A 57,671-nucleotide genomic window follows, 5' to 3' on the forward strand; every position below is an offset into this window, starting at 1 on the left:
ACCAGCGAACGCGGCATAAAGGTTGCCCCGACTACCATGTCCTTGGTGACCGTGATCTTCATTTCAGCCGAAAAACTTTCGTAGTAGGTCGTGCCCCAAATGCCTCCCTTTACCGTGTAATACACTGCATCCATGCTGAACCCGGAGGCCGGCTTGGCTTTGACCCTCAAGACCGTGCCCGCCGGCACTTTGCCGTCTGCCGGAAGCTTGGGAGTGATCTTATAAGAACCATTCTCGGCCGGGACAGGTGTTACCGTGAAAGTTTCTGCGGGCTTTTCCTCACCCTTAGGGAACAATAAGGCGGCCGCGGAATTCGTGCTGAAAACAAATAATATGGCAACCAAGGTGACCATCATGGCCAGCAGCTTGCAGGTTGGTCTATTCATAAACCTAGGTTTCAAGTGTCAGGATTTTACTATCAGGTAATTACGCCTCTCTCTTCTTCAAGGGAGATTTTATTCCAATTCAAACGTGACGGTGACTTCCCTTGAACCCAACGCAGCGGCAAGCCCCTCGGGGTCATTGATGTGCCCTAACCTGCTGTAGCTGTAGGAGGTGGGGAAAGTTTTGTAGAAAAGCACCAGGGTTCTGGAGCCGTACAGCATCAGGTCGCCGCTCTTGATGGTGCCCGGTTTGACCGCGTTGGTCGGTAAGCCGGCAGAGAAATCATAGTACTTCTCGTTGCTGTTCAGGTCGCGCATGTTGATGGTCAGCGGCAACAAGGCTTTGAAGGCGGTTGCGGAAGCATTATCAAACAGGGTGGCCGTGAAAGTATTGGTACCGAATCTTATCTTCATCTTGCTGCCTGTTGGGTTAGGGGTGTCATTCCCGTTCGTATTTCCTGCCTCAGGCTTGGAGCCCCCTGAGGGATCTTCCTCACAGGAGGCAAAGCCTGCGGAAAGGAATAGAAGGGAGAAAATGACAACAAGGGAATATTTCATGGCAATTGTGATTTAAAGACTTCTCCATTTGATGGTTATGCAACATTATTGCCACCAACTGTAGCGTATAGCTTACCATTCATCTGCCTGCTAGGTAATCCTATTCATATACCTGAATGGATGGGTGTATTACTCTTCCCGGATAAGGGACTATCTAACTGACTAATATTCCACCCTCGACTGCTGCAGCGCGTCATAGCGATCACCCACAACTCCTATTTTCTCTATTTTGCCTTCGATCTCCTTAATCTCGGCTGCGGTTAAGACGAAGTCAGCAGCTCGTAAATCTTCCTCCAAATGCGAGAGCTTGGTGGTGCCTGGCAAAGGAACTATAAAAGGGTATTTTGAAAGCATCCAGCTAAGGCATATTTGAGAGGAAGTCATGCCCCTTGTCTTGCTGAACTCATTCAGCGTCTCGACAATCCGGATGTTTGATCTTAATGCCTCCGGTTGAAAGCGCGGCCATGCCCCCCGGATGTCATTTGTTTTTAAATCAGAATATTCGGTTAATGTTCCACCCAACAAACCGCGGCATAGCGGACTATAGGCGACAAACCCTATCTCCAGTTCCTGCAACGTGGAAAAGATGAAATTTTCGGGCAGCCGGGTCATAAAAGAATACTCGCTTTGCACTGCCGTAACAGGGCAGACGGCGTGGGCTTTTCTGATGGTTTCCGCTTTTGCTTCACTAAGGCCAAAGTGCAGAACCTTTCCGGCTTTTATAAGTTCCTTTACGGCACCTGCCACATCCTCAATGGGCACGTTGGGATCAACCCGATGCTGATAGAGCAGGTCAATACGGTCAGTTTTGAGGCGCTTGAGTGATTGGTCCACAACCTTACGGATTTGCTCCGGCCTACTGTTCAAGCCACTTTTACCCTCAATATCGAACCCAAACTTGGTGGAGATGGCAACTTTGTTGCGGATGGGCGCAAGTGCTTCTCCCACTAATTCTTCGTTCACATAGGGCCCATAAACCTCGGCGGTATCGAAAAAGTTGCAGCCCCGTTCCGCAGCATCCCTGATTAATTTGACCATGCTCTTATGGTCGGGGTGGATACCACGGCCGGTGTGCATACCCATGCAGCCCAGCTGAATGGCCGACACTTCAAGCGGGTTCTTCTTTGAGCCTAATGTCTTTTCTTGGTCAGGATGGTACCAAAGCCTTTTTTCTTCTCCATTTCCCGTGAGGCAGTGGCAAAACTGTTGACGGGTCCTGCGGCTAGTGCGCCTATCCCCAGCAAGGTTGCGGCCTTCAGGAAGTTCCTCCGTATTGACGCATCCGGGTTTTTATTACCTGACTGAACGCATTTATTCTTTTCCATCGCTTTTATCTTTTCGTGAAACACGTAAGCTTTACCGATCACCCTATACACGGCACGGCTGATTGATCCTTTTTAAGGAGTCTATTTCGAACTGCCGTATTCTTCATCCGAGACAGGGTGAAACCACTGCACAATGCCTTTCTCCGTGTTCGGGATGATGTACATCTGCTGCATGCCCTTTTTTGGACTAGCCCCGTGCCAATGGGTCACATTAGGCGGGCATTTTACCACATCGCCTTTTTTGAGGATTGCCGTGGCTGGCCCTTTATCTGGTGAAATCCCTCACCGTCGGTGATGATCAGGATCTGACCGGCCGGGTGGGTGTGCCAATTGCTTCTGGCCCCGGGCTCGAAATAGACGTTGCCCACAAGCGTGTTATATACAGAATCATTGGCTACCAGGCCTGTATTCCATGCTTTGCCGGTAAAGTTCTCCGCCGATCCTGCCTCGCCTTTGGGGAAGATGGCTTGAGTTTCACCGTTTTCTGTATTCTTTGGAGCCTGATTATTGCAGCTAACCGTGAAAAGTGCTGCCAAAGCGAAGGCTACTAAAGGCGCTGCTGTCCTAATTCTAAATCTGTTCATATCTTGAGAGTTTGGATTCCAGTGGCCAGCTATGGTATTGGCTTGGCTAAATAGTTCAGTGACTTCTAATCGGCTCAGGCCTACCTATGATACAGGCCTGCTACTGGCTTACAGTTCCTAGGCGGTTGGCCGGAAAAGGATCTCGTTGATGTCAACATCTGCTGGTTGGCTGATGGCAAAGGCAACCAGCCTGGCAAAGGCGTCGGGGGTAACCCCAACCTGTCCTACGTAGCTTTGGTTTGCCTCCTTGATATCTGCTTCGCTGATGTGCTCGAGAAGCTCCGTCTTCACGGCGCCTGGGGAGATGATGGTGGTGCAGATGTTGTAAGGCTTCACCTCTTGGCGTAGCCCCTCAGACAAGGCACGTACGCCAAACTTAGTTGCTGAGTAAACCGCGGAGCCATGGAAAACCAAGTGGCCAGCCACCGAAGAGACATTGATGATATGGCCGGACTTCTGCTCCTTCATGTGGGGAAGCGCTGCAGCGATGCCGTAGAGTACCCCTTTCAGGTTGACATCTATCATTTGGTCCCACTCATCCACATTCAGGCGCTCCAGCGGTGAGAGCGGCATGATGCCTGCGTTATTGAGAACCACATCCACCCGGCCAAACTGCTCCACGGCCGCATCCACTAGGTTTTGTATCTGCTCACGCTTGGTGACGTCTGTGGTTATGGCGATGGCCCTGCCACCATTCCCATTGATTTCCTCCGCTAGTGCTTCAATGCGCTCACCACGCCGGGCCCCTAGTGCCACGGCTGCACCCATTGCGGCAAGGTGACGGGCTGTTTCCTGGCCTAGGCCACTGCTTGCCCCTGTGATGACGATTACTTTTCCTTCGACATTATTCATGACTTTAAACTCGATTTGTATTATCAGTTATTTGGCTAGGTCAAATGTGACCAGCTGTATTTTTGGTTCAGTTTGGTTAATTCGGCTGCAAAGCGCTTCCCGACTGAAAGCTCTTCCTGAAAAAGGATTCCAGCTTGTCGAACGGTATCTTATCTAGCCTGTCGTACAGGTCAACGTGGTCTGCCTGCGGTACAATCACCAACTCCTTCGGTCCCGGTGCCATTTTATAGATATCTTCAGAATAGTAACGGGAGTGGGCATTTTCCCCCGCAATCAGCATAATAGGGCGGGGTGAAATCATCGCAATGTTCGCGGCCATCGGGAAGCTGAAGAAGGACATGGGGGTGGTAGCGGTCCAAGCGGTGGTGGAGTTAATGGACCTGGGGTGGAAACCGCGTTTTGTGCGGTAATAATCGAAAAACGAAGCTAAAACAGGATCTGGATTCTTAGGGAGCGATTCCGGAAGCACCCGGGTACCTTTTACAATGTTGCCGTTTTCGTCAAAAGGGACTTCGTGTAAGCCCAAGGCAGATTTCCCGGTTTCTGCATCGGCCCAACGCTGCTGGCTCAGGTACTCAATTACCTTTTTTCGTTGTTCCGGTGTATAGCTGTCTTTGTGGCTGCGACTCATGCTGCGGGACATATCATACATAGAGGCGGTGGCAACGGCTTTTATACGGCTGTCGCTGGTAGCGGCTGTAAGGGCCATTCCGCTCAAACCACAGATGCCCACTGCACCAATGCGGTTGCGGTCAACGGAGGGTAATAAGCCGATATAGTCCACGGCTGCGCTGAAGTCTTCAGTGAAAATATCAGGCGAGGCCACGTTCCGCACCTCTCCGCCACTTTCGCCGGTGAAGGAAGGGTCGAATGCCAGAGTCACAAAACCTCTGGCCGCCAATTCGTTTGCGTACAGCCCAGAAGATTGCTCCTTCACCGCCCCAAATGGGCCACTCAATATTAAAGCGGGCAGTTTCTGATTGGCGGCACCTTTAGGCGTATACAAATCACCTGTAACGGTGACCCCATAACGGTTCTTAAAGGTTACTTCTTTTCGGGTAACCTTATCGCTTAATAGGAAGGTATACTGGTCTTTAGTATCCACTTTTAACTTGTTTGGATTTATGGGGGTCTGGCTGAATGCTTGCCCGCTGATAAACAGCCCAAGCATAACTATTATGATTTTTCGCATTGCTCTGGCACTTTAAATTGTCTTGATGATTCTGGCAGGGATTCCCCCTACAACAGAATTGTCCGGCACATCCCTGGAAACCACGGCACCAGCCGCTACCACAGAGTTCTCCCCGATGGTTACCCCTGGAAGAATGGTTGCGCCTGCACCAATCCAAGCATTTTCCTTGATGTGAATTGGTTTAGAAACAAGTGATCGCCTGCTGCCGGGAGGAATGGGATGCCCTTCGGTCAACAGGCTTACCTTGGGGGCAATCATTACATTGTCTTCGATTGTTATGCCCCCCAAGTCTAGGAAAGTACAATCAAAGTTGATGAACACGTTTTTACCGATCTGGGTGTTCTTTCCATAATTGATTTGAAAAGGAGGGAAAACAGCTGTGCTGGGATCTACCTCAGAACCGGTTATGCTGCTTAGCAGCTTTCTTATCTTATCAGGGTCTGCTTCCGTGTTCATTTGTATGAGCAGTAGCCGGGTTTCATCACAGGCTTTGCTGATCTTGTAATAATCCGGATCATCAAATGGGATAGCTTCGCCGTTTAGCAACCTTTGAAAAATATCATAGTGTTTTGGCTCCATTTTCCTTCAATTTATGGTACTGCAAATATCGAAAGCCTCGGTGTTCCATTTGTTACACATCTTGCGTATATAGTGTCAAATTTCACGCATAATAAAGCAGACTAGATTAGGATTGAAATGATTGAAGGCAAGGAGGATAGAGTTGTTTTGCTTGAGGCAGTAGGACACGTGCAGTTTCCTGAAGACTATTTACAGCGTTACCAAACGCACATCTTCTGTCACAGGGGAAGTATTAGCTTTGTCTTCAATGATATTCCATATAGATGCAGTGCCGGCGAGTTCGTGTTTTGGTTTGCCGACAGCAAGGTGAGGAACCTGGCGTTTTCCAGAAACTTCAAAGCGACTACTTTATTGGTGGAAAGAGATTTTCTGAACGACAATATTCCAGACCAGAGTTGGAGTATTGATGTGGTGTTGCATTCCAAAGAAAACCCTGTTTTGCACCTGAATGACAAAAACAACAATCAAAGGGTAATTTCAAATTTCAACCTCCTGCACAAAAGGTTTTTAGACCGAGAACACCATTTTTACGAGGAAGCCTTGAAGTTGCAAATGCAGCTGTTTATTCTTGAGATGTGGCACACGTTCGCCAATGAATATGAACACCGCAAGCGAACATTAGAAAGTGGGTCTATTTATGAGCGGTTTATGCTATTGGTGCAGGAGCATTGCATGAGAGAGCGAGAGGTCCAGTTTTACGCTAACCGCCTTCACATCACCGCCAAGCATTTGAATTTTGTTTGTAAACAGAACACGGGGTTTACCGCCTCTGAATGGGTGCATCGTTTTGCAAGGGAAAGGATTATCCTTCTCCTGCAAAACAAGAACCTGAACATTGCTGAGGTTGCCGACGAGATGAACTTCTCAAGCCGGTCGTTTTTTACTAGGTATGTAAAAAAAATGTTGGGAGTCACCCCGAGGGAATATAGGGAACGCTTAGGGTAAAAAAGAGATGTACGCTATAGGGCAATCATGGCTTTTCAGCTTGAATACAACTACAGTGCATGGTACCCCAGTTCCTGGATCATTGACTGGAATCTCTACTACTGTTTTCCATCTCCCTTAAGCACAACTTCCGCACTCAAACTTAGTTGATGGGGAAAAAGAAGACAAGCTATCTCCATAGAATAGATCCTTTTTAATAAGCTAGGGCTTAATAGACTTTACAGAAGGCTATGAAAATTCGAAGTAAATTTTAGTAGCTTATAAATGAATGCTATGTTAACCAAGGATCAAATAGCCCGAAAATCGAAATCAAGGGAGTGGATAAGTGTGGCTTGTATTTGAGGGGTGGGGGTGTGTTTACTGGATAGGAACGCTTTAGGTCTGACATTTAGTTTGAGCTTAGCTTTAGCAAGAGTAAGTCAGAACGGAATTGCACCTCCTGCCCAATTCACTCATTGGGCAGGAGGTGCAAATTTATCGAGAGGCAAATGAAGCTTTTTATTGCTTAACCACACGGCGGACAATACCCCCCTCGTCAGTCGTAAGCCGAAGCAAATATATACCCGTCGCCTTGCCCTTTAAGTCCAACCTTTGATTGAATTCTCCGGAAACTTTAGAAAACCTTTCCCTTAGCACTTCCTTGCCCTTTGAATCAAACAGCGTAAGCTCAACAGCTGTCTTTTTGGGTATAGTAAATGTGACGTGAAGGCTCTCGCCCGTGGGGTTGGGGTAAAGGGAGAGGCTCTTGGAAAGCTCGCTCTCTGCTATGCCCGTGCAGGTCGATACCGTGATCTCCTGCGAAGCAGTTTCCATGCACCCGTTGACCCAATAGGTATAGGTGATGGAGTGGGAGCCCACACCCGCCAGGGTTGCATTGAAGATACCGTTGCTCACACCGGGGCCGGAATAGGTACCTCCCGCGGGGCTTCCCTCCGACAGGCCGAAATTGGCGTTTGTGCTACACACAGTATTTGCGAAGGGAATCAGCGTGACTGCCGGCAACGCCTTTATAGTGACGGTTACCTTAGCCCTCAGGCTCTCGCAGCCGTTCTCCGTCTGCGATACATAGTAGTCCGTCACCCCGGCGGAGACAGTAGCAGGGGTTGGGGCCTGGGCGAGGGCAGCCCCACCTGTAGAGGCTGAATACCACTTTAGATTGCTGCCCGTCGCCGAAAGCGGCTGTGCTGTTTCACCGACACAGTAGGAAACGGCAGGGGTTACCGTGGGAACCGTCGGGGAAACGCAGAACGTTTGGGTAGCCTCCTGCGCCTTCCTGTGGTATATATCCCCCTCGCTAAAAGCCTTTATCGTCACCTTGCCTAGGCCGGTAAGGGTAAGTATGTCGCCGTGTAGCGTGGCAGGTCCCGAAACCAAGGTGAACATTACCGGCAGGTCGGAGGCAGCCGAGGCAGTCAGGCCAAACGAGGGATCCGATACTTCCCTGTCCCCAATAGGGGGAAAGGTGATGGAATCTCCCTTCAGCACTGACAAGGCGAAATCCGGGGAGACAGTCACCGGCACGGTCAGCGTTTGGTCACCATACTTGACCTCTACTAAATCCGTCCCAGCCTTCACCGCCGTCACCAAGCCGGCCCCTTCCACCTTCACGATTTCCGAGCCTTTCAATGCCCGGAAGGTGGCCCCGGCCCGGTTGAGGTAAACGGTGACCGAGTCGGCCCCGTCAAGGTACTTCCCCGATAAAGACAGGGGAGCTTGCCTGAGCAGGGAATCGAGCAGGATCTCTTTTGGGGTGACGCTTAGCCGGGTAATCGGGGAGCTGGCTTGGATGAAGATGTGCGAGGTGTCAGCCATTGCCAACCCAGAGGAGTCCCGGGAGAGTAAGGCTATGTTAACCTTTCCCAAGGGCATATCCTTGGTTATTTCGAACGTTGCCTCAAAGGGAGCTGTGGCCGGAACGCTGACCATCCCCACTCCCTCGATCAGGAAGAGAGTGGCTAGCGGTTTGGACCCACCTACTGGGGCATATTTCAAAGTGATCTTGTTTCCTGCCTTGTGGTCGAATGCCTCCCCTCTGCCTGGGGAAACGATCGATACCCGCTCCTTTCCGGTTCCGGTCCTTTTGGAGTTGGCCTGGCCGCCCCTCAGCCTTTTCCCGTCCGCAAGTATTCCCTCGCTATCAGGGTTCATCGTGCTTTTCTTGGGCCTGATCCCTGGCTTGGGGAATGAAGGGGCAAAAAGGTCAGGGTCGTTGGAAATCAACAGGTCCCTTACCCGCTTTTGGATCGCGATAGAACTGGTTTCAGTATCACTAAGGACAGATGGACCAGAATGGATAGTATTGGAGAAAGGGGTCACGGCTTCCGCACCTAATTTCCCCTCTTGGCTCCCCAAAGGGACGATAACATCATTAGGCTTATTCCCGAAGACCTTCTGGTGAGTTGACATTGGGTCTCCTATCACTAAGTCTAAACGGTCTGTCAGTATTTGCAGAAGGCCTCCTATCACACCAACCAAATCGAGGCCACTGACTCCATAGGTGCCTGTGATGGCGTGCGACTTGACTTTGGTTTCTTCCAAGTTTGCGTACGCATTACTTTCCTCCGGGTTAAAGTCACGGTGGCAAGTTCCAATGGGCTGTTTAGCCCATTGGGTAATGGCATTATAGGTGAGACCCTCAAAAAAGCTGCCTTGGGAAGGTTGCACATTCAATAACAATATATTGGGTTTAGCTTCGTACAGGAGCGGACCTAAAGGGGTGCCTAAGTGGGGCGTGCCCAATGTTATGAGCTTATGGACATACCCCTTCCTGTAGTTAGAAGCTTTCGTATAATACGTTTGCTGGGCAAAGCTCCTGGTCATCAAACCCCCGAGGCTGTGTGCCACGACGTCCACTTGGGTGCAGGCAATATCAAGCTCACCATAGTTCCGAAGGGCCTGTAGAGTGGCAACTTCAACTGCCCTTACCGGCAAACCCGCGTTCATGGGATCGAAGGTGGAATAGTTGTTAAAGGAGTAATCAGCCACCTGGTTCTCCGGTATCTCGAATCCGTTGAAATTCAAATAATTCCGAAACCTCCTATCCTCGTCACCCTCCCAGGCCTTGGGGTTAGACCACATACCGTGAACCAAGATAACCGGTGGGGTATATAGGCGCAGGGACAGCTCGTACTTCTCGCCGTTTGCCGGTTTGGTTATGAATACCGGAACTTTCCTTCCACCCTTCAATTTGTGGCCTTCCCCATAGGAATCAGGTGCAGTGTACACCGCCACGGCCAACCATTTTTCCTTACCATCGACGACTGCCCTTTCGGAGGGGAGGGTCAATTCCTTTTTCCTTTGATCCGGTTGGTTGAGTGTCCCGAAGGAACCATCCTCAAGGTCAGGCAAGGTAAACCTTACATCTTCTTTTTTATTGGTTTCCAAAACCAGAAGCAGCTTGGTAACTCCATCGGTGGAGACACCCTTGACTTTGAATGGGGGTTTTAACGCGGCAATGGCGTCAAGGTCATTCTTCAATATCCCTTTTTCATCTATCAAAGAAGGGTTGGGGTTGATGACCAAAACGGATTTGAAGTAAATGTCAACGGTGAACTCGACCTCCTGTCCGGCGTACCCGTTGGCGTTGGCCACCGTTCCGTAGGAGGCTTTCTCCTCGCCGGTCTTTGTGTCCAGGTAATACCGGAACTGGTACTCCCAGTCAAAGGTGGTCCCGGAGGTGGCGTTTGTCCTCCAGGCTCCGGTTGAGAGGTTTACCCATATCTTTTTGAAACCCTCCTCATCCTGTTTTATGGCGATGAAGCTTGACCCTCCAAGCCTGTTTGGGAAAGGGTTGTTTGCCCTTAAGGGGCTAGGGAAGGCCTGTGCCCCCCCGCTGACGGCGTAAAAGGTCGCCCCGGGCTCTACTTGGCTACTATAGAGGGGGCTTCCCCGCTCCGGTTTCCCATTGGAACCATTGAACCTAGTGGTAGGGCCGGTGAAGGATTTGGCGACTATTTTGGCGGGCAGCGCAAAATTACCTCCTGCAGCCCCTCCTGTTAGGTTTACCTCGATACTGTCCGGGGGAGCGGGGATAGGGGCTTGAGCAAATACGGATGCAGAGAGAAGCTGATAGAGGGCCACTAATAGCATTGTCTGAATGGTTACAAGCTTTCTCATGATCATGGGTTATATGAAATGAATTTATGGTTTGAATAACCGGTTCCATAAGGGACTAGTGACTAATGGGATAATAGTGACTCAAACGGTTGTTCACCATTGGCCAAAGTGGGTGATTGGGAGACTTGATTAGTATATGAATAGATTAAAGGATGAGAGTTGATACAATATTAAATAATAAAATTTTCCAATTTTTTATCAAAAATATCTTTAAACCACCAATAAAGGAATACCTACTTGTTGGTATTCCTTTATTGGTGGTTTATAAACTCTTAAAATCTAATTTGCTCTATATTTGTATGAAAATGGTGGTTACAACCCTGATCAGCTTACAAGGAAGTAATCCTACAATCACACCTTGATTTCGCTTTTGGTCCCTTATTACATGGGTTAAGGCTTTACCCATAAATTTAGAAGTAATCCTGATTAACATGGCAAAAGGAATATAAGGGCAACCGAGTAGGTGCTTGTATTTCAAGGATGAGAGGTGTATTCCCCGTCTAGGGATACTTTAGGCCAACTTGGATGGGTCTAAACCCCACCATTGACTCACCTTCATTACTAGCCTCTTCCTTCTGGGGAATCTTTTAGTTTCTGGCCAATGGAACCATATGGCTCTTATGTAAAACTAGTCATAAATAAAATGACACTTTACAGGAGCAATAGCTAGCATGCATTCGCCCTCCTTGAAATTCTACCTATTCTGATGCTTTTCCAAAAGCAGTAAGGGCGCTTGAAAATTTCCTCTTCATATTGTCCTCAAAATATTGTCCTCAAAGCTATCCAAGTAGCTCTCTGTTATTTTGAGGTTGCTATGCCCCAAAGCTTCTGAGATCAATCCCAACGGAGCCCCTGCCCTTTTCATGACGGTAGAGAAGGAATGCCGGGCTGAGTAAGGAGAAACATTCTTTTCAATGCCACCCCCAAAGCGATTCTTTTGATGTATTTATTAATGTACTTCGTAATGTTCCTTACCCTCGCCAATTCCCTTTCCGGCCTTAGGCACTCTTCCAGAAGAGAGAAGATGTAAGTGTCAGGCTTACTGTCTTTAGCCCTCCGCAAAGTACCCGTCCTGGAGCTACCAGCTACCTCCTAAAACTAAGTACACTTCATTCTAACTCACCAGCACCTTCTTTCAACTCCTGACACTACTACAAGGGCCCACTTAGCCATCAGATACATGAAAGCAATGATCTAGTAATCGATTTAGAGCACCTTGATCAAAGTCTGTATTGAATCTTTATTTCAGCGGTTAAGCTGAATTTCTAGCCAAACTTCCTGCACCTGATTCAAATGAAATGCACTCCCACTTGGTCTTTCTAGCCGGGCCAGGATCTATTATCAAAGCAATATTTTAAAAACGATAAAATAATTATTTCATAAAATCTGTCTAAACCCACAAAGTGTTGCCTCTAATATTTCAATAGCTCAAACTCTTACCATCCTTTTACCTCCACTATCATTAACCCTTTTACCAAGAAAAATATGCAACACTTTTTACCCCGAGGGTTGAAATATCTCCTCCTAATTCCTATCTACTTTATAGCCCACTCTATGGCGGTGGCTCAGGGTATCACCGTGAAAGGCAAGGTGACTGACGATAGTGGTGCCGGCCTTCCAGGAGTGACTGTACTTTTGAAAGGAACTACGAATGCTGCCCCTACCGATGTGAACGGGGCCTACAGCATTAATGTACCTAGCGCAAACGGAACTCTGGTATTCTCTTACCTTGGTTTTCTGCCCCAAGAGGTTCCCATTAACAACAGGACCACTATTGATGTGCAATTAGGAACAGATTCTAAGGCATTGGATGAAGTAGTGGTGGTAGGATATGGTACCCAAAAGCGATCTGATATCACCGGGTCTGTCGCTTCCATCCCCAAGGACAGGCTTTCAAACCTTCCCGTAACTGACATCACCCAGGCCATTCAGGGTACAACAGCCGGTTTGAGCATTTCTCAGGGCTCGTCTGTTCCGGGTAGCTCTGGATCCATTCAGGTGAGAGGGGTGAATTCCATTAATGCAAGCAACAGTCCTTTTATAGTGGTAGACGGGGTTCCTTTCTTTGGGGCTTTAAATGACCTCAACCCTAATGATGTGGAGTCAATGGAGGTTTTGAAGGATGCATCTTCGGTGGCTATTTACGGTACAAGGGGAGCCAATGGGGTAATCCTGATTACCACGAAGCGAGGTTCCACCGGGAAACCTCGGGTAAGTTATAGTGGGTACTACGGTGTGGAGAACATTTCCCATGAGCTGAAGCCCATGTCACCAGAGGCGTATGTGCAGAAATACAAAGACTACATGATTGCCGTAGGCCTCACGCAAACGCAGGTACTTCCAAACAACAGAGAAGTAGATGCCTATAATGCGGGTCTCACCACCGACTGGTTAGACGAAGCTTCTCAGACCGGAAAGATTCAGGAACACAATCTTAGTATTTCCGGTGGAACAGAAGCCATCCAATACTTCCTGGGTGGAGGGTACCTGACCCAAAGCGGCGTGGTAAAAGGGTATGAATTCAACCGGGCTAGCATTCGGGCAAACCTGGATGCCACCGTCACCAGTTTTCTGAAAGTAGGCACCTCTTTGTTTTTCGCAGACAAGAACTCTGACGGCGGACGGGCCAACCTTTTAAATGCCACCGCCATGAGCCCCTATTCAGTACCAACTGATGCTTTGGGGAATTATGAGATTTACCCAATGTTCCCGGAGCTGCTTTTCGCCAATCCCATGTTGGGCTTGACGACAGACAGAATAGACCGAAACAAAAACCTGAACGGAAGTGCGTATGCGGAGGTAACACCTGGGTTTATCAAAGGACTTAAGTACAGACTGAATGCTTCTGCCGTTTACCAGATAGGCCGGCAAAGCGGCTATACCGGTCGGCTTGCCAATGATTTGGTGGGTTCTGCCTATGCCAATAACAGTGAAAGCCAAAACTGGGTGTTGGAGAACATCCTGTCTTACAATAAAGACTGGGGCAAACACCACATTGACTTAACTGGTTTGTACAGTGCCCAGGAAACAGAATATGTCTGGTCAGGTGCCTCTTCCAATACCTTCATCAATGACCAGCTTTCCTTTAATTCCTTGGAATCTGGGTTAAACAGAACATCCTCCTCAGACGGAAACAGATCCTCTCTCCTCTCGCAGATGGGCAGGGTCAATTATTCCTATGACAGCCGCTACCTGTTAACGGTTACTGCAAGAAGAGACGGTTACTCAGCGTTTGGAGCAAACACAAATAAATACGGCCTGTTCCCTTCCCTGGCCCTTGGCTGGAACATAGCCAATGAAAGGTTCTTCCAGGATTTAGAATTCGTGAACCAACTCAAGTTGCGGTTCTCCTATGGTAAATCCGGAAACCAGGCAATAGGCGTAAACCAAACTTCTACTATTGCTAACAGCGTCCGGATTCCTTTTAATGGCGCAAGTGCGGTAGGCGTTTTAGCGGGTACTTTAGGAAATGCCAACCTAAACTGGGAAACCACTACTTCCTCCAACGTTGGGATTGATTTTGGCTTCCTTCGCAACAGAATCCATGGAACCCTTGAGGTATACCAAACCAAGTCAGAAGACATCCTGCTGAGAAGAAACATCCCGGTTATCTCAGGGTACACCTCGGTATGGGACAACCTGGGCGTGCTTGAAAACCGAGGCATTGAATTCACCCTGAACACCGTGAACGTAGAAGCAGGCAAATTCAGATGGGAAACCAACTTTAACATCACCTCCAACAAAAACAAGCTGGTTGATATCTACGGTGACGGAAAAGACGACGTGGTGAACCGGTGGTTCATTGGAAAGCCTCTGGGTGCCATCTATGACTACAGACTGACTGGCATTTGGCAGCAGGGAGAAGACAACACCGGCTCTGACCCAACCGCAAAACCCGGCGATCTGAAGTTTGAAGACATAAACCAGGACGGGATCATCAACGCCGATGATAGAGTGTACCTGGGGTCAACCCTGCCTAAATGGTATGGTGGCCTTACCAACACGTTCCACTACAACAATTTCCACTTGAGCGTTTTCGTACAAACCTCCCAGGGCTCACTAAAAGGCAACCCAGACGTTTATTACGGTGATGAGGCCGGCAAGAGAAACCTGCCTGCAGAATTTGGCTACTGGACCCCAGAAAACCGCAGCAATGAGTGGCCTTCTCTAAGCTACAGAAACCCAAGAGGCTACAGCTTTCCTAAAGACAACAGCTATGTACGCATCAAAGATGTAAGGCTCAGCTATACAGTACCGGGTTCTTTCCTGGAGAAATATAGCCTGAGCAATTTAACGCTCTACGTGGCCGGAAGAAACCTGTACACCTTCACCGATTGGATAGGATGGGATCCTGAGAACAACCATTCTTCCAGAGGATCTGGTGACTGGGCCAACAATTACCCGTTAGTGAGATCCATTTCCTTTGGCCTTAACGTGACCCTTTAGCAAAACCCTCAATACAGAAAAAATGAAAAGATATATAAAGTTTTTAGTTGGTGCCTGTATCAGTTTACAGACGTTTACCGCCTGTGACAAGAGCTTCCTGGAGGAAGAAGTTTTAGGTTCCTACTCTCCCTCTACCTTGAATGACCCAGCTGGTTTTGAAGCTTCTTTGATTGGCCTTTACAACCACCAAAGCAACCTGTACACCATGAGTGATGCCCAGGGCTGGATATCTGTTTGGCAGGTGGGCACTGATATTACCTGGGCTACCCAAGCCCAGGGCATTGAGGTTCCTTATACCAATTATGCTACCCTCACTCCCCTAGATGGGGCTGCCCGTGATGCCTGGAGATGGGCGTATATCATGGTGAACAATACCAATGTGATCATCAAGAATGTCGAAGATCCTGCCTTAACGGGCCTCACAGAGGAGCAGAAAGCTAAAATAGATGCCGAAGCCCGCTTCTTCAGAGGCTTCGCCTATAACTTCCTGGCCAATGCTTTTGGGGCTGTTCCTTTGGTAACCGAACCGCTTACCGCCCCTAAAACAGATTTCGTGCGCGCTCCTCTGCAAGAAGTAAATGCCCTGATTGAAGCCGACCTGCTGTATGCCGCCCAAAACCTGCCTGAGATAGGTGCTGCCAAAGCACAGGCCAGAGCTAATAAATACATGGCGCATCAACTGCTGGCCGAGGCCTATTTGCGCATGGGCAAACCAGCTGAAGCCGAGGTTCAGGCCGACAATGTGATTAACAGTGGAAAGTTCAGCCTGATCAAAGCCCGCTACGGGGTAAAAGCCAACCAACCAGGGGACCCTTTCTCTGACATGTTCATCTATGGCAACCAACGCAGAAGCCAGGGTAACACAGAGGGTATTTGGGTGATGGAAGCAGAGAATCCAAGAAACGTACCGGGTGGGATGACCAACAACCCACAGCAGCGTAGGAACTGGCAAGCCTCTTACCACAGCAGAAGGGGAATGCTAGCCGCCGATTCTCTTGGCGGACGCGGGATTGGCCGGATGCGCCTTAACAACTGGGTTCTGTACGGCTTGTATGACGCCAATGACATGCGGAACTCAAAACACAACATCCGCCGGGAATTCTTTTACAACGACCCTACGTATGTAGATTACAAAAAGAAGGTACCATACACAGGCCCAGACACCCTATTCATCATCAATCCTTACATCACCAAGTGGGGGCAGTTTGATCCCCAGGATGTGTTCGGGTTCGGGATGTGGAAAGACTTTATCTTAATGCGCCTGGGCGAAACCTACCTGCTCCGCGCCGAAGCCCAGTTTAAACAAGGCAAGATGGGCGAGGCAGCAGCATCCATCAATGTCTTACGCGAACGGGCCCATGCCCCATTGGTCACTGCGGCAGATATTACCATGGACTTTATTCTGGATGAGCGGGTAAGGGAACTGATTGGCGAGGAAAACCGCCGTTTAACCCTTATGCGAACAGGCACCTTGGTAGACAGAGCCCTGCGCTTAAATGCAACAGCTCCCATCAACCCAATTGTAGGTCTGTCCCAAACCCACCTCCTGCTGCCTATTCCCAAAAATGAAATCGACCTGAACAAAGACGCCGTCCTGACGCAGAATCCAGGATATAATAACTAAAAAGAAAGTACTAATTTCCTGATAGTTTCTTCAAAGAGAAAAGCCAGGCCTCCTATTTGGAAGCCTGGCTTTTCTCTTTGAAGTTAATTCTGATAATTCTTTACTCATTATTATCAAGCCAGAGTATCCAGGAACCTGCCAGAACCAAAAAGGGAGTTGAACAAATGCTTTCTTACCATTTTGGGTGTAAAATGGAGCTTCTAATTTTGACAAGAAATTTAACTTGCCATCAATTTATCGGCTCAGACCAATATCTGGCAGCGGCTAACAAAGTACTGTTCTAATGGAGCCAATCAAACCAGAATCAAACAACAAGCTTCGACCAAGTCAGGGATAAGGAGAGGATTTTGGTACCTCCTGTTTTAAGGCCGTTCTTCAGAAAACGGCCTAAAAACAGGAGGTAAACCGTTAAAACTCCATTACAAAACCACCGTTGGGTTTAAGGGTGACAGAATATTTCCCATCGGCAGGGAGTTTAACTGATTTCTGTTGCAGAGAGGTTTTATCTGCCGTGTCGGTAATAAGGTTAGCCGTTTTCTTAGCCAGAAATGAAAGATCCAGAGTAAGGGTCTTCTCTTGTAGCTCGCCATTGATGCCAGCCACGTACCAGCGGTTGTTTCCTTTTCTGGCCATGACTACTGATTTTCCGGGGTACCCTTCAATAAATTTGGAGTCTTCCCAAACCGCAGGCACTTCTTTCAAGAAATCCTGCACAAAAGTAGGTACCTGCGCCATGCCGGTGGGTGTCTCCACGTAGTGCTGAATGCCGGACGTAAATAGAACCGACAAGGCAGTCTCAAACCCTTTGGTCGTTTTCCGTTGCACCTTGCCCGGAATCTCTGACAAGTTAAGCGGCGTAAAATCCATGGGATCAAAGACGTTGCGCGTGAAAGGAAGCATGGTGGCATGGGCCGCCTGTTCATCTGCGTTGGGTTGCTCAAAGGTCACAAACTCAAATCCTTTGATGGATTCCATGGTCATGAGGTTGGGGTAGGTACGCTGCCAGCCGCGGGGCAAGGTGCAGCCATGGAAATTCACCAACAACTGGTAGTCGGCGGCGTCTTTCAGAATGTCCAGGTAATACTGCATCACGCTTTGGCCATCGCCCCCGAAGAAATCTATTTTCACGCCTTTGATGCCCATCTGCTGCAGGCGGGCGAACTCTTTGCGTCTGGCCTCCGGGGTTACCAGTGCGCCTTTGGGTGTATAGGGCGTAGTGTTCCAGGTGCCGGAGGAATTGTACCAGAGGATAAGCCCCACATTTTTGGTTTTGGCGTAATCTGCCAGTTCCTTAATCCGGTCATACCCGATTTTGGTGTCCCAGTTCACATCTATCAGACAGTACTCCCATTTCATTTTGGCAGAATAATCAATAAACCGCTTCTGCACGTCATACACAATGGAATCGTCTTTCAGCAAGCCCCAGCTCCAGGATGCCTGACCAGGTTTGATAAAGGACATATCCATTTTCACCGCGGCCGGGGCCAGATCGGTCCCCATAGTAGACTCCGCGATGGTTTTGAGCGAGCCCACGGTCACCAGTCGCCAAGGCGATAACCAGGGCAACGTAGACTGCGGATTCAGGACATTGCCCGGATATTTTTCCTGTTCCTGCGGAAAACCCACCTGGTACTCCCCTTTGGGGGCATTCTGGCGCAACCGGGTACCGCAGTAGCTTCCGTCCATGCCAGTCTCCGAGAGCAGCACCCAGGTATCGCCGGTCTGGAACAAGGCCGGGTAAACCCAACCCGCTTTGAGAGGCGAAGGAGTACCCACCGGCACGCCTTTCAGGTAATGTTCCTCGTAAGACGGATTGGTTTGCGACCAGCCCGTCTTGGCATCAGACATGGGCTGCATCCAGGCTTTCGCGTCTTGTTTGAGACGGAAAGAAGTGACCTCTTCTTTTATCATTTTCACGTCTTTGGAGGTACCCGGAAAGTAATACCGGAACGCCACCCCGTCATTGGACACCTGAAAGATAATGTCCATTTTCTCGCCGTTGGCTCCCTGCAGATGGGCCGTTTTCCGGTTGGCCAGATAGGTGTTTTTCTTTCTTTTCGAGGTCAGGATTTCATAAGAGTCTTTGACTTTCTCAAGTTTAGAAAAGTCCAGCAAAGTCAGGTTCTGGGACAAATCAACGTCTTCCCGCACCACGCCTAACTTTGAATCCTGCAGCGCCACGGTTTGCCCGTGCTGTACCCGGTAAAAAGGCTGCCGGTTCTGGAGCCAAAAGCTGACGGTTATTTTGTTATCTGGACTTACCACCTCCATTACGTTACTGAGTTGCCCGAAGGCAGCAGCAGTACTCATGCAAAGGCAGAAAAGAAACGCCACGAATAGTTTCATAGAACAAGGGATAAATTGAGCAGAAAGGTTTGATGTTGGTATTGGTGAAGTTTCCTGTTTTGGGGCCATTTTTTGTAAAACAGCCCCAAAACAGGAAACCAGCTACATTAAGAAACTTTGACCTTGATCACGTGTACCGAGCAAGATAAGCTCTTCTGTTTTAAGCCTGTTTTTAGAAATTAAGCCCCAAAACAGAGGGCAATGAATTTACTTCAGATTACTTTCTGGAAAACTTCAGGCGGATAATGGTGCAGGAGTAAGCCGGCAACTCCGTGTTTGAAAGATCGGCTAACGCCATAGTGGTTTCCGCTGGCTTCAGGAGCTTGTCAGTGGGGTTTCCCTGCAGCACGGTTCTGGTGGCCTTGTCGCCGAAGGAACCTAATTCCTTCAGGTCCACCGAGGAGGTGACGGCCACTGGCAGCAGGTTCACCATTTTCAGGATCACATCCTTGCTCTTAGGGTCACGCACCACCGAGACGGCCACCCGCTTGTTCACCGCCTCCTGGGTGTTGGACAGGCTCACGGTGCTGGGCAGGTACTCGCTGCCGGCGTTCTGGCCGAAGAGTTTCTGCACCTCGTATCCCACGGTGGGCTTTACCTCGGTGTTGTTGAAGTAGATCAGGTCGGGGTTCCATTGGGTGTGGCCTTCTTTGGCCAGCAGCGGCGCGTAGGAAGTCATGTGCACAACATCGCCGTTGCGCTCCACCGAGGTCAGGTACAGGGCCTCAGAAAGGGCGGTTTCCAGGTTGTTAGGGCGGCCGGGCAAATGGGCCGCGTACTCGCCCAGATAGACTTTTGACTTGTTCCGGTCATAACGGTCATAGTAGTCCTGGTTGTGGATGAACCAGCCCGGCGGTTGGTAATAGTGCTCATCCACCATGGCCAGGCCCATCTTATCGGCGATGTCCCAGCCCTCCACGTAGTCGGTGCCCTCAGAGAAAGGCCCCACCGTGCCGATGACCGTGATCTCGGGGTGCTTTTCCTTCAGCGCCTTGTAGATCATCGCGAAGCGCTCCTCAAATACATCGGTGATGAGGTCCTCGTTGCCTACGCCAATGTATTTCAGGTTGAACGGTTTGGGGTGGCCCGCCTCGGCCCGTTTCTTGCCCCACTTGGTGGTCACGTCGCCGTTGGCGTACTCCACCAGGTCCAGGACATCCTGCACGTACTCGTCCATTTCGCTCATCGGGATGCCGCCCTGTTGCCCACCGCCTTGGGGACTGCTGCCGGAGTTCTGGCAAGGCACGCCCGCCGCGACCACCGGCACCGGCTGGGCCCCGATGTCCTCGCAGAACTGGAAGTACTCAAAGTAGCCCAAACCCACGGACTGATGGTAGCCCCACAGGTTACGCTGCGGCTTGCGGGCCTCCACCGGCCCGATGGTATTCTTCCAGTGGTAGATGTTCTCCAGGCCGTCTCCGTGGGCCACACAGCCTCCGGGGAACCGAACAAAACGCGGCTTCAGATCAGCGATGGTCTTCGCCAGATCAGCGCGCAGGCCGTTTTTCCGGCCTTTGAAGGTCTGCTGGGGAAACAAAGAGACCATATCCAGGGCTAGCTTCCCTTCGGTGAGTGGTTGCAGTTCCAGGCGCGCATCGGCGGCGGTCTTGTTGGGCGTCAGCACTGCGGTGAGTTTCTTCCAATTGCCCGCAGGAGCGTTTAGGGTAGTTTTTGCCAAAACACCCTCTTTTTCACTGATCAGGCGCACTTCTAGTTTGGAGCTCTTTCCTTGTAAATGCCTTGTAAACAGGGAGAGGTTATAACGTTGCCCTTTCTGGACGGAGATGCCATCAAACCCGGCGTTTACCAATGAGGCCCCCGGCGTTTTGGCCTCCAGCACCGCGTAATGCGGATTGTTGGGGTGCACTGGGGCGGCGGTCTCCACGGTGAACGAAGTGTTCTCGCCTTTCAGGCTCCAGGAGTGGGTGTTGGTCCAGCTTTTATCGTGACCTTCCTTGTCGCTAGGCGAGTACTCAAACCCGCGGTTCTGCACCAGCTCGGCATACAGTCCACCGTCGGCTGCGTAGTTCAGGTCCTCAAAGAAGACGCCTACCAACAGATCGCTGATGGGTTTTGCCTTGGCCGCCTCTATAGTGATTTTGGCCTCCACTGGTTTCAGCCCGGCAAAACGCTGGGCATCCTGCGCCATGGTCTCACTGTACTGGCTGCTTTTGAACTGTTTCTGCTCATAGGTTTTTACCAGCCTGTCCACGTCCGTCCAGGCCACCCGGTGCACCTGCCCGGTTGCGTTGCCCTCCGGCAAGGTCACCTTTTGGCTGTTGTCCCGGTACTGGGCCGCCGGTACTTCCGTAGCCGGCGAAAAGGCATTGAAGTCTTTGGTGGTGACCCGGTAATACTTACCCGAAGCGTCTGCGTACGTGATGGCGTAGTTCCCCGATTGAGCCTCATACTGGACCACAGGCCGCAGCACATGGGCACTTCCTTTCACCATCGGGTAGCTCTGCCGTCCCCAATACACCAGGTCCGGGGAGGCGCTGTGCGCGAAAAGCGGTTCCCGATCGTTCAGGCTCCACACGGCCTGCCAAACCCCGTTGGGACCGCGGAACACATAGGGCGTGTGCATCCGCTTCTCGGCGCCCCACCTGCCGTAGTCTGACCGCACGAAGCCGTACTCGCTCCCGATGCTGAACCATTTCTCCTTGTCGCGGCTCCAGGCAAAGTGCAGCCCGTTCCGGCCGCCGTTTTTCTCGGTGCCGTAAGAGAAAAGGTACACCGAGTCTGGTTCGTTCACCGTTTTCCCGGGGCCGGCCAGGGCGGTCTGAAACATAACCGCCCCCGCGTAAAGCCCCGACAGCGCTAAAAATTTCTTCATAATGATCAACAGGTAATTATTGAGGAAAACCAGAGGAATCTACTGGTCAAAAAGATACAGCTAATCAGGCAAGATTCCTCTGGCATCATGCTTAAGCTTACCGCAGTGGTTTGAGACCTTCATGCGTAGGCTTCACCTGCTTGATGGTACCGTCTGCATTAAACTCCATCTTGTCAATGGCCACCTCCCGGTTGAAGCCGGCGGCATCGCCCATGGTAATGCCTTTGGGGTAGTTGAACCGATGGTAGACAATGTACCACTCGTCTTTGCCGGGCACCTGAATCACGGAATTATGCCCGGTACCGTAGATCCCGGACGCGGGGTCTTTGGCGATGACCAGGTTATTAGCGGGAACCTTGATCTTGCCCAACGGCGAGGTGGAAGTGCCGTAGCGTACCCGATAATTCTCGCTGCGCGTGTCATCCTCTGACCACAGGAAGTAGTAGATGCCTTTGCGGAAGAGCACGTGGGTTCCTTCTCTAAAGGTGTTATCCGGGGTAAGGACTTTGATGGTCTCGGGTTTGATAGATACCATATCGGCGTTCAGCTCGGCGCCGGCCATGTAGCCGTTCCCCCAGTACAGATAACTCTTGCCGGTTTTAGGATCGGTGAACACATCAGGGTCAATCTGTTGACCGCCTTTCACGCCTGGCGGCAACTGGTCTACCAGCGGTTTCCCGGAATCCACGAAAGGACCGGTTGGGCTATCCGATACGGCTACGCCTACCTTCTGGGCCGCCGTGAAGTAATAGAAGTACTTATACTGGCCGTTTACTTTCTTCTCGATGATGGCCGGAGCCCAGGCGTTTCTTTTTCCCCAACTCACGTCTTTGGGCAAATCCAGGATCACGCCTTCGTCTTTCCAGTTCACCAGGTCCGGGGAAGAAAAGGTCTTGAAATAGGTCCCCGACCAGCCGTTGAACCCGTCGCTGGTAGGATAAATGTAGTATTTGCCGGTCTTTTCTGCGTAAATGATGTCTGGGTCTGCGAAGTAGCCATCCAGCACCGGGTTATGGTCTTCGCGGGCAGTAGCGGCAAAAGTCTGGGGTTGTTGCCCTTTGATCTCCACGGTGTAGTTTACGGCTCCTTTTGAAAAATCGGCCGCAGAAGGGGAAACGGTCACGCCCGGGAAGGACTCGAACTGCGGTTTGAAGGAAGCCAGGTTTGTACCGGGTTTTACCGGAAGATGCAGGGTTCTTTTAACAGAGTCTAGGGCCACGTTGAACCGTTTCAGCTCGGGCGCTTTGGCGGTAAGCAGCACTTCTTCTGCCGTCAGCCATTTAGAAACCAACGCCTCGTATTCTCTGGAGGTGATGGGAATGACGGTGCCGTGGCGCGGATGAAAGTTCATGGACACCTCCGTGTCCACTACGGTAAAGTTCTGCAGATCGGTGGTTTTGGTGAACTGGTAGCGGCCTTTGGTGTACACATCGTACATCAGGATGTAGCCGGGTTCATTGATGAGTTTGAACACGCCCGCGCCTTCCACGGGGTCTTTGGTCTGCTGTACATACTTGTCCTGCAAGACGTAGCCGCCGGTCAGTTTATCAGACACCGCGATCTTGATGCCCGATCCCTCGCCTTCGGTCTTGAAGAACAGGTGGTATTTGCCGTCTTTCAGCACGATGTCACCGTCAATGGCCGCGCCGTTGGTGGGGCTGAAAAACAGTTGCTTGGGCTCACTCTCCAAGTCGGTGAAATCCTGATTGGCGTAGGCGTAGTAGATCTTATCGGGGTCATCGCCGTGCTTCATGGAGAAGTAGACCATGTACTTTTTGGCCTCGGGGTCATAGATGGTCTGCGGGGCCCACACGCGCAGCAGTTTCTCGTTCCCGGCAAATCTCTTCTGGATGTTCACCACACTGGAGGTCCAGTTGATGAGGTCCGTGGATTTGAGCAAGACCATGGCCCGGTTAGAGCTCCAGCCGTTCGCCGATACCATGTCAGTCACCACCATGTAAAAGGTTTTGCCGTCGGCCCTTCGCAGAATATGCGGATCGCGCACGCCACCGGTGGAGCTGATCTGGGCTGAAGAGATGATGGGCTTGTTGCCATTAAGCGCCCGGTAATGATAGCCGTCTGGGCTCACTGCAAACCGGATGGCCTCTTCGCTTTTGTCATTGCCGGTGAAGTAGGTAAAGAGATACCCGCTGTACTTCTCCTGCGGCGCTTTCATTTCGGCCCCCGTTTGGTCAGACCCGGATTTTTTTGCCACCTGCGGAGAGCAGGCTGAGCCCAATACCCCGATGGCCAGGCAAAAGGCCGCGCAGTTTTTCGCCAGGTTTCTGGAAAGTTGTTTGTTCATGTGGTGGTGGAGTTCTTAAGTAATGCTTCATCCAGGAAAGAAACTTCTTGCCCTGACAGAGCGGTTAATGCCTTATTTTTATAGAAACTGCCCTGAAACAGGAATGCCCGAAGAGAAGACAGATAGCCTTCCCTTCGGGATATTTTCCTCTATGTCTTACATTTTGAATGGACTGCTTTTGAGGTAAATGCGGTAGTCTTTCACCATGCCGCCAGTGTTCTTGTCGGAGCGGGGCAGGTAGCGGAGGCCCTTCACGGTCACATTTTCGCCCAAGTCAATTACCAGGTGGTGCGGGTGCTTGGGTTTGTCGCCGGAGTACTGGGTGTGCCAGAAAGTAGACTCCTGTTGGTCGTACACTTTGTCGGCGGCGTTGTTAGCACCGGTCACCTCCTCGCTATCGGCGTAGACGGCTTTCCATTTCAGGCGGGATACGGGGTTCCCTTTCTCATCTACCAGCTCCAGCTCCGCGATAGAGGAATAAGGATCATCCGGTTTCTGCGAGTTCAGGGCCTCGAAGCAGAGGTAACGCCCCTGCACCGCCTTGTCGAAGGTCACCTGCTGCCAGGCGCTGCCCGCCGGGAACGAGCCCGTGGCCACTGCCTTCTCCCCTTCCAGGTTCAGCGTTTGGCCTTTGGCGCGGTGCGTTAAAGACTCTTCGGCCCGAAGCTGGTCCAGGATGGGTTCTTTCAGTCCCGCGATGGTGGTCGCCTCGGGTTGGTCCACGTCCAACACTATCACCTCATTGCGGCCTTTCTTGAGCCACACGCCCGGTACGAACAGCGTCTGTTGCGGCCCGATTTTCCAGAAGCGGCCCAGATTCTGCCCGTTCACCCACACCATGCCTTTGCCCCACTTGCTCACGTCCAGGAACGAGTCGCCGGTTTCTTTCAGGTCAAACGTGCCCCGGTACCAGGCCGGACCATCTGCCGTGCCCTTCTTGAACTTCGCTTTCTTCTGAAATTTATAATCCACGGGGAAGTTGTAGACAAGCCAGTTTTTGAGCTCGGTGTTCTTCCGGCCGTCGTTCAGCTCCACTTTCTCGGTGATGCCCTTTCGGTCGATGATGGCCTTGCCGTAGTTCACCCGGCCGGTGGCCTCTATCAGGATGTCCAGTTGCGCGTCTCCCTGGAAGGCGGGGAGCGTCACGGTGTTCTCGCCCCGGCGCCGGTCCAGCTTGCCGATGGACTTCCCGTTCACGAACACGTTGGCCCAGTCATGCACTTCGGTGATCACCAGCTTCTGCCCCGAGGCCGAGGCCGGCAAGGTGGTGCGGTACAGAATGCGGCCCCAGCCCTGGTCAAAGTTCTCCATGGGCTGGATCGTTTCGGTCTTCCTGGCTGCCGGCAAGTTGGCGAACAGGGCTGCGCTCTTGGTCAGATTGAACGCGGGGATCTCGATGATGGGTTTGGCGACTGGGATCTCGCCCAGGGTCTCGCCTTCCTGCAGGTAGTTCTTGAGCAGGTCGCGCACGGCGAAGAACTTCTCGGTGGTGTTGCCCTGCTCGCCTACCGGCGCGTTGTAGTCATAGGAAGTGGCCATGGCCGAGTAAGGTGGCGCGTTGGCCCCGCCCCACTGCCCGAAGGTGGTGCCGCCATGGGCCATATAGAGGCTGAAGGAAATCCGGCGGTCCATCATGTCTTTCAAACTGCCGATGAAGCTGCTCACCGAGCGGGTCTCGTGCGGACGGCCCCAATGGTCAAACCAACCGGACCAGTACTCGCTGCACATCAACGGCGCGGTGGGATTCAGTTCCTTGAAGGTTTTGAAGGCCTCCTCCACATTGGTGCCCGCTCCGAAGTTGAGCGTAGTGGCCACGCCGTCCAATTTGTATTTGTTGAAGTTAGAAGGCCAGTCGCAGCGGAAAAGCTGCACTTTGTCAAAGCCAGCCTCACGCACCGCGTCACGGGTGGCCTCCATATAAGCCTGCTCGTCGCCGAAAGTGGCGTACTCGTTCTCCACCTGCACCATCAGGATGTTGCCGCCGTTCTGGATCTGCAGGGGGGCCAGCTGTTTGGCCGCCTCTTTCAGGAACAGCTTGGTGTGGTCCATGAAGTACGGGTCCTGCAGGGTGCGCACTTGCGCGTCCTTCTGCTTGAGGAGCCACCAGGGCAGGCCGCCCATGTCCCACTCGGCGCATACGTACGGCCCGGGCCGCACAATGCAGTACATGCCGTTTTTCTGGGCCAATTTCACAAACTCGGCCACATCGTTCTGGCCTTTGAAGTCATACTGGCCCGGCTGCTGCTCGTGCAGGTTCCAGAAGAGGTAAATACAGATGGTGTTCATGCCCATGGCCTTGCTGAGCTTGATGCGGTGCTCCCAGTACTCGCGCGGAATACGGGGGTAGTGCAGCTCGGCCGCCCGGATTACGAAGGGCTTGCCGTTGAGCAGGAACTCCTTGTTCCCGACGGTAAAGGTGCCAGGCTTCCCGCTGAGCTGCTGGGCCTGTCCGGTGAGGCTGAGCAGAAGCAAGAGAAGCAGTATGTAAAGTTTGGACCTGGTTTGATTCATTATTACTGGTAAGTTAATGGTAAAGGGTAAGCTTTTGATGCCGGCATCTTCCTCCTCTTTTACCCGAGGGAAAAGTACCTGCCGCATCTGAATATATCTGGGGGATACTTATTGGTGGCTGTTACATCGGTTCAATCTTTATGGCGCATAAAATAATCTGCTATTCAGGTTTATGTATCTTTTGGAAAAACACCCCTAAAAAAGGCATGAACCTCCCGTCCTGCAGCGTTCTTTCCTAGTCTAATCGCTTGATCTTGATATCCTTGAATTCAATTCCCTGGCCTTCGCTCTGGAGGCCTATGTAGCCCTGTGTCAGGCGCTTGCCATCCTGCTTTACTGTGGGGTCATAGTTGTTGGCCACTCCTCCCCCGATCTGCGGACGGGTATACTGCAGCACCGTGTCACCGTTGATGAGGTGCGTCACCAAGGAATCTCCCAATACAATCAGTTCGGCTTTCACCCACTGATCCCACGCATAGGTAGCCGAGGAAGAGTTGATGCAGTGCCGGTCATCTATTTTGTCTTCGTACACCACATCAGTACCCGGGGAGCACATGTTTCCGGTGGGGCGGGGTTTGCCGTCTCCGGCGTCCGCCAGCAACTGAAACTCCACGGAAATTGGCCAATCCTGCTCTTTTAAGATGGATTCTGGGCTCTGGGAATGGAACATAATGCCGCTGTTCCGATAGGTGTAGGAAGGCGCATCTTTCAACCATTGGTCGGTGAAGCGGTACTCCCATTTCAAATGGAAAGAAGAGAACGGGGCTTTGTAAAACAGATGACCGTACCGTTCATTGAAGGTTCCGTAGTTATCATAATTCACCTGCAACGCGCCGTCTTTCACTCTAAACGTCTGCGCGTAATTGTCTCCTACCTCATGATGATGAATTTTGACGATCCAATCCTTCAGGTCCTTGCCGTTGAAGAGCGTTTGCCAGCCGCCTCCCTGCTTTGCTGTTTCTTTGATAGTGCTGGGCGAACAGGAAATCACCACCAGCAATGTGACAGCCAGCAGAATAGCCTTGCAATGCACTCGTATGTTTTTAATATGCTTCATCCTGATTTTTTCTAAAACACGCTTAAACCTTATTCCACTAGCCTCCAAATCTCGGAGCCGCCCTATTTTTTCTGATACACCCGCACGTAATCCACCTCATATCTTTTAGGGAATGGTGTCCCCGAAGGGTTTCCCCCATTGCCGCCAATCGCCAGGTTCAACAGGAGGTAATGCGGCTGGTGAAAGGGATTGAAGCCATCGGGGTTCAGGGTTTTGGTTAAGTCAATCTCGTTGAGCAGTTCGCCGTCTAAGTAGAGCTTTATGTATTCAGTTGTCCAGTCCATTTTCCAGACATGGAACTTGCAGGGCCACTGGGCATCCTTCTCCAGGAAATTCGAAAACGGGATTCTGGCGTCATCCCAGACCGCTTTCATTTTATCATCTGACCATGCCGCATTGGCTAGGATGGTAGGACGGTTTCCCACCCGGTAGAATTCCATCAGGTCTATTTCTCCGCCTGCGGGCCATTCCTTAGCAACTCCCAAAGTCCAGATGGCGGGCCACATACCCATCGCGGTGTCTATTCGTGCCCTTACTTCAAAAACCCCGTACTGAAAGGACTTCTTGTTTAGGGTATGGAGGCTGGCCGAGGTATATTCAGCAAACTCACGGTGACGTCTCCAGTCTTTATGGGTAGCCTCGAACCTGGGGTTTTCCAGGTTCTCGCGCCTGCCTTCAATCACCAGAACTCCTTTGGAACAGGTGGCATTCTGCGGCTGGTACCACTGCAGTTCACGGTTGCGCACAAACCCGAGTTCGTAGCCCCAGCTAGCGCTATCAGGCTTCCCATTGGCGTTGAACTCATCGTGCCAGACCAGAGAATAACCTGGCAGTTCCGTGGGAGGCTGAGCATCGGGTTGGTAGGCAAATTGCCGCCTGCTGCAAGCAAACTGCCCCAGCATTAGTAGGCATAAAAGAAGCCCGTACCATTTGTTCATATTCTATCTCCTGTTATCACCTCGCCTGAAAGCAAAGGCATATGTTCTGTTTTGAAGGTGTTTTGGGATTTCTGGCCCCAAAACGGCCTTGCCCAATTGTCTAATGTATAATGCTGCCCATCGTCCTACTCGAAACGGACCGTTTTTGCCTCTCCTTTTCTAAAAGAGACCGTAAACGATTTCCCATTGGCAGCTGGGCTAATTTTCTTCACCGGCACCAGTTCCTCGTCGGTCCATTTCTCCCCAGATTTCTTCCAGAGCATCAGGGTAGCGTACACCTCCGACTTTTGGCTTGGCTGGAATTGATCGGTCACGGTAAGGACGGTGCTTTCTTTGCTCACGGGGTGCAGGCCAGTCGCGTTGACAGCTTCCAGCCCGTCCCACCCGCTGAGGGAAACCAGGGCCAACTGGTACTCGCCGTTGTCGATGATCTGCACCGGATGGCCTTTCACTTTCCGGCTTTCTTTTCTGATAGCGGTCTTCAACTGGGGCAAGGCGTAGTGACCCAGGCGAAGTTGTGAAGCCTGGGTGCTGGTGTTCAAATCCACCCGGAGGATACCGTTGGGTAGTGGGACATCGGCTAGGCTCAGTTTTATTTGGTCATTGGTTTCCAGTACTGCATCGCGGTAATAAATGCCGTTGTCAAACTTTTTGAAGGTGAAGAGCCGCAGGGCTTCCCACTCGTTTTTCTGGTTTTTGATGACGTAGTTCATGGCCACTTCGCCGTTAGGGCCATCGGCTTGCCATGGGAAAGCGCTGTTGTAGGAAAGGCGGTTGTAGTTCTCGGTGGATCGGAACAGTTGCCAGTCCTTAGCTACCGTTTCATGGCACCAGGCCCGTACCTCGGCGGCCCCGATGTTGGGATAATCGGTGATGAGGATCTTGGAGCCTTCCTGAAATTTGTTGTAGACGTTGCCTTTGCTGAGCTCTTTTTCCCAAGCACCTTCATTCTCTACCGCGGTCCAGAACGGATTGCCCTCGGGCACGATCAGGCCCAGAAACGCCTTGCCCATCCAGAAGGCACTGGCGCGGGCGCTGTAGATTTGCACGGCCGGTTCATAGGCACCGTAGAAGCCTAAGGTTGGAATGTTATCAGGGGCCATGAAATCGGGGTTCTGCAGGAACTGGAGGATGGTGCCCGAGGCGATTCGGCGCATCCAGCCATAATTGGTCCCGGGTTCCTGGGTCAAGCCCATGAGCGGGAACGGTACCACGGCGGCAAAGCGGTAGGCGATGCTGCGGCCCCACATGATCATCTGGCCATCGCGGCTGAACAGGTACGGGTAGTTTTCGTCTAATTCTTTGAAATTGGCCACAAAACGGGCGGCATACTCCGGGTGGTGTTTCTTCCCGAAGAACTCGGCCCACAGCGGTCCATACATCTGGAAAGCCCACATGCTATAGTAATCGTAGGCGGGGCTGTCATTGTACCAACCCTGGCCGCGGTACTGCTCCAGCGACTTATCCAGGTACTCCAGCATCAGTTTCTCGTTTACCGGGTAGCCCTGCTCCTTGAAGAAACTCATCACGAAGATGTTGAAGAAGCGCCAGTTAGACCCGATGGTGGGGCCATCGCCGTAGCTGAGCATGGTTTTGGAGAGAATTTCCTTCTGCGGGGGGGTCAGCGGTTTCCAGAGCACGTCGGGCGCGTAGAAAAGCGATACCGCCAATCCGCCGAACTCCACCAGAATCTGGCTCGGACCGCCGTTACTGGCGCGGGGCTTCACATAGGTGGGGCTGGTGGGTTCCGTCAGTTTCACCAACTGGCGCCGGTAATAGTCAGCGACCTTGATGCCGTTGATTTCCAGGTTCGGGTTTTCTTTGAGCAGGGGCACGGCCACAAACAAGGTGCGGCAGAGGCCTTCCAGCATCTCGGTGGGCGTGTGGACCCCATCGCGCGGATAGCTTTTGCCGGGCTGCTTGGGAAACACCATGGGGTCCTCCACGGTCTTCACGTATTGGAAGGCTCCCTCCAGCAGGTACTGCGCCGCGTCTTTCCAATGCTGGCGGGTCATGCCTGTGTGTGGACTGGTTTTATAGTCAGGGTTGATGACCTGAAAAGTTTTCTGGCCCGCTCCCGCCTTCACGGTAGGGTCCGCCTCTGTTTGCGCCCACAAATGAGTACTGAAAAACAGGGAGACAATCAGCAGAAGAACACTGGCACGGTACCGCATGGGAGTAAAAACGTTTATTAAAATTTTGAAAGCACTTGGTCTAGTTAGTGTTTCCCGAGAAGCCGTTTTGGGGCTGTTTTTAGGAAATCAGGGGTAAAACCCCGAACTGTATTCCGTCAATCCAGCAGGCGGTACATCTCCGAGGCAGCCAGCAAAAACGCCCCTACCCCGAAACCGGTGGTGGAGTTCACGTCTACCACCTGCCCCGGAATGGCTCTCTCCCCGATGGGCTGCACATAGCCGATTTTTCCGTTAGGCTGCAGCGCGGTGTTGGTCAGGTAATGGTAACCTTTGGCGGCTACGGGCAGGTATTCTTTTTTGTCCAGCAAGCCGTTGTTGATGCCCCACAGAAAGCCGTAGGTAAAGAAGGCGGTGCCGCTGGTCTCAGGGCCTGGCGCGTGGGCCGGATCCAGGATGCTTCTGGTCCAGTAGCCTTCGGCTTGCTGCGAGCGGGCGATGGCGCTGGCCATGTCTTTGAAGCGCTGCTCGTACTCCTTGCGGTGCGGGTCTTTTTTAGGCAGATCCTGCAATACCTTAGCTAAACCGGCAAACACCCAACCATCTCCGCGCGCCCAGAAATCCTTTTTGCCGTTGGCGCTTTTGTGCTTGGGGTAGACGTATTTGGCATCGCGGTAATAGAGTTTTTCGTCTGCGTCATACATGATGGAGTTGGCATAGGTCAGGTACTCGTGCAGTTTCTCCAAATACTGTTTATTGCCGGTCACCTTATAGAGTTTGGTCATGACGGGCATCACCATGTAAAGGCCATCGGCCCACCACCAGTAATCGTTTTTGGGCGTGCTCATCTGGTATTCCATGACCTCGCGGGCGCGGGCGATTTTGCGGTCGTCTTTGGCGCCGTCCAGACAGTACAGGTCAATGTAGGTCTGGAAACAGATCTGCCAGTCCCCGAAGAGCACGTAGTCGTCTTTTTCACCGTAGGAGTATTTCCAATCGGCTTTGTTCGTGGATTTGGCGCCCATCCACTGGTTTTTCTCGGCCCAAGCCTCTGAATACCGGCGGTAGGCTTCGTTTTTGGTGATTTTGTAGGCCTCCATGTTGCCGGTGTGGTAAGCCGCCACATCCCAGAAAGCCCAACCGGGCATAGGGTTGGCGCTCTGCCAGTAAGCGTTGGCTTTGTGCAGTTGGTCTGCCACTTCTTTTTTGGAGGCGGGCAGCAGAGGATGCTTGGGTTTGGCTACGACTGATGCACCGAATGCGCCAAGCAACAACAGGAGGGTAAAAAAGGCTTTCTTCTGAATCATGTTAACTTCAATGCGGGGAATACCGCCCCAGTTTATCTATATTTTGCGGAAAACAGGCTTTATACACCTTTTAAAACTTCGGCTTCCATTCCACCACCTGGATGGGTTGCGGCGCGATCTCGGCCTGGCCTTCCCCGTCTACCTGGTCTACTTTCTGTACAAACAGGTTCAGCACCTGCTTTTTCTTCCAGAGTTCGGTGTCATAGGTGGGCTCCCAGGAACCCAAGGATTCCGACGTTAAATCCAGGATGGTCCAAGTAGGATCTGACATTTTGTTGATGACCAGTGCCGATGCCTTGCTGCCCCGCTCCTCGTCCCTGAAAATCAACAGCACCGATGCTTTCCCGCCGGCGTTTTTCACCACGATCTGCGGCCGGGCGATGGGAATGCGTTTGGTGCCCACCCCACTCAAACTGAAGGGCGTTTTCCGAAAATCCAGCTCCAGTTTCTGCCAAGATTTGCCGTCATGGTACACCAAATGGTACTGCGGAATGGTAGACCCGGCCTCGCGCCAGTACGTGGCAATAAAGGGATTTCCCTCGTCATCTGCGGCCATGGAGGTCTGGTTGATGAGTTCGCTGTTCTGCGGAATGGCCAGGGCTTTCTCGGCGGTGGCTTCGGTGATAGGCAAGGTGTACTTTTCACCGGTTGACTTCTCCCAGGTTTTGCCGCCGTCCAGAGAGCGGGCGTAGGCCAGGTCATGGTTACTGGCTACATCGGGGCTCTCGCGCCACACCCAGGACACGTGGAGGGTGCCTTTCTTATCAAGATAGGCCTGCCAGTAGGCATTGCGCTTTCCTTCGCCGTTGATGAGGTTGCTGTGCAGCTGCGTCCATTGCTGGATACCGGTGTCATAGCTGTTGATGACCAGATTGCCCTGACCCGAGCCGCCGCCGCGGTAGAAGAACATGAGGTTGCCGTTGGGCAGCCGGTAGAACTCGGGGTAAGAAACCACCTTTTCGCGTTGGCCCGTCATGGGCATTTTCTCCATCATCTGCAGGGAGCCGGGGCTCACGCTGCGGGCGTAGTTCAGGGCATTGTTGTGGTGATCCCAGGAAAGGTGCAGGAAGCCCTTGCCGTCTACCATGATGCTGATGGTGTTATGGGCATCAGATGCATTGCCTTTGAAGTTGGTTTTCTGGATTTCCCAGGCAGTTGCCCCGCTTTTGCGTTTGGCTAGCATCACCGAGCGGTCGGCGGCATACCAAGCGGTGTATTGGGTATCTTCAAAAGTGACCAGCGAATTCTTCCGGAAAGCCACCACGTTCACCGAGTTGTTCGCCCAGCCATCGGCTACGTGGGTGATGGTAGGGTTAGAAGCCGTAATAGCACCTCCAGATCTGGAGGTGCTACAGGAAAGGGAACTCAGCGAGAAAGCGAGGGCGAGGAGGCCGTACGTAGCTTTTCTGCGTGTATGTAGGGGATAAACCATGTGTCGATGATGAACAAAACCTGCTCCTGAGACTGCCTAAAGGAGCAGCTACTTTATCTCAGGGCCGCTTTATCTTTTCTGGTGGATGCTTTCTTTTCCTTTGCCTTTTGATCAAACACGCTCAAATCCCAGGAGTCCTGCCACTTCAACACCGGCTTATCGTCTTCAAACTGGAGCGGCAGCCAGACGTAGCGTCCGTCAATGGGGTTCTTGGGGTGCCAGCGATCGGCCATGAAGATGAAAGCGTCTTTCTTGCCCTGAACCGGCAGAAGGTAGGTACTCTGTGATTCAAAAGTAAGGTTGGCTCCCTCGCCCACGCATGGATTTCCCAAGGCTTTCCATGGCCCCATAATAGACTCTGCCACAAAGGACCGGGCCGCGTTGGGGTCCCAGCCGGTGCAGCCCGAGGTGATCATGTAGTACTTGCCGTTGCGCTTGCAGATGGCCGGGGCCTCGTTATGCCCGGCGGGCGCCAGCACGCTCCACTTCCCGGTAAAGGAAAGGTAATCGTCTGACAGCTCGGAGATGTGCAAGGTGAGGTTTTCTTCCGAGGAATGGATGTGGTAGGCTTTGCCGTCATCGTCCACAAACACGGTCATGTCGCGGGCCATCTGCCCTTGGGCAAAATCGCGCCGGATGAAAAGGCCGTCCTGCACTTCTTTGGTCCATTCCGGCGTCCACCATTTCAGGTTGGTTTCGTCTACTTGTTTCTCTTTCAGGCTGACAGGCACGTTGATTGGCCACACCCCGGCATTAGGCCGATAGGATTTCAGGTACGTGAACGGCCCGGTGGGACTGTCACTGGTGGCCACGCCGGTTCTGGCGGCTTCGTAACCTTTGCCTTTCAGTTCCAGGTGAAACCACATGACAAACTTCTTGGTCTTGGCGTTATACACCACTTTGGGCCGTTCAATGACGCAGCCTTTGATGATCTCAGAAGTGGTGTCCTGCTGCTCTACTTTGAGCACGATGCCTTCGTTTTTCCAGGAGGTGAGGTCTTTAGAAGAGTAGGAGCCTACCCCAAACAGCGTACTATTTCCCCCTCGCCCGGCGGTCTTATGCTCCCCGAACCAGTAATAGGTGCCTTTGTGGAACAGGATGCCGCCCCCGTGGGCATTGATGTGTTTGCCGTCCGTATCGGGCCAGATTTCTCCTGGTTTGATAGCGGCAGGGGTTTCCTGCTTTTTCTGTGCTGGCAGAGAGAAACTCCCCGCCAGCATCAGGAAAAGGAAAAGGCACCCTATCAACCTTCTCATTTCTTAGACAGTTTAGAAGTTTCTTTGGTGATGGGCCGGATGACGTAGCTGTACGAGTACTTTTTCTCCGTTAACCGGTAAGGGTCATGCGGCAGACGTCCCCAGCTGTCATCACCACCCAAACCACGCTGGCCCAGGTCAATGTGCAGGCTCACGAAATCCTGTTTCTTCAGGTCTACCGGGTGCCGGTTGATCTTCTTCGGACCCTCGTCAATATCTTCGGCCAGGTAATTGAGGGCCGTGAAGTTGATGGGCTGCAGGCCTTCCACCACAATCCCGTTCCCGGAGTTATTCGTCAGTTCCACCCACCGTACATCGGTTTTGTTTCCGCTTTCCTGTGGACGGATGTAGAATTGGTAATACTGGTTCTCTACCTTGTCTTTGTAGAGCCCCACCAGCGAGGAGAACTTACGGTCGCTGTAGTTTTCCCAGGGGCCGCGGCCATAGTACTGCAGGTTCTCGTATTTGTCGTCTAACTGCATCCGCATCCCAAACCTGGGCAGCTCCGGCATCTCTTTGCCGGTCATGTCAATGGAAGCGGTCACCTGCACGGCACCATCGTTCTGGATGAGGTAGTCCACGGTGTAAGGGATTTGCTTGTCCGTGAGCGCGTAAACCACTTTGATGGGCTGCCCTTGCGTAATCCGCTTGCCAACTTCTACGCTTAGCACTTTCAGCTCTTGGTGGGCGTTGCGCCAGGCACCTAGTTTCTCCGGCATATTGTTCCCGAAGTCGTTGTCAGTGGCGGCGCGCCAGAAGTAAGGCTCGGGGAATTGCTCTATCGTTTTAAGGCCGTTTTTCTGAAAAGAGGCCAGTTTCCCGGTTTTCAGGTCAAACTCACCGGATACATCGCCTGAGGTAAAGGTCAGTTTGTCGCCTTTAACTTTGGTTTTCAGTTTCCCCTCGGCCGTGGCCTTGGTGAAATAGGTGTTCTCGGTGATGGCAAACTGGTCACGGGTGATCTCATGACCGACTGGCACAAACGCGCTGGCGTTTTTGGTGTAGGCGAACACGTTCACGAAATACTCCTCACCGGGCTGCGGATTGAAAGTTGGCAATGGCAAGGTCACTTCTTTGGTTTGCAGCGGAGCAGCGGTTACGGCGAAATCGCCTTCTTTCTGCACCACGCCGTTTTTGATCAATTGGTATTTGAAGGCGATCTGGTTCAGATCGGTGAAGCCATACTGGTTCGTAACGGTGATGATTCCCTTGCGGGCGTCCTTGGCGCTGAACTGAACCCCGGCGTACACTTTCTTCACCTCGTTCAAACCTGGCTTAGGTGTACGGTTAGCCGATACCACACCGTTGGCGCAGAAGTTCTCATCGTTGTACAGGTGGTCGCTGCCCAGGTCTCCACCATAGGCCCAGAAGGTCTCGCCCTTGTCGTTTTTGGTTTTGATGCCTTGGTCTACCCAGTCCCAAATGAAACCGCCCTGCATGTGCTTGCTGCTGTTGATGATGTCCCAGTACTCCTGGAAATTACCGTTGCTGTTACCCATGGCGTGCGAGTACTCGCACATGATGTATGGACGCTCTTTTTTGGCAGCCGCGTAGGATTTCATGTCCTTGATGTTCGGGTACATGGGTCCCACAATATCGGTGTTCCAGTCTTCGCCGGCTTGCTCAAACATGATCAGGCGGGAATTGTCGCGGCTCTTGATCCACTTGTAGGCGTCATGGAAAACTGGTCCGTTGCCGCACTCGTTGCCCATGCTCCAGATGACCACCGAGGCGTGGTTTTTATCCCGCTCCAGCAGGCGCTCAATCCGGTCTATGTGGGCGGGCGCCCACTCTGCCAAGTACGCCGGGTGCTTGCTTTTGTCGAATTTGCCTTGCCACTCGGCGCCCATGCCGTGGCTTTCAATGTTAGCTTCGTCTACCAGGTACAGGCCATACTCGTCGCAGAGTTTGTACCAGAGCGGGTCATTGGGGTAGTGGCTGGTGCGCACGGCGTTGACATTGTAGAGCTTCATCAACTCGATGTCTTTCACCATGGACTCCCGGCTCAAGGTGCGGCCGTTCACCTCGTCGTGTTCGTGGCGGTTCACGCCCTTGAATAGCACGGGAACGCCGTTCACCAGCATCTGGGAATTTTTCAGCTCCACTTTGCGGAAACCTACTTTGCTTCCGGTTACGCCTATGGTTTTGCCGTTGGCGTCTTTGAGGGTGATCACGGCATCATAGAGGTTAGGCTGCTCGGCGTTCCAAGTGAGCACGTTGTTGAGGGTGCCATTGAATTTGAGTTGCAGTTTTCCGGTTCCCTTTGTGCTGATGCTTTTCTCCTGAGAGAACGTTTTTGCGTTGTTTTTGTCAAACAGCTCCAAAAGCACGGTGGCTTTGTCAGCGGTTTTGCCGGCGAACTTGCGCAAATCCACCTCAGCAGAGAAAAGGCCGTTTTTGTAGGTTTGGTCCAGGTCAGGCTTCAGGAAGAAATCCCAGACAGTGAGTTTGGGAAGGGCCTGCAGGTACACGTTGCGCTCCAGGCCGCTCAGACGCCAAAAATCCTGGTCTTCCAGGTAGCTGCCATCGTGCCAGCGGAACACCTGCACCGCCAGTTGGTTTTCGCCGGGTTTCAGGAACCGGGTCACGTTAAATTCCGCCGGCGACTTAGACGCTTTGGTCATGCCTACTTCCTGCCCGTTCACAAACACGCGCGCGTAGCCAGAGATAGACCCGAAGTTCAGCATCACTTCCTGCCCGTTCCAGGCGGCGGGTACGCTGAAATTTCGGCGGTACGTGCCAACCGGATTATAAACCTGGTCTATGTAAGGCGGCTTGGGCGGAAAAGGGTACTTCAGGTTGGTATAAATGGGAATGTCAAACCCCTGCAGTTCCCAGTTGGAAGGCACCTGGATGTTGGCCCACTTGCTGTCATCAAACCCCGCCTTGTAGAAATCCATAGGGCGCTCGGCCACCGATTTCACCACGGAGAATTTCCAGGTTCCATTCAGGGACTGATGGTAGGGAGACGTGCTGTAATCGTTTTTACGGGCGTCTGCGGCGTTGGCGTAAAGCATGAAATCCACGTGGGGTTTTTCCTTGTTCCGCTCGTACACCTTGGGGTTTTCCCATTCGTTGACCCCTTGCCGTGCCACCGCAAACTGTGACAGGAAGAGGAGACAAAGAGCGAGTAACTTTCGCGTGCGTATCATGGGCAATTTTGTAAAAATGAGTTGTAAATAGGTACTTCTATGGTTGGAGCATCTCTTGTGTATAGAGCCTCCTATGCTGTTAAATGGACAGAATTCCTGACCTTAATTTATCAGAAATTCTTGGGGTTTATTTCACCGATGCTGAACTGGATCCCCCGGCCATCCCATTTTGGGTCTGTTTTACCGAAAACTCCACCGTTTGAGGCGTCAGGCCGGGAGATTGGATCGTTACCCTGACTTTGCCGGGTTTCTGGCCTGCCTGAACGTAAGCCAGCAGTTTCCCGCGCAGCACTTTCCGCTTCTCAGACTGATAGTTCTCAAGGCCCGAATGGCTGCCGTTTTCCAGACCAAGGATTTTGGCGGGTCCTTCTACCGTGAAGGTCATCTCGTTTTCGGCGCCGTACACCAGGTTGCCCTTACTGTCTACCACGTTGATCTCCACATGCGCCACTCCTTTGCCAGCCAGGGTTTTCTTGTCGGCTTTGGCCTGGATGGCGGCGGGCGCAGCGGCGGTAACCAACACGTCACGGCTTACCTCTTTTCCGTTTTTATAGGCTTTGGCCATCAGTTCCCCGGGCGCGTAGACCAAGTCCCAATAGAGTGCGCGTTGAGGGCTCTGGGCCAGAGACTTTCTGCCCAGCGATTTGCCGTTCAGGAAGAGTTCTGCTTCATCGGCGTTCGTAAAGCAGCTTACCCGCACGCTATCGTTGGCTTTCCAGTTCCAGGTGGGGTCTGCCCTCCGGTGGCTCCAGATACCATTGTCCTGGTTCTTAGGTACCGGAGAAGCCCCGATGTACACCATGGGTTTGTCTGACCACAGGCTTTGCCGGAAGAAATACTCGGGCTTCTTGAAGCCGGCCAGATCCATTAAGCCAGCACCGTTGCTGCGGCTGGGCCATTTGCCGGCCTCACCCATGTAGTCAATGCCGGTCCAGAGGTACTGCGCCGAAATATAGTCATTCGTGTCCACGGCGGCCCAGGCGTTCAGGCGCATGCCGTTCTCGCTGCCGTAGATGACTCTGTCGGGGTATTTGGCGTGGTCCTCGGGGTAGCGGTGCTCCTGGTAATTGTAGCCCACGATATCCAGTACTTTGGGGTAATCGGTGAAGTTGGACATCACCACACCGGCCAGGGCCGCGGTGATGGGCCGGGAAGTATCGTGCTTTTTCGCGACCTCCACCAGATGCCTGGACAGCTCGCTTAAGCGGCTGGCGGGCGGGTTGTTGGGCTGGTAGCCTTTGCCGTAGATCTGCGGGTTGTTGCCCGTGTTTAGGACCTCGTGGGAATAAGGGTCATTGGGGTAATCAATCTCGTTCCCGATGCTCCACATGATGATGGAAGGACGGTTGCGGTTCCGCAGGATCATGTCTGCCAGGTCTCTATCGGCCCATTCCTTGAAATGCTCATGATAGCCGTCTTTGCCCGGGGTGCCTACGTTCCAGCCAGCAATCCATTTGTTTTTACCGGTTTCCCACTCGTCAAAGGCCTCGTCCTGCACCAGGAGGCCCAGTTTGTCGCACAGGTCATAGAGGTAATCGGCGTGCGGGTTGTGACTCATCCGCAGGGAATTAACGCCACCTTCTTTCAGGGTGATGAGTCTTCTTTCCCACACTTCCTCCGGCACGGCGGTACCCAAGGCGCCGGCATCGTCATGGATGCAGACACCTTTCAGTTTCATGTTTTTCCCGTTCAAGAAGAAGCCTTTGTTTGCATCAAAGGCAATGCTTCTGAAGCCCACCTGCTCCACGGTTTCATCGGTCTTTTTGCCGTTCACAAACAAAGACACCCGCAACTGGTACAAAGTAGGCTGTTCCACCGACCAAAGCTTAGGATTGTTCACCTGGAAGGACAAGGCAGCCTCAGCTTCTTTCCCGCCGGTTACGCTCACCTGCTTCTGCGTCTGGTTTACCACTTTGCCTCCCTTGTCCAGCAGCTCGGCTTTCACCTGGACATCCGCTGCTTTACCGGAAGCATTGGTCACCGATACTTTCACGTTGGACAAAGCCTTGGCCGCCGAGACCTCCGGGGTGGTGAAGGCCACTCCCCACAGGTTGATGTGCACGGGCTCTACTGTCACGAGGTAGACATTCCGGTTGATGCCCGAGCCAGTATACCACCTAGAATCGGCGAACTGGGTGTGGTCCACTTTCACCGCCACCACGTTATTGCCGTTCTTGTTCAGGTGCTTGGTGATCTCGTACTGGAAGGGCGTGAAGCCGTTGGGTCTTTTGCCCAAGGCATGTCCGTTGATCCAGACTTCACTGTTCTTGTAAACCCCGTCAAAGTAGAGGAACAGCTGTTTGTTCTGCTGGGCAGCGGGCACTTTGAAGGTCTTTCGGTACCAGCCTATCCCGCCGGGCAAATACCCGGTGGCGCTGGCCCATTCCTGGCTGAAAGGCCCTTCAATGCTCCAGTCATGCGGCAAATCCAGGCTGCGCCATTGCGCATCAGCGAAACTAATGCCTTCGGCTTTGGCTACATCGCCTTTGTGGAATTTCCATTTATCGTTGAAAAGCGCTTTGGTGCGCGGCTGTTGCGCGAATACCTGAGAGGTATAGCTAAGCAACAACGTGGTGAAGAAGACGAGTAAAATTCTATTTTTCATTTATAGGGGAATAAAATGATTCAATTCATTTAAGTTGTCTCTTTTGGTCTCGACCGTTTCTTAAGAGCCGTTTTGGGGCTGTTTTCCTGAAAACAGGCGTAAAATCCTGCCTTTATCAAAGCTGCACATCGGCCACGAAGGTGACGATGGAGCGGGGCGCCAGGGTGATGTCTTCCTGTTTTTCCAGGGTGGCACCTGGCTTCAGGCTCTCCTTGTCAGAAGTGACGTAGGGCTTGATGTTACGGAGGGTGGCCCCCTTCAATTGCATGTTCAACTGAACAGGGGAAATGCTGGAGTTGATGGCAACTAAGACAAGCTTCTTCTGCTCAGAGTCCAGGTAGGCTGAGGCCAGCAAAGCATCATTTCCTTTGTTATTCCCAGTTACCTGTAGGTCCACGCGTTCGGCTCCCGGACGGATAAATCGGCTATAATTGCCCAGTGCCCACAGCATCTTGCTGTCATAGTAATGGCCGTCGGTTTTATTCTGGTCAATGTAAATGAGGCCGTCTTTGTAGTTGTAGGGCGAGATGGCCAGCCACCATTGCCAGGCCGTGGCATTGGCTACTACCAAATCATTGTGGATGACGCGGGCCAGGTAAATGGCCGGATCAATTCCTAAAGAGCGCTTGTTGCCGTCTATCTCGCCGGCGTTGTCTCCCAGGATGCAGTACTCAGACTGCCAGAACTCCAGACCGGGCACTTCAGCCACTTTGCTGGCCAGTTGTTTCCGGCTGGCTACGGCCTGGTCATGTGGAGAGGTGGTAAAGTAGCTGTGCCCGGAGATCACCTTGCTCACGTGGGGCAAGTCTGCCACGTAATGCGGGGAGCTTTTGGAGAAGAAGGCATCGATCTGGTTTCCTCTATTGGGTTTATCGGCTTGCTGGTATAGGTAGTCTATTTTGCCGGCTTCCGCGATGTCTATTTTGGTGGGTAGGTTTCTTCTGGCCAGGGAGGTGTTCAGCGCCCGGACAATGCCGGCTACATCCTCATTCATGAAGGGGGTTCCCTCCTGCCCGCCGTCGCTCCAGTCCCACTGCGGCTCATTCACCGGACTGATGTAGTTCATAGTAATGCCATGCACCCGTTGTACACCCTGGATCACATCGGCGAGGTAATCTGAAAAGGCTTCGTATTTGTTAGGGGCAAGATTGGGGGTACCGTTGGAGGCAAATGCCTTTCCGTTGGTAGTAAGGTTCACGGTGGGGCTGTTTGGGAAAGCCAGGAATTTATTTACCCCACGGGTCTGGGCGGCTTTCAGGAACCAGACCTGGCCGGCTTGGCGCTGCCAGTTATAGCTGCCGTCACTGTCCAGGAAAGACTCGGCGCGGCGCCACTCATCTTTAATCCCGCTCTGTTCGCCCTGCTGGGTACTGCCCGCGCCCACGTTGAACCGCCACAGGGACAAACCTATCCCTTTGGGTTGGCCATTGGCATCGGAGTCTGTACTGAAAAGCAGGTCTGCGATGGCGTTTTTTTTGTTTTCGGGCCAATTCCCCACAAACTGGCAAGACCAAGCGTCTGAGGCCGCAAAGTTGTCTATCTTCTGAAATTTCTTTCCGACATCTATGGTGGCCGTCACTTTCACCGAGGAATCGGTGGAGGGGTCATCTCCCGCCCCAGTAGAACCAGCGTCGCTACAGCCCAACAAAGTGAAGAGGGTTACCAAGAAACAAGACCTAACCAACACAGATTCTTTTAGAACCCCAGGTAATGATTTAAGCATAAAAAATTCCTTTTGGTTTTCACCATGAGAGAAAAGACTCCCATGGCGCAACAGATGTGCACCATGGGAGATCCATGACCTAAGGCTTAGTACCCCGGGTTCTGCTCTAGCTTACCACCGGTTGCCTGTATTTCGGCTCTAGGAATTGGCAGCCAGTAATGTTTGCTCTGGAAGCTACGTCCTTCCAGGGCTACCTTGCGGGTATAGACAAAGTTGGTTCCCTGTTTGGTGATCTCTATTCCGTAGGCAGGCACGTTCTCAGTCTGCTCCGCGATCATCCAGCGACGTACATCATAAAAACGGTGCTCCTCAAAGGCTAATTCCACCTGACGTTCGTGTCTGATACGTTCGCGCATCTCAGCTTGGGTAAGTCCTGGGGGAAGTGGAGGCAAGTTTACCGCTGTCCGTTGTCTGATGCGATTAACGGCCTCATACACCGTGGCGTCTGGTCCAACGGCCTCGTTCTGGGCTTCTGCGTAGTTCAACAGGATCTCGGCAAAGCGGAAATAAATCCAAGGCTGTCTGCCGGCTACGTTCCAAGGGTTCTGGATGGGGTTGGTGTCATCCATGAACTTGCGGAGATAATAGCCAGTCTGGGAGGTATTCCAGTTAGAGGGGCCATCCTTGCTGTCTTTTCCGCCAGGGGTGAAGGTCTCCAATGCTCTTCCTCTGTACTCGGCCCCGTTATACAGGATGGTGGCGTAAAAACGAGGGTCTCGGTTGGCGTAAGGGTTTTGCGGATCGAATTCAGAGGTGGGGTCTGTGATCATCTTCCCGTTCGCCATTTCGTAGGCATCCACCAGGTTCTGCAGAGGGGCATTGCCTCCCCAGCCATCGTATCCATTCGGTCCGTTAGCAATCTCCAGAGCCGTGTGGCGCGAGTTCAGGTTATAGAACCGGGCGAAGATGATCTCGGGGCTGTTTCCTTCCTCGGCAATAAACATATTAGCATACTGCGGATCAAGGCTGTACTCATTCAAGGCCATCACATCCTGGGCCGCACTGGCCGCCGCTTGCCAGGTAATCTGGCTTCCGTTCTGTTTGTAGAGCGGGCTGGCAGCATACAGCATCAGTCTTGACCTAAGGGCCAGAGCCGCACCTTTGGTAGCCCTCCCCTTTTGCCAGCTAGAGCTGTAGTCAACCGGCAAGATGGCAGCAGCTTCCTCTAGCTGGGTATTGACATATTGCAGACCTTCCTGGATAGTGGAGCGGACAAAAAGGGCGGGGTCAGTGAAGTCTTCTCCTAATTGGGCTACCTTATCACCTACCAGAACTACCCTACCGTAATTCCGGATCAGGTCATGGTACCGGAATGCCCGGATGAATTTCAACTCGGCCACTAATAGGTTTTTGTGTGATTGGCTCATAGGAACCTTCTCAATGTTGGCCAAGGCGTAGTTCACTTCCCGGATGCTTCGGTAGCTTCTTCCCCAAAGAGTCCCGGTAATGCCCGTGTTCTCCGGGGCCAGCTGTCCGCGCTGCACCAGCCAGGTATTGTCATCGCTCCGGTAGATGGATTCATCGGTCAGGGACGACCACAGGGCGTATTCCCAGCCTCTCCCGAACCCGGGCGGAACGCCATCCCCTTCTTTGTCCTGAAGCCTTGCCCCCAGATAACGGTTGATGACAAAGGACTCAAAAAGCACCGAATCCCCGATGATGGCTTCGTCTGATACCCTGTCTGTAGGCGTTACTTCCAGGAAATCTTCTTTACATGAGCTCATGCACATTGCCATTCCTAGGGCAAATGCAGTAAATATTTTCAGTTTCATGGTATGCTTGGTATTAGAATTTGACATTTACCCCCAGGTTGAGAATTCTCTGCTGCGGGTAGAATTGAGCGTTTCCTGAGCTGGTTTCCGGGTCAAAATCTTTCACTTTGGTGAAAGTGGCCAGGTTGAAGCCGTTGGCAAACACTCTTACATTCTCAATCTTGATTCTTGACAAAAGCTGAGAAGGAAGGTTGTAGCCCAACTCCACGTTCTTCAATCTCAAGAAAGCCGTGTTATACAACCAGAAGTCACTTGGGAAAAGGCCGCCGCTCACTGCAGAGCCGGTACGGGTGTCTACGCGTGGGTAAGAACCGTTTGGATTAGTTGGGCTCCATCTGTTGTCGGCCCAGGTGCTGAAGAAGTTTCCACTTAATCCTACATCTGGTAACACGTATTGTCTCACCTTAGCCTGGCCCTGGAAGAGGATAGAAAGGTCAAAGCCTTTGTACTCAGCGCCCAGGTTTAACCCGTACATGATCTGTGGGATGTTGCCCAAGTCAGTTCTAACCTGGTCATCAGCGGTTATTTTACCGTCTTTGTTGTAATCCTCATAGATCAGATCGCCCAGCTTTGCCCCAGATGGATGTGGGTATCTGTCCAGGTCTTCCTGGGTGCGGTAGATTCCAATGGAACGGTACAGCAAGGATGTATTTATTGGCCCACCAGTCTCTCTTTGATAATCAAGGATACTTGGCGCCTCGTCTTTGAATACAATCTTATTTTTGGCGTAAGTGATGTTCCCGGAGATGTTGTATTTGAAATCACCAGCACTTTTGTCAAAGCCGAGGGTAGCCTCAATACCATTGTTATCTACCCTCCCAATGTTCTCAGAAGGCACCAGTGCATCAGAACCAAAAGGGTTGACAATACCAGTTACATTAGGCACCGATGCGTTTCTGTAGGCCAAGAGATGTTTCCGTTTCTGCTGGAAATAGATAAACTCGAAGTTGAAGTTGTTCAGGAAGATACCGCTTACGCCAACATCTGTTTTCTGTGCTACCTCCCAAGTGATGCTAGGGTTAGCTAATTTCACCAGGTTCAGACCTGGGTATACCTCACCACCAATCACGTACCGGTTATCAAAGGTATAGTTGTTCATGAACTGGTTGGAACCTACGTTATCATTCCCCAATTCACCATAAGAAGCGCGGAGTTTCAACTCGTTCATGAAAGGCAGGCTGTTCTTAAACCATCCTTCTTCAGAGATCCTCCAGCCCACCGAAACACCTGGGAAGTAGCCCCAGCGGCTGTCATTAGGGAAGTTTGAGGTTCCGTCGGCCCGCATCTGTACTTCTGCCAGATACTTTTCCTTGTAATTATAAGCGATTCGGCCAAGGTAACTTCTTCTGGAAAATACCCAGCTCCAGCCAGCGTTGCTTCTGTCATTAGGTCCGGTGCCACCTTGAGATAATTCCGGGGTTAGGATGGTAGGGAAGTTTCTTCTTCCGGCTTCCAGATGCTCCAGGCTGTTCTCGCTTTGCTCGTAGCCCACAAAGGCATTGATGCCGTGGTCACCAAAATGGCGCTCAAAATTCAACTTGATGTTCGCCGTGGTTAGATTGGTGTTCTCCTGGATCTGTGACAGGGAAGCTTTGGGCTCACCCACAGTGATAGGTTTGTAAGTGTCATTGCCTTCATAAGAATACACCAGGTAGGGTTTCACGAAGGATTTAGTGAAGCTCTGGCCTCTGTCAACGGAGTAGAAACCGTCTACAGACAGACCTTCCACAAAGCCGAAGTCATACCGGCCTCTTAAAATCCCGTTGAAGATAAGGCGTTGGTTTTTGTTTAAGCCAGCGGCATCGGTCACGATCATGACCGGGTTGATACCACCTTCCACACCCTGGGAAGGCAAACCGTTAGGGTAACGGGCCGGGATGAAAGGATAGGCTCTGTAGGTCTGCCAGAAGATGCCACCCGCTCCAAACTGCGGAAACTGTCTGTCTTCCTGACGGCCAGACAATGACAAACCAACACTGAACCGATCGGTGATGTTAGCATCCAGGTTGGTTCTGAAGTTGTACTGCTTGTACTTAGTGGCTCCGTCTTTGTAAAGAGCATCCTGGTAAACGGTACCCAGGGAAGCGAAGTATTTTACGTTCTCCGTTCCGCCGTTCACAGAAAGGTTTTGTCTGTTCTGGAGCGCCACGGAGTTCAGCACCTCGTCCAGCCAGTTAGTGTTAGGATAGTTCAAAGGGTCTGAGCCGTTTCTGAAAAGCTCAATTTCCTCTGGGGTGTAGCGTTGGTTTAAGCCGCCCGCGGTGTTGTTGTAGTAGTCAATCTCGTTGAGGATGGAGGCATACGTAGCCGCATCTGCGAACTTAGGCAACCGGGTGGCGGAAGAAAATCCTTGGTTGAAATTATAAGACACCGTAGGCTTGCCTGTGGTACCTCTTTTAGTGGTCACCAGGATGACGCCGTTTGCGGCCCGGTTTCCGTAAACTGCCGCCGAAGCATCTTTCAATACAGTGATGCTCTCAATATCATTGGGGTCTAAGCGGTCTAACCCGCCAATCTGGCCAGGAACACCATCTACCACAATAAGGACATCATTGTTCCCGGTGGTGCCCAATCCCCTTACTCGTATTTCGGCTCCATCGTACCCGGGCTCACCGCCCCGGTTGTTGATGATTACCCCAGAAACACGTCCTGCCAGAGAGTTGGAAACGTTTGGCTGGGGGCTTCGGTTAAGGGCGGCTCCTTGCACTTCAGAGATAGAACCGGTAACGGTGGCCTTCTTCTGCACACCATAACCTACTACTACCACTTCATCCAGGGCCTTCGCATCTGTCCGCAGGGCTACGTCAATGGTAGTGCGGTTATTGATGGCTACTTCTTGGGTCAGATAACTGATAAAGGAGAAAACGAGGGTTCCTTCCCCGGACGGAGTCTGGATGGTGTACGAACCGTCGGCATCGGTGGGGGCGGCGGTGGAAGTTCCCTTTAACAAGACGGTCGCACCAGGGATACCAGCACCGGTCTCATCGGTTACCTTGCCTTTCACGGTATGGCCTTGGGCCAGGACCACCGCTACCTGAAAGAGCAATAGAGGCAGCACCAATAGGTACCTCTTTGTTTTAAGTAATGTGTGTTGCATTGTGAAGTAGTGTTAGTTTGACAATTCTTGAATTGGATTCTATGAATTGCAGAGATGAGCGGAGGCGCCTTTTACTTCTTTCTAGCGAGGGCACCCGATCACGTACTTTTCTATGTCAAAGGAACACTAACCTTCCTCAATACAGAGGTGACAAACTATTATTTAAACAGGGGTATATGTGTATTTTTATCAAAAACAGTCCTGAGGATCAGTATATATCTGCAGTTTTTACAAATTCAGAAGGGGTACAGCCAAACTCCTTGGAGAAACACTGCCTGAAGTACTTATCGTCATTGAAGCCTACCTGGTACGCCACCTCAAACACCTTGTACTTGCCCGTCTTCAGGAGCCTGGCCGACTCCTGTAACCGAAGGGTGCGCAGGTACTCCACCGGCGAAGCCCCGGTGAGCAGTTTGATTTTCTTATAAGCCAGGGAACGGCTCATGTTCAAGGCCGCCGACAGGTCGTTTACATTGAACTCAGAGTTGTCCAGGTTCTCTTTCAGGATTTCATAGATCCGCTTCAGGAATTGCTCGTCCAGGGAACTGGTTTCCTTTTCAGGTTGAGGGCTGTTGATGTTGAACAGGTTCAGATAAAATTTCTTCAGCTTTTCCTGAGACTCCAGCAGGTTCTTGATCTTGATCTGCAAAAGCTCAGGACTGAAAGGTTTGGTCAGGTACGCATCTGCCCCAGTATCCAAGCCTTCTTTATGATGGGCAAAGGCGGTACGGGCGGTCAGCAGCACCACTGGGATATGACTGGTTTTGATGTTAGACTTCAGCTCCCGGCACAGTTCTATCCCATCCATCACGGGCATTTTCACGTCGCTGATAATAAGGTTAGGATGGTGCGCCAAGGCCAGTTCCAGCCCTTCTTTACCGTTTTCCGCTTCCAGGATGTGGAACTGTTCGCTCAGATAGTATTTCAGAAGCTTCCGGATGTCTTCTTCATCCTCCACGATTAATAGTTTCCGTTGGCCTTTTTTGGGGTGATTTCCGGAATCTGGGCCTAAAACGTCCTGGAAGGAAGGAACCTCCGGCTGGATGTCGGGCAACAAAGGAGTTGGTTCAGGGCTTACGATAGAAGAAGCATCGATGTGCTCCCTGCCAAGGGGGATGTTAAACCCAAAGGTGGCACCCGCTCCTTCCTCGCTCTGGACGTAGATGTCGCCTTTGTGCAGCAACACCAGTCTTTTGGCCAGCGCCAGACCTAACCCCGAACTCATGGGGGTAACAGGGTCTCCCTGGAAAAACCAGTCAAAGATGTGTTTCTGCTGGTTAACCGGAACGCCCCTACCATTGTCTTTCACCTCTACCTTGGCAAAGCCATGCCCCAGGGCGGAGTTTTCAACCGTAAGCGCAACCGTAATGCTGTTTCCCTGCCCTAAATATTTGAAAGCATTGGAAAGCAGGTTACTTAAGACCATCTCCAGCTTCTCGCGGTCAAACCAAGCCAAAACCGGGGCATCTGGCACCTCTAACTGGTAGTTGATCTGTTTTTTGAGGGCGAGATCCTGGAACGAGATGTACGTCTCCTTCACAAAGCTCACGATGTCTTCTTCCTGCACCTTTAACACCAGGCTACCCGCTTCCGCTTTCCGGTAGTCCAGTAACTTATTGATCAGGGCCAGCAGTTTATGCGCATTTCGGTACACCATCTTCAGTTTCTTACCCGATTCAGAACCAGTTTCCTTGTTAACCAGGTCTTCCAGAGGACCTAGCATCAACGTGAGTGGGGTTCTGAATTCGTGCGAAACTTCGGTGAAGAAGCTCAACCTCTCCCGGGCGATGCGGCGCTCTTTCCGACTTTGCGCCTTTGCCACCATCAATTTCCGCCGAAGCTTCCGTTGCCGGGCCACGAAATTGTAAACCCCAAACACAGAGCCGATGATCAGAATTACATACAGGCAATAGGCCCAGACTGTTCGCCAAAAAGGAGGCGACACCACTACTTTCAAGGAGGTGAATTCATCGTCCCAGGCGTTCTCCTGGTTAGAGGCTTTTACTTTAAAGGTGTACGTACCCGGGCTCAGGTACCGGTACGTGGCCGAGCGCTGCTGCCCCACATAGTTCCATTCTTTGTCAAACCCTTCCAACTTGTAGGCATAATTGTTCTTGGCCGGATGCGCATAGTCCAAAGCCCCAAACTCAATCATGAACACCGACTGGTCAGGCCGTAAGACAAGGGTTTGGTTTTCCTCAATGAGTTGCTCCTGCCCTTGCGGGCTGCCCGGTTTGTTGAAAAGTTGCAGGCCGGTGATCAGCACCTCGGGGGAAGAGACAGTCTCTTTAATCTGGCCGGGGTAGAAAAGATTCAGGCCTTTGGTGCCCCCAAATCCCAGAAGCCCTTCCGCTTTGTTCACCAGCACCGACCCTGGATTAAACTTCCCGCTCTGCAAGCCATCGGCGAGGCCGTAGTTATACAGTTTTCCGGTCTGGGTATCTATTTTGGTCAATCCCCGGTTGGTACTCACCCAGACATGGCCCATCACATCGGCCTGAATGGCATAAACGGTATTGTTGGCTAAGCCGTCTTTTTCGCGGTACTGCTGTATCTTCCTGGTTGAAAGGTTGTATCTGAACAAACCATCTTCCTCGGTCCCGATCCAGAGGTTTTGCTTCTGATCCACGAAAAGCGCCAATACCACCTCGCTGGAAGGATTCCTGTCCTTGCCAATGGCATACGGATACTTTTTGAAGCTTTTGGTATCAGGGGAATAACAACTTAAGCCTCCTCCATAGGTGCCAATCCAGAGTCTTCCGGCTTTGTCCTCAGCCAGGGCTCTTACATCATTTGAAGAAATGCCGCTGTTGGCAGTGTTGAAAGTCTGAAAACTCTGCGTCTGGGCTTGCAGGAGACTCAAACCGCCTCCGTTGGTGCCCACCCACAGGTTTTTCTTTGAGTCCTCGAACAAGGCGCGCACGTCATTCCCGCCTAAGGTTCTGCTATTAGCCGGGTCATGCTGGAAGTTCTGGAAAGAATCGGTCTCTTTTTTATACAGGAATAAGCCTTTGGCGTAAGACCCGAACCATAGGTTTTGTCTGGAGTCCCGGAGGGCGCTGAGAATGGCGTTGTCGGTTAATCCTTTCTCTGGCTGGGAAGTGGCGTAATGGTTGAGGACCTTGCCGGTTTTGTCGCATTTGTAGATTCCGTTGCCATCAGTGCCCAGCCATAGATTTCCTTCTTTATCGGTGCAGATGCCGTAGTAGCGGATCTCGTTTGGGGCTTGTTTTGCCAAAACATCCTGGGAAATACGGAACTTGATAAACTTCTCATTTTCCTTGGCTACCATTTTAATGCCCTCGCCGTAGGTACCCACCCACAGATTCTGGTCCTTATCCTCAAAGAGGGCTTGAACCGAACGTTGGGTAAGCGGGCGGCCGTCTTTTCCCTGCACCTCCGTGAAAAAGACTTTCTCCGGACCGTTCCTTTTCAACTGCCTGAGGTCCAGTTGGTACGCCCCGCCGTCTTGCAGACCCACCCACAACATTCCTTTGCTGTCCTCTAGAACCGAAAGCACGATGTTGCTATTCCTGAAGTACTCTTTCCCCGGAAAAGTGAAAAGGTGTTGTTTGCCTCTGGCATACAGGTACAGGCCCCTGGAGGAACCCAGCCACATAAGCCCCGAACGGTCCTCGTAAATGCAGGAAACACTTGCCCCAGCCAACCCCTCCCCGCCAGGAAACGGAACTTTGCCCAGCACAACCCCTTCTTTCACCTTGTACACATGCACTCCGGCATCCTGGGTTCCAACCCAAAGCCACCCTTTGCTGTCTTCGTATAGGCTTAGGATTTTATCGCTGGGTAAGCCCGGCAGGTCCTTTCTTCTGTAAGCGGTGAATTGGTTTTTGTCCCGATGGTAGAAAGAGACGCCGGCTCTATAGGAAGCTACCCACAGATTCCCTGCCTTTGATTCCGAGATGTCACTGATATCATCGCCTGCCAGGGAGTTTTTGGAAGCGGGATTGTAGCTGTAATGCACAAAGGCTTCCCCTTTGGCATTGAAACGGTTCAGCCCGTGCCGAGAGGAGACCCAGACCATGCCCCTGGAGTCAGTGAAAACCTTGCGGATGAAGTTTCCGGTTAAGCTGTTCTTTCTGGCCGGATCATATTTGAAGACCTTGAAGGAGTAGCCATCAAAGCGGTTCAGCCCGTCTTCGGTGGCAAACCACATGAGGCCCCGCTGGTCCTGGCTGATGCTGGTGACAATGCCCAGAGAAAGGCCTTCCTCCACGCCAAACTGCCGAATGATGTTTCGGGGCTGGTTTGGCAAAAAGGAGGCCAAAGGGATACAGGCCCCTACCAGGATGCTGAGTCGGATTACTTTAAAACATAGAGACAGCTTTGCCTTGTGCCCCCTGATAATTTGATTTATTCTGCTTCTCAATTCTTCAATTCCCGCCTTACTATACTCAATCTCCTCCGTGCTCCAACATGCCTGCCCCTCCCACCTGAAATAGCTGTCTTTTTCTTTTGCACCTTGAAGTTTGCCAAAATAAATGTGCTCCGCAAGCCATCTGCTGTATGCAGCGCATATTTATTACCCCTATTTCTGAGCCGATTTCAGGAAAACCCTTTAAAAACAACGGAGCACCGGTATAACACAATACCTAGCTCCGGAAATCTTTTCCCTAGGGCCAGACTAGTTTCAAAGCATAGGAAGGTAAGCCTGGAGAATTGAAAGCACCTCCCAAGAGTTTATTTTAACTCCAGAGCGTGATCTGCCGGCACTGGCTGACCACTCCAGGCTTTTACGGCCGTCCAGGGAGTAGTTGGGGAAGCCCAGAACGTATCTGTTTCCGGTAAACCCAGGGGTAGAAATATGGTGGCACACAGGTATAGGCTTCCGGTGGTGATGTAGAAATCTGCGACATCGGGTTGGTGCCCGTACAACCCGATGTTCAACCATCCTTCTTTGGTAAAGGTGGTTGGTGCTTCCATGGTCTTGTTCAGCACCGCGGTCAAAGCACTCCTCACCTGTCCCGGACTCAACGATTCGGGCAATTGCTTACGGTAAGCCATGTCCGCCAGGTGATGAAAAGCCCCGCCTCTGTAGGTAATGGACCGCCCGATGACCGGGAAACTACCATCGGTATGGATCATACGCTCCTGGAGTTCGGCGTACCGTTGGGTTATTTTGAGCAGGTTGGGCACGTACCAGGTATAGTTTTTCTTTTTCTCATTGGCTACCCGCACAATGGTGGCCAGGTAAGGCTGAATGACATAGCTGTTGTAGTAATCCTGCGCGAAATTCATCCCGTCTGAATACATGCCATCGCCTACGTACCAATGGTTGGCGAACTCCCGCACACCGTACTCAATGCGCACCGCGTCATACTCCAGGCCGTACTGGCAGAAGAAGGTTTCTATCATGCTGGTGAACAGAACCCAATTGGAAAATACCGGCACCGTCCCGCGGGTGGTTTTGAAGGCGGTGATCACCTGCTCCTTCACCCCGGCCTCCAGGTTCTCCCATAACCAGGGACAGCGTACCAGGCCCAAGGCCAGAAAAGAGGCGTCTACCAAAGGCTGGCCCCCGTTCCATTGCATATAATCTTTGGCAGCCGGGTTCACAGAATTGGCTACCGCTTTCAAAGCCCACTGCCGGTATTGGTTACGAAGGGCCACCTCTTCTTTTGATCCGCCCTCAGTGTTCAGCCACGGACCGATGCCGCTCATAACCCGCCCAAACGCCTCCAGGTAAGACACCTTCTCCCGGGAGCTTTTATTATCGATTTTGTTTGAAAGCGCCACCGGCATTTTCTCCTTCAGCCGATCCTCTGCCAAATTGGACAGCACCGGCCGAACGATCTTATCCAGGTGGTTAAGCCAAACCATTCTATCATTGGCCTTTGGGGATTTCTTTTTTTGCGCTTTTGCAGGCAGAACCAGAACAGACAGAAAAAGGCAGGCAAGAACCAGTAACTTTGAATTCATCAACAGAGAACCTTTGGGTTTATGAGACATTTTAGGAGATCGCCTTTAATAAAAGTAGCGGGCGCCTTCCCTGGCTTTTGAAGCCCGGCAAGGCACCCGCCCAAGTTTTCACACATGAAGGACGGAGCGTAGTTATAAGTTATAATCAACCGGCGCCCTTTCCAGGAAAGAACCCCAACTACAGAAATCATATCAATAAAGAACGCAGGAAGTTATTCCCGAACCTTGGTCATGAGGCAATACGCTGCTCAAAGGGTACCGGGAAAAAGCTGGACAGAGAGGGCAATGCTACAGGTTGGTTCCGGCTTTAGCTGGGCTGGCCTCAGAGGGAAGTTCCGAGGCCATGGACAGGTTAATTTTCGCCCAGAGATTCGCTACCCTATCCCCGGGCAGCCTGTGTTCCTGGGTGTTTAACTGCAATACCTTCTCCCTGGCCTGTTTTATCACTTCCGCCTTGGCGGGATACGCTTCTACAAACCCTTTCCAGAAATCATGGTCTGCCCCGGCTTCCTCCAACACCCAGTTCCAGAAGGAACTCTCCTCCACAAAGTCTTCAGCAGAGTAATGGCTATATTCCTGAAATTTATCCACCACCAAATTTACTTCCTTAGTTCTACTTACCAAGAGAATACTTTGGCGATTATTGGACAGCGTTTTGCAACTATTTTCAGAAAAAGAGGCAAGAAACAGGCCTCACCCCCTACCGGAATGAGTTCAGATTAGCCCCATTGCAGGTTCTTCACGTTTTTCCTTAAGGCCAACAGCCCTCTGCTGACCAACTTATACACATTGTCAATGCTCATATCCATGGCGGCGGAGATCTCTTGAAAATTGAGGTCTTTGTAGAACTTGAGCAGAATGGCTTTCCTTTGGTTCACGGGCAGTGAAAGAAGGCCCTGTTTGAGGGAGATTTTCTGCTGGGCCTTGCTTTGGGCCGTGATTAGAAGTTCCTCAAAAGAGTCATTCACTTCAGAGCACATCTTGTCTACCTCTGAGAAATCCTCAAACGTCAGTTCTTTCCTTTTCTGGAGTTCTTTATGGATACGGCGCTTGATGGAGGCATACAGGTAAAACCTCACCGAAGCAGGTACGGCCAGGTTTTCCCGGTTCTTCCATAAGTCCAGGAACAGCCCCTGGATGCAGTCTTCCAACAAAGCCTCGTCGCCTGAGTACTTACGGCCATAATTGTAGATTACCTGCACGTAAGTTTGATATAACTGCGCGAAAGCATCATTGTCGCCTTGCTGGAAACGTTTCCATAGATTTACGGCAAAAGCATCTTTCGCCTGACCGGTAACCTGAAGTTTAGGGGAGTGAGTAGAAGTTACTTTCATAAGTTCAAATCCAAGTTTCTGGAAACGTTTCCATAAAGGCTTTAAAAATTAGCAATAGCTTAGCAGGCTACTGCGTTTTCTCACCGCCTTTGATGATTTGATATAAAACTACTTTCCTTTTACCATTTATGCAATAGGTGTCTAAAAAACATTTATTCTTTTACAGCTTTTCTATTTACAGAATATCCGCTTAGGTATTTCATTAAACTCCTATTGTCCGCTTGAAATAAACTTCTACTAGAAAAAAGGCCGGCCAATCATATCAAGAATCTTCCTTACCTAGAATCCAGCAAGGTTTTCCATAAAACAGCACTTCCCTTTTGAGGATCTTTTCTGGAAAAGACCCTTAAAAGGGAAGTGCTGTGTTGGGCTGCTTTCTGGTTCTACCCGCAAGCTTCCCGTGGTTGGCTTAGTTTGCTAAAAAGAGACTTCTAAGGGTGAAGCCATCCGTTTTGCGAAGTTAGCAAGGTAGGTATCCCATTCCTGCACGGTTTTAAACTGCCCGCTTTTCACCCAACCAAAGCCAGCGTAATAGATTATCTTCTCTTCTTTGGGAGTTCCTATCACGTATAAGTGACTCATGTCTTTCGTGGCTACCCGATGATCTTTAAAGGCCTGCACCGCTGCAGGCGCCATGACAATACCCGTTCCCAAGAAAGAGTCATCCATGGGTTCCCAGTAACGGAACCAACCGGCCTTCTGGTCTCCTTTCACTTCTCCTTTTTTGTCGTGCAGGGTGATTCCGGCGGTCACGTTGGGTAGTGGTTTATCGCTTTTGACGGATACCTCAAAACGGGTCATATTGCTTCCAAGGTCTAAGCTGACGGTCTTCTTCTCAGTTACGGTTTTCCCGTTGGCTTGCCAGGGGGCATACGTGAACTCAAACAAAGTCCTGATGGGTCCGTCCGCAATTTTCCGGTAGCTGATGAAGTTTTTGGAGACATACAAGGAGTCGTTTTCCCAGACGCCTATGCCGCCAATGCCTCTGCTGGGTCCCACGTGGTACGGGTCATAGCCTTCTCCCCGATCAACGTGGTAGTAGTTTGGATTGGTCTGATATCCTTTGTACCAGGCGTCAATCACGGAGTAACTTACCCGCTTGAGCCAGGCATCCATCCCACTGGTCAGGGTTCCTCCGGCTACCTTCTTTTCTACCATCTGCTGCGCCACCGGTCCGTAGGTCCGGAATGCTACCCGGTCATTTTCCCAGGTATAGTCATCGGTTCGTTCGGGCACAAACCGGGAATAGGTTCTGATTTCGCTCTTGGGTTGGGAGGCCGCTCCGTTGGTGGCTCCCTGTACATAAAACTTCTTCGTGGCCCGGGCTTTAATGTCGGTCTGGAACAGGATTTCGTCTATGGTGCCGTCCAGGTCTTTGTCCAGGGGCTGGCTCACCAGGATCTGCTCGGTTTCACCGTCTTTGATCAAAATATTCTCCGCCCCAAACTGATCCACCAAGGCTTTTACCCGGGAAACGGGTACGGAGATGGTTTCAGAGGATCGGTCCAGGTCCAGGCGGTTCTTTACGGTGATGGTATTCGCACCAGGCATTTTCTGGCAGGAAGCCAACAGACTGGTTGCCAAAAACAGCCCGGCCCAAGTAATTCTCTTTATTTGAAATGATATGACCATTGTACTTCTGAGGTGATGGTTTACTTTGATCCAGCATGAAGCCCAGATTATGGCTCTCTCCTTCTCTTAGGAACTTTAACTGGAGCAGTTGAGTGTTTAGGAACTCCACAACTTACGTTAGCAGAGAAATTGTAAGTTGCGGGCAACAGGTATGCTGCTTTTAAGAGGTTTTCGGAAAACAAGCCTAAAAACAGGATTGGGATTTCTACTCGCCCATCGGTTTCCCGATGGTGGCCAGAATACCTCCGTCTACGTACAGGATTTGGCCGTTCACGAAGTTGCTGGCCCGGGAAGCAAGGAAAACGGTGGCTCCGCCCAACTCATCGGGGTCTCCCCATTTACCGGCCGGGGTGCGGTTCACAATAAACTCATGGAAGGCATTGCCGTCTACCCGAAGCGGAGCCGTCTGCTCAGTGGCAAAATAACCCGGCCCGATGCCGTTCACCTGAATCCCGAATTTAGCCCACTCGGTGGCCATGTTCTTGGTGAGCATCTTCAGGCCTCCTTTGGCGGCAGCGTACGCACCCACGTTCTGCCGACCCAGTTCGCTCATCATGGAACAGACGTTGATGATTTTGCCGCCTCGGCGCTCTATCATGCCTCCAATCACTGCCTGGGTGACGATGAAAGGCGACGTCAGATCCACGTTGATGACTTCCTGCCAGTCGGGTAGCTTCATTTCTGCGAGCGGAATGCGTTTGATGATTCCGGCGTTGTTTACCAGAATGTCAATGAAACCAACTTCGCGCTCAATCTGGGAAACCAGTTCCTGGACCTGTACCTGATTGGTAACATCGCACAGATACCCGTAGGCTGTGATTCCTTCTTCGCGGTAGGTCTGCACCGCCCGGTCCACCTTTTCCTGGGAGGAGTTTCCGTTCACCACGATGGTGGCTCCGGCCTGCCCCAAGGCTCTGGCCATGGCCATGCCCAACCCATGGGTTCCGCCCGTAATCCAGGCTATCTTGCCAGTAAGGTCAAATTGCTGTAGAATCATAGAAACGCAGGTTATCGTAAATCAGTGATGAGGCAAGCGTCCATGTCGCCATAGTCAAGGTTTTCGCCGGCCATGCCCCAGATGAAGGTGTAGTTGGAGGTGCCTGCCCCGCTGTGGATAGACCAGGGCGGAGAGATCACAGCTTGGTCATTCTGCATCCAGATATGGCGGGTCTCCTGAGGTTGGCCCATGAAATGGCATACAGACTGGCCCTCGGGGATATCGAAATACACATAGACCTCCATCCGGCGATCATGGGTATGCGCGGGCATAGTGTTCCAAACGCTGCCGCTTTCAAGTTCGGTCATGCCCATCTGCAGTTGGCAGGTCTGGATTACCCCGGCAATCAGTAGCTTGTTGATGGTCCGTTTGTTGGCGGTTTCCATGGTCCCCAGCTTCACCACTTCGGCCTCACGACGGGAGACTTTCTTGGTGGGGAACGCCTGGTGCGCGGGTGCTGAATTAAGGTAGAACTTGGCAGGCCGGTCTGTCTCCTGGCTCAGGAACGTCACGTTTTTCACCCCTTTTCCTAAATACAGGGCCTCTTTGTGCTGCAACTCATAGGTGGTGCCATCGGCTTCCACGGTGCCCGCCCCACCAATGTTGATAATGCCCATCTCCCTTCTTTCCAGAAAGTACTCTGATTTCAGGGGATCAATGGTCTCTAAGGCAACCGCTTGGTTCACGGGCATCACGCCGCC

General features: G+C 51.8%; 35 protein-coding genes (2 of these 35 only partly in view). 3 read left to right on the forward strand and 32 right to left on the reverse strand.

What is annotated here, in order from left to right:
- The 8 genes from EFB08_RS02320 to EFB08_RS02355 all read right to left on the reverse strand — a co-directional run.
- Positions 1 to 386, reverse strand: the start of a protein-coding gene (locus EFB08_RS02320; protein WP_123125286.1) for an alpha/beta hydrolase. It extends 538 nt beyond the left edge of the window; the window shows 386 of its 924 coding nt (coding positions 1-386); the start codon lies at positions 384 to 386; the stop codon falls past the left edge of the window.
- A 69-nt stretch (positions 387 to 455) separates the two neighbouring features.
- Positions 456 to 941: a cyclophilin-like fold protein gene (locus EFB08_RS02325; protein ID WP_123125287.1), complete on the reverse strand. Its 486-nt coding sequence runs from the start codon at positions 939 to 941 to the stop codon at positions 456 to 458.
- A 162-nt stretch (positions 942 to 1,103) separates the two neighbouring features.
- Positions 1,104 to 2,048 carry an aldo/keto reductase gene (locus EFB08_RS02330; protein WP_227006173.1) on the reverse strand — a complete coding sequence of 315 codons (945 nt, stop codon included), beginning with the start codon at positions 2,046 to 2,048 and terminating at the stop codon, positions 1,104 to 1,106.
- A 23-nt stretch (positions 2,049 to 2,071) separates the two neighbouring features.
- Complete coding sequence (locus EFB08_RS02335) at positions 2,072 to 2,266, reverse strand: twin-arginine translocation signal domain-containing protein (protein WP_125077628.1); 195 nt, start codon at positions 2,264 to 2,266, stop codon at positions 2,072 to 2,074.
- Between the two features lie 224 nt (positions 2,267 to 2,490).
- Positions 2,491 to 2,850, reverse strand: a complete 360-nt coding sequence (locus EFB08_RS02340; protein ID WP_227006174.1) for a cupin domain-containing protein — start codon at positions 2,848 to 2,850, stop codon at positions 2,491 to 2,493.
- Between the two features lie 117 nt (positions 2,851 to 2,967).
- Positions 2,968 to 3,702, reverse strand: coding sequence for an SDR family oxidoreductase (locus EFB08_RS02345; RefSeq protein WP_123125289.1), 735 nt, complete (start codon positions 3,700 to 3,702; stop codon positions 2,968 to 2,970).
- A 76-nt stretch (positions 3,703 to 3,778) separates the two neighbouring features.
- Positions 3,779 to 4,807 carry an alpha/beta hydrolase gene (locus tag EFB08_RS02350; RefSeq protein ID WP_227006175.1) on the reverse strand — a complete coding sequence of 343 codons (1,029 nt, stop codon included), beginning with the start codon at positions 4,805 to 4,807 and terminating at the stop codon, positions 3,779 to 3,781.
- Positions 4,808 to 4,906: 99 nt separating this feature from the next.
- The gene (locus EFB08_RS02355) at positions 4,907 to 5,473 is read right to left on the reverse strand and encodes a sugar O-acetyltransferase (protein ID WP_123125291.1); all 567 of its coding nucleotides are present in this window, start codon (positions 5,471 to 5,473) and stop codon (positions 4,907 to 4,909) included.
- A gap of 117 nt (positions 5,474 to 5,590) precedes the next feature.
- Here EFB08_RS02355 and EFB08_RS02360 point away from each other — a divergent pair, with 117 nt between their 5' ends.
- On the forward strand, positions 5,591 to 6,418 hold the full coding sequence (locus EFB08_RS02360; protein ID WP_123125292.1) for an AraC family transcriptional regulator: 828 nt from the start codon (positions 5,591 to 5,593) through the stop codon (positions 6,416 to 6,418).
- A 498-nt stretch (positions 6,419 to 6,916) separates the two neighbouring features.
- Here EFB08_RS02360 and EFB08_RS02365 read toward each other — a convergent pair whose 3' ends face one another.
- A complete protein-coding gene (locus EFB08_RS02365; protein WP_165864776.1) occupies positions 6,917 to 10,534 on the reverse strand; it encodes a T9SS type A sorting domain-containing protein in 3,618 nt (1,205 codons plus the stop codon).
- Positions 10,535 to 11,282: 748 nt separating this feature from the next.
- On the reverse strand, positions 11,283 to 11,399 hold the full coding sequence (locus EFB08_RS23850) for a hypothetical protein (protein WP_262707459.1): 117 nt from the start codon (positions 11,397 to 11,399) through the stop codon (positions 11,283 to 11,285).
- A 620-nt stretch (positions 11,400 to 12,019) separates the two neighbouring features.
- Here EFB08_RS23850 and EFB08_RS02375 point away from each other — a divergent pair.
- On the forward strand, positions 12,020 to 14,980 hold the full coding sequence (locus tag EFB08_RS02375) for a SusC/RagA family TonB-linked outer membrane protein (protein ID WP_123125295.1): 2,961 nt from the start codon (positions 12,020 to 12,022) through the stop codon (positions 14,978 to 14,980).
- A gap of 22 nt (positions 14,981 to 15,002) precedes the next feature.
- A complete protein-coding gene (locus tag EFB08_RS02380; protein WP_123125296.1) occupies positions 15,003 to 16,604 on the forward strand; it encodes a RagB/SusD family nutrient uptake outer membrane protein in 1,602 nt (533 codons plus the stop codon).
- 408 nt (positions 16,605 to 17,012) lie between these two features.
- Here EFB08_RS02380 and EFB08_RS02385 read toward each other — a convergent pair whose 3' ends face one another.
- From EFB08_RS02385 to kduI, 22 genes are all read right to left on the reverse strand, one after another.
- Positions 17,013 to 18,950, reverse strand: coding sequence for a glycoside hydrolase family 97 protein (locus tag EFB08_RS02385; RefSeq protein ID WP_227006176.1), 1,938 nt, complete (start codon positions 18,948 to 18,950; stop codon positions 17,013 to 17,015).
- A gap of 217 nt (positions 18,951 to 19,167) precedes the next feature.
- Positions 19,168 to 21,783, reverse strand: a complete 2,616-nt coding sequence (locus tag EFB08_RS02390; RefSeq protein WP_227006177.1) for an alpha-L-arabinofuranosidase C-terminal domain-containing protein — start codon at positions 21,781 to 21,783, stop codon at positions 19,168 to 19,170.
- Between the two features lie 97 nt (positions 21,784 to 21,880).
- Positions 21,881 to 24,088 carry a family 43 glycosylhydrolase gene (locus EFB08_RS02395; protein ID WP_227006178.1) on the reverse strand — a complete coding sequence of 736 codons (2,208 nt, stop codon included), beginning with the start codon at positions 24,086 to 24,088 and terminating at the stop codon, positions 21,881 to 21,883.
- Positions 24,089 to 24,244: 156 nt separating this feature from the next.
- Complete coding sequence (locus EFB08_RS02400; protein ID WP_123125615.1) at positions 24,245 to 26,599, reverse strand: beta-galactosidase; 2,355 nt, start codon at positions 26,597 to 26,599, stop codon at positions 24,245 to 24,247.
- Positions 26,600 to 26,834: 235 nt separating this feature from the next.
- Positions 26,835 to 27,656 (reverse strand): 3-keto-disaccharide hydrolase, encoded by an 822-nt coding sequence (locus EFB08_RS02405; RefSeq protein ID WP_123125298.1) that lies wholly within the window; start codon positions 27,654 to 27,656, stop codon positions 26,835 to 26,837.
- Between the two features lie 62 nt (positions 27,657 to 27,718).
- The gene (locus tag EFB08_RS02410; RefSeq protein ID WP_123125299.1) at positions 27,719 to 28,594 is read right to left on the reverse strand and encodes a glycoside hydrolase family 16 protein; all 876 of its coding nucleotides are present in this window, start codon (positions 28,592 to 28,594) and stop codon (positions 27,719 to 27,721) included.
- A 125-nt stretch (positions 28,595 to 28,719) separates the two neighbouring features.
- The gene (locus EFB08_RS02415) at positions 28,720 to 30,768 is read right to left on the reverse strand and encodes a DUF2264 domain-containing protein (protein WP_123125300.1); all 2,049 of its coding nucleotides are present in this window, start codon (positions 30,766 to 30,768) and stop codon (positions 28,720 to 28,722) included.
- A gap of 116 nt (positions 30,769 to 30,884) precedes the next feature.
- A complete protein-coding gene (locus EFB08_RS02420) occupies positions 30,885 to 32,033 on the reverse strand; it encodes a glycoside hydrolase family 88/105 protein (protein ID WP_123125301.1) in 1,149 nt (382 codons plus the stop codon).
- A gap of 70 nt (positions 32,034 to 32,103) precedes the next feature.
- Entirely contained in the window at positions 32,104 to 33,465 is a 1,362-nt protein-coding gene (locus tag EFB08_RS02425) for a BNR repeat-containing protein (RefSeq protein WP_123125302.1), read from the reverse strand.
- A gap of 53 nt (positions 33,466 to 33,518) precedes the next feature.
- Positions 33,519 to 34,721, reverse strand: coding sequence for a glycoside hydrolase family 43 protein (locus EFB08_RS02430; protein WP_123125303.1), 1,203 nt, complete (start codon positions 34,719 to 34,721; stop codon positions 33,519 to 33,521).
- On the reverse strand, positions 34,718 to 37,873 hold the full coding sequence (locus EFB08_RS02435) for a glycoside hydrolase family 2 TIM barrel-domain containing protein (protein WP_123125304.1): 3,156 nt from the start codon (positions 37,871 to 37,873) through the stop codon (positions 34,718 to 34,720). The genes EFB08_RS02430 and EFB08_RS02435 overlap by 4 nt, the downstream gene beginning before the upstream one ends.
- Before the next feature lie 127 nt (positions 37,874 to 38,000).
- Positions 38,001 to 40,478 (reverse strand): sugar-binding domain-containing protein, encoded by a 2,478-nt coding sequence (locus EFB08_RS02440; protein ID WP_123125305.1) that lies wholly within the window; start codon positions 40,476 to 40,478, stop codon positions 38,001 to 38,003.
- A gap of 115 nt (positions 40,479 to 40,593) precedes the next feature.
- On the reverse strand, positions 40,594 to 42,201 hold the full coding sequence (locus EFB08_RS02445; protein WP_123125306.1) for a glycoside hydrolase: 1,608 nt from the start codon (positions 42,199 to 42,201) through the stop codon (positions 40,594 to 40,596).
- 86 nt (positions 42,202 to 42,287) lie between these two features.
- Positions 42,288 to 43,925, reverse strand: coding sequence for a RagB/SusD family nutrient uptake outer membrane protein (locus EFB08_RS02450; protein WP_227006179.1), 1,638 nt, complete (start codon positions 43,923 to 43,925; stop codon positions 42,288 to 42,290).
- A 61-nt stretch (positions 43,926 to 43,986) separates the two neighbouring features.
- On the reverse strand, positions 43,987 to 47,070 hold the full coding sequence (locus tag EFB08_RS02455) for a SusC/RagA family TonB-linked outer membrane protein (RefSeq protein ID WP_123125308.1): 3,084 nt from the start codon (positions 47,068 to 47,070) through the stop codon (positions 43,987 to 43,989).
- Between the two features lie 208 nt (positions 47,071 to 47,278).
- Positions 47,279 to 51,343, reverse strand: coding sequence for a hybrid sensor histidine kinase/response regulator transcription factor (locus EFB08_RS02460; RefSeq protein WP_125077629.1), 4,065 nt, complete (start codon positions 51,341 to 51,343; stop codon positions 47,279 to 47,281).
- A gap of 425 nt (positions 51,344 to 51,768) precedes the next feature.
- Positions 51,769 to 52,908, reverse strand: coding sequence for a DUF2264 domain-containing protein (locus tag EFB08_RS02465; RefSeq protein WP_262707460.1), 1,140 nt, complete (start codon positions 52,906 to 52,908; stop codon positions 51,769 to 51,771).
- A gap of 387 nt (positions 52,909 to 53,295) precedes the next feature.
- Positions 53,296 to 53,631: a hypothetical protein gene (locus EFB08_RS02470; protein WP_123125310.1), complete on the reverse strand. Its 336-nt coding sequence runs from the start codon at positions 53,629 to 53,631 to the stop codon at positions 53,296 to 53,298.
- Positions 53,632 to 53,726: 95 nt separating this feature from the next.
- Complete coding sequence (locus EFB08_RS02475) at positions 53,727 to 54,341, reverse strand: RNA polymerase sigma factor (protein ID WP_123125311.1); 615 nt, start codon at positions 54,339 to 54,341, stop codon at positions 53,727 to 53,729.
- Between the two features lie 417 nt (positions 54,342 to 54,758).
- Positions 54,759 to 55,925: a DUF4861 domain-containing protein gene (locus tag EFB08_RS02480; protein WP_165864777.1), complete on the reverse strand. Its 1,167-nt coding sequence runs from the start codon at positions 55,923 to 55,925 to the stop codon at positions 54,759 to 54,761.
- 253 nt (positions 55,926 to 56,178) lie between these two features.
- On the reverse strand, positions 56,179 to 56,970 hold the full coding sequence (locus EFB08_RS02485; protein ID WP_193553954.1) for a gluconate 5-dehydrogenase: 792 nt from the start codon (positions 56,968 to 56,970) through the stop codon (positions 56,179 to 56,181).
- Positions 56,971 to 56,981: 11 nt separating this feature from the next.
- Positions 56,982 to 57,671, reverse strand: partial view of a 5-dehydro-4-deoxy-D-glucuronate isomerase gene (kduI, locus tag EFB08_RS02490; RefSeq protein WP_123125313.1) — the 3' portion only. The gene runs 153 nt beyond the window's last position; the window shows 690 of its 843 coding nt (coding positions 154-843); its start codon lies beyond the right edge, outside the window; its stop codon occupies positions 56,982 to 56,984.

The sequence above is a fragment of the Rufibacter latericius genome (genome assembly GCF_003721515.1).
Classification (GTDB): Bacteria; Bacteroidota; Bacteroidia; order Cytophagales; family Hymenobacteraceae; genus Nibribacter; species Nibribacter latericius.

What these genes read in the sequence shown, in the direction of transcription:
- EFB08_RS02325 (WP_123125287.1), bottom strand. Translation starts at nt 941, where the DNA reads ATGAAATATTCCCTTGTTGTCATTTTCTCCCTTCTATTCCTTTCCGCA.
- EFB08_RS02335 (WP_125077628.1), bottom strand. Translation starts at nt 2,266, where the DNA reads ATGGAAAAGAATAAATGCGTTCAGTCAGGTAATAAAAACCCGGATGCG.
- EFB08_RS02340 (WP_227006174.1), bottom strand. Translation starts at nt 2,850, where the DNA reads ATGAACAGATTTAGAATTAGGACAGCAGCGCCTTTAGTAGCCTTCGCT.
- EFB08_RS02345 (WP_123125289.1), bottom strand. Translation starts at nt 3,702, where the DNA reads ATGAATAATGTCGAAGGAAAAGTAATCGTCATCACAGGGGCAAGCAGT.
- EFB08_RS02355 (WP_123125291.1), bottom strand. Translation starts at nt 5,473, where the DNA reads ATGGAGCCAAAACACTATGATATTTTTCAAAGGTTGCTAAACGGCGAA.
- EFB08_RS02360 (WP_123125292.1), top strand. Translation starts at nt 5,591, where the DNA reads ATGATTGAAGGCAAGGAGGATAGAGTTGTTTTGCTTGAGGCAGTAGGA.
- EFB08_RS02365 (WP_165864776.1), bottom strand. Translation starts at nt 10,534, where the DNA reads ATGAGAAAGCTTGTAACCATTCAGACAATGCTATTAGTGGCCCTCTAT.
- EFB08_RS23850 (WP_262707459.1), bottom strand. Translation starts at nt 11,399, where the DNA reads ATGAAAAGGGCAGGGGCTCCGTTGGGATTGATCTCAGAAGCTTTGGGG.
- EFB08_RS02375 (WP_123125295.1), top strand. Translation starts at nt 12,020, where the DNA reads ATGCAACACTTTTTACCCCGAGGGTTGAAATATCTCCTCCTAATTCCT.
- EFB08_RS02380 (WP_123125296.1), top strand. Translation starts at nt 15,003, where the DNA reads ATGAAAAGATATATAAAGTTTTTAGTTGGTGCCTGTATCAGTTTACAG.
- EFB08_RS02385 (WP_227006176.1), bottom strand. Translation starts at nt 18,950, where the DNA reads ATGAAACTATTCGTGGCGTTTCTTTTCTGCCTTTGCATGAGTACTGCT.
- EFB08_RS02390 (WP_227006177.1), bottom strand. Translation starts at nt 21,783, where the DNA reads ATGAAGAAATTTTTAGCGCTGTCGGGGCTTTACGCGGGGGCGGTTATG.
- EFB08_RS02395 (WP_227006178.1), bottom strand. Translation starts at nt 24,088, where the DNA reads ATGAACAAACAACTTTCCAGAAACCTGGCGAAAAACTGCGCGGCCTTT.
- EFB08_RS02400 (WP_123125615.1), bottom strand. Translation starts at nt 26,599, where the DNA reads ATGAATCAAACCAGGTCCAAACTTTACATACTGCTTCTCTTGCTTCTG.
- EFB08_RS02405 (WP_123125298.1), bottom strand. Translation starts at nt 27,656, where the DNA reads ATGAAGCATATTAAAAACATACGAGTGCATTGCAAGGCTATTCTGCTG.
- EFB08_RS02410 (WP_123125299.1), bottom strand. Translation starts at nt 28,594, where the DNA reads ATGAACAAATGGTACGGGCTTCTTTTATGCCTACTAATGCTGGGGCAG.
- EFB08_RS02415 (WP_123125300.1), bottom strand. Translation starts at nt 30,768, where the DNA reads ATGCGGTACCGTGCCAGTGTTCTTCTGCTGATTGTCTCCCTGTTTTTC.
- EFB08_RS02420 (WP_123125301.1), bottom strand. Translation starts at nt 32,033, where the DNA reads ATGATTCAGAAGAAAGCCTTTTTTACCCTCCTGTTGTTGCTTGGCGCA.
- EFB08_RS02425 (WP_123125302.1), bottom strand. Translation starts at nt 33,465, where the DNA reads ATGGTTTATCCCCTACATACACGCAGAAAAGCTACGTACGGCCTCCTC.
- EFB08_RS02430 (WP_123125303.1), bottom strand. Translation starts at nt 34,721, where the DNA reads ATGAGAAGGTTGATAGGGTGCCTTTTCCTTTTCCTGATGCTGGCGGGG.
- EFB08_RS02435 (WP_123125304.1), bottom strand. Translation starts at nt 37,873, where the DNA reads ATGATACGCACGCGAAAGTTACTCGCTCTTTGTCTCCTCTTCCTGTCA.
- EFB08_RS02440 (WP_123125305.1), bottom strand. Translation starts at nt 40,478, where the DNA reads ATGAAAAATAGAATTTTACTCGTCTTCTTCACCACGTTGTTGCTTAGC.
- EFB08_RS02445 (WP_123125306.1), bottom strand. Translation starts at nt 42,201, where the DNA reads ATGCTTAAATCATTACCTGGGGTTCTAAAAGAATCTGTGTTGGTTAGG.
- EFB08_RS02450 (WP_227006179.1), bottom strand. Translation starts at nt 43,925, where the DNA reads ATGAGCTCATGTAAAGAAGATTTCCTGGAAGTAACGCCTACAGACAGG.
- EFB08_RS02455 (WP_123125308.1), bottom strand. Translation starts at nt 47,070, where the DNA reads ATGCAACACACATTACTTAAAACAAAGAGGTACCTATTGGTGCTGCCT.
- EFB08_RS02465 (WP_262707460.1), bottom strand. Translation starts at nt 52,908, where the DNA reads ATGGTTTGGCTTAACCACCTGGATAAGATCGTTCGGCCGGTGCTGTCC.
- EFB08_RS02475 (WP_123125311.1), bottom strand. Translation starts at nt 54,341, where the DNA reads ATGAAAGTAACTTCTACTCACTCCCCTAAACTTCAGGTTACCGGTCAG.
- EFB08_RS02485 (WP_193553954.1), bottom strand. Translation starts at nt 56,970, where the DNA reads ATGATTCTACAGCAATTTGACCTTACTGGCAAGATAGCCTGGATTACG.